This window comes from Blautia sp. OF03-15BH, assembly GCF_003463065.1.
Lineage (GTDB): Bacteria > Bacillota > Clostridia > Lachnospirales > Lachnospiraceae > Limivivens.
In genome coordinates this window covers 1-57671 of sequence record NZ_QSCM01000005.1, presented here as the reverse complement: position 1 = coordinate 57671, position 57671 = coordinate 1, and the positions used below count along the sequence as shown (strand labels likewise).

The following is a 57671-nucleotide window of genomic DNA, read 5'->3' as shown; positions in this document are numbered from 1 at the left end:
TTGTTTGCAATAGGATGAATTTTTATTTCGGAATGGGCGGAACGCCCATTAGCCTCAGACAAAAGCTGCGAATGCAGCGAAAGCGCATGCAATGCGCGGGTCTGTGGCCTGTTGTTTTGAACGTCCGGAACAGTTACATTGTCACAATGGAATCATTATAGCAGGCGAAGAAGGGGGGCGGAAGCCACGGTGGGGGATGTTTTTTCAATCTTTTTTAAAAAACTTTTTGTTTTTCTCTCTTTTTCCGTTCATATCTGGTCATGGTCTCCTGATCTGCCAAAAATACAGACTGAAGAAGTTTCTTTGTATAATCCGAAGAGCTGTGATGGATGATCTGATCCGTCACTCCGCTTTCTACGATTTTTCCATCATACATAACCGCGATCCGGTCACAGATATTGCTTACGAGTGCCAGATCATGAGAGATAAAAAGGCAGGTCATTTTTTTCTTTTTCTGTATTTCCACAAAAAGATCCATGATCTGTGCCTGAACCGAGACATCCAGTGCACTTGTGATCTCATCACAGATCAGAAATTCCGGCTCGATCATCAGTGCCCTGGCAATGGCCGCACGCTGACATTCTCCGCCGCTGAGTTCGAAGGCATGTCTGTCATAATATTCTTTTTTCAATCCGACCAGTTCCAGATTTTCCAGTGCCCTCTTTTTTCTTTCTTCTTTCGAAAGCTTTGTATAATACCGCAGAGCTTCCTCCAGCCCTTTTCCAATGGTCATGGCCGGATTAAAGGAAAGACGCGGATTCTGAAATATCATCTGTCTTTTCTGGCCGTATTCCTTCTGGAGTTTCCGGCTGCCTTTCGCCAGAAGATCGATCCGTCCGCCTGAGCCCTCCATGTAGACGGCTCCACTGTCTGCCTTTTCCAATCCTGCGACAAGATTCGCCAAAGTGCTTTTTCCGCTTCCGCTCTCTCCGATCAGCCCGAAGCACTCTCCCGGATACAGTTCAAAACTGACGTCACAGACCGCGTTTATTCTCTTTCCCTGTTTCTGAAAGGTCTTGTTCAGGTGCTCTACCTTTATCCATCCCTGTCTGTCCATCATCTTCCTCCGCCCAGGATCCAGTGCGTCGGTGAGACAGCCACCGGCTTTCCTTCTGTTATCTCTTCCGTACAGGGGATCTGCTTTTCATACGGTTCTCCGAATTTTGGAACCGCCCGGATCAGTGCTTTCGTATAGGGATGCACTGCTTCCAGAAGGATCTCTTCCTTTTTCCCCCATTCCACCAGTCTTCCTTTGTACATGACTCCCACATAATCCGCCATGTAAGCAATGACTCCAATATTATGTGTTACCATCAGGATGGACGTACCAAAGTTTTCCCGAAGTTCCATCAGAACATCGGCTGTCTGAGACTGTACCGTTACATCCAGTGCACTTGTAGGCTCGTCCGCCAGCAAAAGCCTGGGATTGCATACCATTCCAAGTGCAATGGCAGCACGCTGGCACATTCCACCGCTCAACTCAAAAGCATAAGAATCCAGGATCCGCTCCGGATCCTGAAAATGCAGCTTTTCCAGAAGTTCTCTTCCTCTGTCCAGTGCTTCTTTTTTCGATACCTTTTCATGCACACGTACTGCCTCGCAAAACTGCTTTCCGATGGTCGTGACCGGATCAAAAGAACTCTCCGGCTGCTGGAAGATCATAGCAATGTCTTTTCCCCTGATCTTTTCCAGTTCTCTGTCTTTCATCCGCTGCAGCTGACGGCCTTCAAACAGGATATCGCCTGCAGTGATCCTTCCTTCTCTTCCAAGAAGTCCGATGATGCTGCGCAGCATGGTTGATTTTCCGGAACCGCTTTCTCCCGCGATCCCTACAATCTGACCAGCCCCCACAGCCAGGGAAAGATCCTTGACTGCGGGGGTGTTCTGATATGAGATATTCAAATGGTTTATTTTCAGCATGATCACTCTTCGATATCGATTTCGTTTGTCATAAGATAATACTCTGAGGGATTGATCTCAAAACCGCTTACCTTTTTGGAATAAGCACAGATCAGCTGCTGATCTGCCACAAAATCAAACGCTCTGTCCTTCAGAAGTTCTGCGCAGACCTGTTTTGCGATATCGCTTCTTTCCTTTTCATCAAAGGTTGCCTTCAGTTTTTCTGAAAGCTCGTCTACCGTTGCATTGGAATAATGGCCGTAGTTATTGCTGCCATTGGTTTCAAACATCATGCTTATCATATACTGGGCACTTCCGGTTGGAGCCATGGCATAATTCAGGATCGCCATATCAAATGCTCCGTTTGTCAGAGAATCATCCAGCACATCAAAGGTCTCGATCTGCATATCAATACCGATCTCCGCAAGCTCTGCCTGCATCATATCTGCCAGCTGCAGACACTCCGTATTATAACTGTAGGTAATGGCATGGATCGATAAGGGTTCGCCGTCCTTGTCCAGAATACCGTCCTGATCCGTATCTTCATAGCCGGCTTCTTTTAAGAGAGCTGCTGCTCCCTCCGGATCATATGCGGTCACTGCATTTTCCATTCCCTCGGTACTTCCGTAAGGAAGAGTCTCCGGATAAATACCATAGGAAGCGGTTGCATAACCATTATAGACAATATCTGCAAAGCTTTCTCTGTCGATACACATACCGATGGCATTTCTCACATTCACATCATCCACTCCTGCATGCTCCAGATTATACATCAGGAAATTTGCTCTTGTGGAAGTGGCGCTGTCCATTGTCACAGCCTCATTGTTTTCGAAAATCTTGGTACCACTGGCCGGAAGCTGGGCGATCAGATCGATTTCTCCATTCTGGAGAGCCATATTGAGCGCCTCGGTGTCATCAATGATCTTCAGATCCACCGTATCCACCTTCGGTGTACCGCCCCAGTAATTTTCATTTTTTTCCATCTGTACTTCTGTCATGGCAGAAAAAGAAGTTGCCACGAACGGGCCGGTGCAGGACACTCCGAGCTCCGGATCGGCCTCTTTCTCTGCGTCATAAATTCCAAGCAGCGGATCACACAGATCATTCAGGATCGTGGGATTCGGTGTCTCCGTAACAATGGTAAGTACCTGACCGTCTGCCTCCATGCTGGCGATCGCCAGTGTGGAACCGGCCCGGTCATTATTGGCATAGGTACGCTCAAAACATTTTTTTACCGCTTCTGCGGTAACCGGATTTCCATCGGAGAAGGTAACTCCGTCACGAATGGTAAATTTCCAGGTCAGATCATCTACATTTTCATAGCTTTCAGCGATCCATGGCTGCGGTACATAGCTTGCATCAAGCCGGAACAGATTCTCACTGATCCCATAGATCGACATGATCCATCCGTCCCAGTTGTAAGCGACATCCAGACTTTCTGCTCCGAAAAATCCCGTTGTGGCTCCTGCCGTAAAATGTTTTCCGCTTTCTGCCGCATTTACACTGCTCATAGGCATTGCTGCGATCATTGCCGCACACATGATGACTGCTGCTTTTCTTTTCATTTTCGTACCCTCCTGTTTTTTATCTATCTGGGACACCGGCTTCCCGGTATCCCTTCTACATTTCTGCTTCCGTGTCGAGCAGGTCTCTCAGACTGTCACCCAACAGATTGAAGACTGTCACTACAACAAACAAAGCAATTCCGTTAAATACAATGATCCAGGGTGCCGTCTGCAGATAATCCTTTGCTTCACTCATGACTGCTCCCCATTCTGCCGTAGGTCTTACCGCCCCGAGTCCCAGGAAGGACAGCCCGGCCATACTTAAGATCACACTTCCCACATCCAGTGCAGCCGTTACCAGAAGAGAGGGCATGACGTTCGGCAGGATGTAACGGAACAGGATCGCAGGCTTTCCCGCCCCGCAGACTTTTGCCGCCTTCATATAGGGAACCTCACGTAAGGAAACGGTCAGGCTTCTCGCCAGACGGCAATACGTTGTCCAGTATACGGCACACAGGGAAAGGACTCCGTTTATGACTCCGTTTCCCAGGATCCCCGCAATGGCCACCGCCAGGATAAAAGACGGAAATGCCTGGAAGATCAGGGTGATCTTCATGATGATGTTTTCCCAGATCCCACCTGCAAAACCGGCTGCTGTGCCAAGCAGCGTCCCCACTGTAAAAACAATCAGCACAACAAACAGAGCGGAAAAGATCGACGTTCTGCTTCCTTTTATGATCCTGCAAAATACGCAGCGCCCCAGATTGTCTGTCCCGAAGGGATATTCCAGGCAGGGCTTCTGGAATGCATGACGCATATCCGGTTTAAAAGGAGCGTGATGAAGCCACTTCTCCCCACCGAAAGCAGCCACAAAGAGGAGCAACAGCAAGATCAGAGAAACGATCAGCCATATCCTGCTTTTTCTCTTTTTATCCATCCTTTTCCACCCCTTTCCGTACTCTCGGATCAAAGAACTGGTAGGATGCATCGACTGCAAAATTGATCACCAGAAAAATAAGTGCCATCCAGACCACATAGCCCTGGATCACCGGATAATCTCTGTAATTGATGGCATCCACGGCCATTTTCCCGACTCCCGGCCAGGAAAAAATACTCTCCACAATGGTCGTTCCTCCCATCATATTTCCAATGGATATTCCAAAAAGTGTCACCAGCGGCAGCATGCTGTTTTTCAGTACATGCCCGAAAAGGATCTTCCGCCGGGATATTCCTCTGCTCTTCAGGCCATCGATATACCCTTTGGAGAGCTCCTTCAGCACGATCGCCCGAACCTGACGGATATACCAGGCGGACAGTGTCAGGGCAAGAACCAGTGCCGGCATCAGGATCCCTTTCCAGTTTCTGGTCGCGATCACCGGAAGAAGTCCGAGCTTCAAAGCCAGAACATACATGAGCAGCAACGCCACAAAAAAGGATGGAAGAGAAGAAAACAGATACGTCACTCCTCTCCAGATATTGTCAAACAGACCATTTCGATGCTGTGCACACAGGATCCCCACCGGAAGAGAGATCAGGATCACCAGAATCATAGCTACCGCCGTAAGAGCAGCTGTATAAGGAAGATTTTTTGCCAGCTCCTGTACCACTTCCTTTTTGGATTTATAAGAGGTTCCTAAATCACCTTTACACAGCTTCACCAGCCAGTTTTTATACTGCACCAGAAGCGGCTGGTCGATCCCAAGCTCTTCTCTCTTGGCTTCCAGCTGTTCTTCTGTCACCATCATTCCTGACTTTTTCAGCATCCGTTCTGCCGCATCTCCCGGCGACAGCCAGGACAAAAGAAAGGAAAGAAACGTGATCCCCACAAGCAGGATCAGCGTCTGTATCCCCGCATGCAGCATGCGTTTGATCCATCGGTTCTGTTTCATGCTTTTTCCTCTTTTTCTGCCCGTATCATAAACATGGGGGTATTTCCATACAGAAGTTTTTCCTTCTCATCCCACATTTCCTCTATGATACTGCGCTCACAGGAGATCTTTTTGTATCCGATCCCCTCCAGAAGCCCCATATCCCAGTCCGGTCTTCTCTTATTTCCAAGGACATGACCTCCAACGGTCCGTTCATGTTCCTCTGTATCTTTGTGGTCTGATTTTTTATCAAAAGCATCTCCGTAAAGACGGATACATTCCTCCCGCCGTTTCAGGCTTTCCGCCCTCAGCTTTTCATCACATTCTGTCAGATGCCAGTTGGCATCAAAGATCAAAAGCGTTCCACCCGGCTTAAGGACGCGCAGCCATTCCTTGTAAACCTGTTTATGGTCGCGGAGCGTATGCGTCAGATTCCGGCTGATCACGGCATCAAAGGTGTTGTCGGCAAAATCCAGCCGGTGACAGTCCATCCTCCGGAATTCGGGAACAAGACCTGCTTGAAGTGCTTTCGCCCGGGCTTCCTGCAGCATTTTTTCCGCTCCGTCCACGCCAATGGTCTCCACACCTGCCTGATTCAGCAGGATCGTAAAAAATCCCGGTCCGCAGCCGGCGTCCAGAATTTTGGGATTCCGGACAGAAGAAATATTTCCCAGAATTTTTTCTCTCCATTTTTCCACCCGGAAACTGTTCAGCTCGTCATCTATGATCCAACTGTAATTTTCTGCTCCATCCGACCAGTACCGGTCGATCTCCTTCTGATCCAAGTTTTCCATTCTTTTTCTCCTGACAAACATACTTTCCAACGAACATTTTACAAAGCCCTAAAACCTGCGGTTTTCAGGCACTTCGCTTTGAACGGTTAACAGTTTAACACAATAAAATCCCCCGCCGCAACCCACGGTGGGGGATTTTTTTCAGCAAATCTTTCCTTTCTGTTGATTGCTTTGTCTCTTTTCAAACACAGTTTAATGTGTCCCGTCAACCACTTCCATGCCTTTTTCTTCCAGCATTTCCATGATCTTTGCTATGGTCTTACAGCGTACTCCCTCTTTGTTTTTGGTGCAGATACCGACATGAACGGTCTCCACGCCTTCCTGCTGCAGCCGTTCCACTTTTTCCAGGATTCCTGCATCGGTTTCGGGATCATTTCCACAGCCGTTGCAGCGCATAAAGGCTGCCACTTCCACATCCATTCCCTGGTAACGTTCAAAAGACCGGATCCTTTTGTTGAAAGCCGTAAAGCAGGCAGCTCCGGCACAGACTTTGTTCGAATTTAAACAGTTTAACATAGCGATCTTTTTCATTTGTAAATTCCTCTCAATAAAATAAAATATGCATATTTCCTTTGCTGTCTTCCACGATATCACTCTCCACCTCGTAGATCTCCCGGATCAGTTCCCGTGTCAGGACTTCCCTTGGAGTTCCTTCGGCAACGATCTCGCCGTTTTTCAATACATACAGGCGGTCACAGAACATGGCTGCAATATTCAGATCATGAATGGCGGAGATCACAGTCACATCCAGCTGCTTTACGATCTTCAGAAGCTGCAGCTGATGGGTAATATCCAGATGGTTGGTTGGTTCATCCAGAATGAGGCAGGGTGTCTGCTGGGCAAGGGCCCGGGCAAGGATCACTCGCTGCTGCTCACCTCCGGAAAGTGTAGAGAAGCTCCTGGCTGCAAAATCTGCCATCCCTACTTTTTCCAGTGCTTCTGCCACAATGGCATAATCCTCGGCATTGTCCCTTTCCAGAGCTTTTTTATGAGGGGAACGGCCCATGAGGACCACTTCCCGCACAGAAAAATCAAAATTATAATAATTGTGCTGGGCCACCACACCCATACTTCTGGCAGATGCCTTGTAATTCATCTCTTTCAAAGACTTGCCATCCAGAAAGACGGCTCCGTCATCCGGTGAAAGCACTCGGTAAACGCACTTGAGCAGCGTGGATTTTCCGCTTCCGTTCGGACCGATCAGTCCCACAAATTCCCGGTTTCCCGCCTCCATGGAAACACCTTTTAAAATGGCGTCTGCTCCGTAGGCTAACCGGATATCCTCTGTTTTGATCTTCATCCTCTGCCACCTCCGAATCCGTAAGACCGGCGTACCATCAGATAGATAAAGCACGGCGCACCTATGATAGAAACCAGGATACCGATGGGCATTTCTGAATTTTTCAGGATCACACGACAGCCCACATCCGCCCAGATCAGGAAAATCGCTCCCACCAGAGCGCAAAGCGGCACCAGCCTTCTGTGATCTGTCCCAAAGATCATCCGGACTGCATGAGGGATGATCAGACCCACAAATCCAATGGTTCCTGCCGCATAAACGGCAAAACCTACCATCAGGGAAGAAAGGATCATATAAAGATTCCGTGCACGGTGAAGATCCGTTCCCAGTGTGATAGAAGCCTCATCTCCCAGAAGCATCAGATTCAGATTCCGGAACTGTGACCAGAAGATCAGAGTTCCGATGAGGATCACCGGAAGAAGCACCGCCACCCGCTGCCATTTTGCTCCGGCCAGGCTTCCCATGGTCCAGAACATGATCTCTGTGGTAGCATTTTTGTTATTCACGATATAAATGGCAAAATTTCCAATGGCAGAACAGACAGAACTCACTGCCATTCCTGCCAGGATCAGCTTGCCTGCATTGGATCTTCCTCCGATATTTGCGATAAAGAGAACCAGAAAGGACGTCCCCATGGCTCCCAGAAAGGCCATGACACCAACGGAATTCGCTCCGAAAAGTGCTCCGAAGCCGAAAAGAACGCCGATAGTGGCTCCCAGAGAAGCTCCGGAAGAAATTCCCAGTATATACGGGTCTGCCAGGGGATTTTTCACCACTGCCTGCATGACCACGCCGCAGACTGCCAGTCCCATACCCACACAAAGGGCAAGAATCACCCGGGGAAACCGGATGATCCATACCACATCATGGACAGCTCCTTCTGCAAAGTCTGAAAATTTCCTGATATGCAAAAGTTCATAAGCAACGACACTGTAGACTTCCTTTACTGAGAGATCGGCATTTCCAAAGGTAATGGATGCCAGAATGGAAAATACCAGCAGCGCCAGCAATACGATCAGAACGGTAGTAAAACCGAGAGAGGAAAGCCCTACCCGGTTTCCCCGTCCGCTGTCACGTTTCTTCACTTTTTAACTCCTTACTCAATACCCAGATCGATATCCGGATACAGACCATTTGCAAAGGTCACGATTCCGTCTTTGGTACGGGTTGCGCTGGCATACATCTCACTGAGCATGATCGGAACCACACGGCCGTTCTTTACGGCATCCAGGCTCTGATAAGCTTCATCCTTGAGGAGCACATCCAGCTTCTCCTGTTTTACGGTCTCCGGATCATCTCCGGAATAAGGCATATAAACGACAAAGATCACATCCGGGTTTGCTGCGATCACATCTTCTTTTCCTACGCTGGAAGCATCCGGGTTTGCCAGTTCGCCGCCCAGCTGAGTCAGCATATCGCCGCCCAGAGTTGCACTTCCATAATTGGTAAAGGTATCATCCCAGGATTCCAGGATCAGGGCAGTCGGCTTCTCTTCGATGGATGCAGTTGCCTCTGTTACCTTTGCAATGGTATCTTTCATATCATTTACGATGGCTTCTGCTTTGTCCTGTACATCAAAGATCGTTCCGATGTTCAGGATATCTGTATACTCATTTTCCAGTGTGCGGGCATACTTTACATCACCGGTACCGGGACGGGTATTTGTATTGATGTAGGTGTTGGTTCCTTTTTCCACCCAGCCTGCTGCATCACCCAGCGTCTTGTCTCCGAAAAGAGAACCCCAGGAGAAGATCATATCCGGCTCAAGCATGGTCACGGTTTCAAGAGACGGTGTGAACTCATCGAGATAATCTGTTTTGGAAAATGCTGCTTTCTGATCTTCGGGAACCTCATTGTCCAGTCCTGCGGTTGCCACGATATGATCCTCCAGGCCTAATGCCAGAAGGGTTTCGATACAGCCCTGGTAGACTGCCAGCACCTTCTCCGGTGCTTTTTCATAAGTGGTCTCAAGCTCCAGTCCGTCACTTCCATAGGTCGTAATGGTAACCGGATACTCTGTTTTTTTCTGTGAGTCTGAAGCTTCTGCTGCTTCGGTCTCACCCTCACTCACTGCTTCCGTTGCCTGATTCTCCTCTTTGATGGCCTCTGCATCTTTTCTCTCAGCTGCGAAAGATACACTTCCGAAGGTCATTCCTGCTGCCAGGATCAGGGCTGTCATTTTTGCTGCGACTACTTTTCTTTTCATGTTGCTGCTCCTTTTCTTTTGTTGCAGATGACACAGGAAATGTTTGCCGGCAGCCGCCGTCTCGTTTCCGTTCATCTGTTAGTTGATGATGCCAGGGTCAAAAGGTCAAAAAGCCGTTCATGCTTGCATGATAAGGCTTTTGAACTTGGGACCCGCAAAACATGAGAAAGTAGCGATTTACGTAGTAAATCAGCGGATTTCGAATGTTTATAGAATTGCGGGAGCTGCTTTGCAGCAGAGCAATTCGCAGGCATCAGTTGATCGTGCGGACCGGAATGCTCCATCCGCCATGTTTTTGAGAACGGCAATCGAAAAGTATCCTTCTTAATAGACAGAAGACCACTGTTACGGGAGTTCGCTTCTGTCGGACCTGAGCAGGTTTCCTGACTCTGAGTATCTTCACCTGGATCCCGTCTTCTCACGGTAAGACCGCAATGACATCCGTAGGACCCGGCTCCTCTCTTACAGTGACCAGTTCGTTCAGGATTTTCACCTGATTCCCTCTCCCTGCCGGAACGTTCTCGATATCCGGCAGTCACTCAAATCCCCTGTTCCATTGTCCTAATAAACTTAACATAAACAAGGAAGGTTTGCAATGAGTTTTTCATGCGGAAATCCGCTTTGATTCGCCGCTTGCTTTCTCTTTCTGGCTCATGTAAACTATGATCGTGGAGATCCGCTATTCTTCCATAAACCCATATGCATCAACAGAAAAGAGAGGTATTTTCCATGACAGATACATCCGCTCCCCATACCGATCCCGGTCTTGAAGGAAATGAAAAAATCGAGGCAGCCATTCTGGCCCTCCAGCAGGAAGCCAGCCAGGAGCTTCTGGCCCATGCACTGACCGTACTTCGCCGCCGCATACGGGAGAACGGTCAGCTGATCCTGGCTGTAGAGCCGTCTGCGGGAAAAGAGCAGCTCGCTCTGAAAACCATTCAGACACCGGATGGCAATCTCTGGTGGGTGGCTTTTACCAGTTTTGAAGAACAGAACCGGGGCGGCGGCAGCGTCATGTCCGGTTTTCTCGCAGATATGGATCAGCTCTTCCCCTCCGCCATCCCCACCGACGGCATCCATGGCATCATCCTCAATCCCTGGAACCGTACCCTGATGTTGGACAAAACACTGCTCCAGATCATTCTGGGAAGTAATTAAAAAAGGAGGTTTTTCTCATGAGTATTTCCTTAGATCCTGAAAAAACACTGAAACTTGTCCGTTATGATTATCTGAACAGAACCGTGGTTCCCGGTCAGATCCTTTTTGCCGGATCCAGCCTGATGGAGCAGTTTCCCGTCCACGAATTTCAGCTGGGCGCCGGTCTTTCTTCTCTGATCTATAATCGCGGCATCGGCGGTTTCACCACAGCAGAAATGTTGGAACATATGGAAACCTGCGTCTATGCACTCCGACCCGCCCGGATTTTCCTTAATATCGGCACCAATGACATGAATCCCGACGATTATCGGAAGGAAGAACTGATGGAGCGCTATGAAAAAATGGTGAAAGAAATCCTCGCTCATCTTCCCGGCGTTCAGCTCACCCTTCTGGCATACTATCCCGTCAATCATGAAGCTGCCTGCGATGACAGCTGGTTCTTTTACCGGACCAACGAACGGATCCGCGAAGCCAACGAAGCGGTAAAAACTCTGTCTCAAAAATATAACCTGGCTTTTCTTGACCTCAATGCTCCTCTCATGGATGAAAAAGGCAGGCTGAAAGCAGAATTTACCATTGATGGTGTCCATATGTATCCCAATGGCTACTGGGAGGTATGGAAACAGCTGGCTGGTCTTTTACAGTAAAAGTCAAAATTATGTAACTTTTCATCAAAATATCGGTAGAATTTTCCAAAAGAAAGCATTATACTGTAGAAAAAGGAGGTTTATACATTATGATTTCAAGATTTTCCTACGGCCATGTCATCGAGACGGAGGCCATTCTTCAGAAACCTGCCGCAGATAACGGGGTACTCCCTCTCCTGTCGGTGGATGAAGCTTCTCTTTCCTTCACTTATTCCATGGCTGATGACGACAAGGTCTACGGTCTGGGTGAAAATGTCCGCGGGATCAACAAACGCGGCTGGATCTACCAGAGTAAATGTTCAGATGAGCCGGAGCATGTGGAAGACCGCCGCTCCCTTTACGGCGCCCACAATTTCTTTGTGGTGAGCGGAAAAGAAACCTTTGGTATTTTTGTCGATTACCCGGGAATCCTCACCTTTGACATCGGATATACCCGTTACAGCGAACTGAAGATCACCGCTTCTGACTGGAATCTGGATGTCTATGTCATCACCGGGAGCGACGTCAAGGATATCATCCACCAGTTCCGCCAGCTCATCGGCAGAAGCTTTGTGGTTCCCAAATGGGCCTTCGGCTACGGTCAGAGCCGCTGGAGCTATATGTCTGAAGATGAAATCCGGGAAGTCGTAAGAAAGCACCGGGAGCTTCAGATCCCTCTGGACAGTGTTTATCTGGATATCGACTACATGGATCGCTACAAGGATTTCACCCTGAACAACGAAACCTTCCCTGATTTTGCTGATTTCAATCAGGAAATGAAAGAGGACCACATTCATCTGGTTCCCATCATCGATGCCGGTGTCAAACAGGAAGAAGGCTATCCCGTTTACGAAGAAGGACTGAAAAAGGGTTATTTCTGTACAAAAGAGGACGGCACACCCTTTGTAGCTGCCGTATGGCCGGGCAAAGCACTTTTCCCGGATATGCTGAACAAGGAAGCCCGTGACTGGTTCGGCGAACAGTACAAGTTCCTGCTGGATCAGGGCGTGGAAGGCTTCTGGAACGATATGAACGAGCCTGCCATTTTTTACACGGAAGATCGTCTGAAAGAAGTTCTGGACAAAATAGATGACTATAAAGACCGAAACCTGGATCTGAATGAATTCGGGGAAATGACTGCTCTGGTGGGAAGTCTCAGCAACAACACCGAGGATTATACCCGTTTCTATCACAACATCCAGGGAGAAAAGGTATCACACGACCGGGTACACAACCTGTTCGGCTACAATATGACCCGGGCCGCCGGAGAAGCCTTCGAGCGTTTAGAGCCGGATAAAAGGATCCTGATGTTCTCCCGTTCTTCCTATATCGGCATGCACCGTTACGGCGGTATCTGGATGGGTGACAACAAATCCTGGTGGTCTCATATCCTTCTGAACCTTCATATGCTTCCATCCCTGAACATGTGCGGTTTCCTGTATACCGGTGCTGATCTTGGCGGCTTCGGCGCAGATACCACAGAGGATCTCATGCTCCGCTGGCTGGCTCTCGGCATTTTCACACCGCTTATGAGAAACCATTCCACTCTCGGCACCCGCCGTCAGGAGGCTTATCAGTTTGAAAACATGGATGGTTTCCGTCACATCATCGGGCTCCGTTACCGGCTGCTGCCCTACCTTTACAGTGAGTATATGAAAGCGGTCTTAAACGATGAAATGATGTTCCGTCCTCTCGCTTTTGATTATCCGGACGACAGACACGCCAAAGCGGTGGAAGACCAGCTTCTCCTTGGTGACAGCATGATGATCGCCCCTGTTTACGAGCAGAATGCTGACGGCCGTTATGTTTATCTGCCGGAATCCATGAAACAGGTGCGTTTCTCTGCAGACGGCACAGTAGAAGAGACCATTCTTCCGGCAGGCCACCATTTTGTGGAGATTCCGCTTACCGATGTAGTCCTCTTCATCCGTCCGAACCATCTGATCCCCCTTTCCAAAGGCGGTCAGTGTGTTGATGAGGTTGATTTTGAAGCGCTTACTTTCCTTTCTTATGTTACAGAGGGAAACGAAGCGGTTTACACCTATTATCACGATGACGGTTACGAAAAAGATTACGAGAATCCGGCTCATCTGAGTGAGATCCGTATCTTACCGGATGGAACCGTCCAGAGATAAAAAGAAGAAACGGGTGACTGCCAAAAACAGTCGCCCGCTTCTTTTTTTCACACTTTTATATCAACGTATAATACCACAGGTTCACGATCTGCCCTTTCAGCTGTTCAAAGCTCCAGGTCTCACTGCTTCGGATCAGGCTGTTCGGATCGTTTACGGTAAAGAAGCCTCCTTCATATCCTGTCAGCACGATAAAATGACCGCTGGAAGTAAAATCTCCGGGGCCCACACTGGCAATGATGGGATGCCCCGCTGCCAGCTGATTCGCCATGGCGGCTTCATCAAGCCCCAGCTCTGTTCCGCTGATCCCAAATGCTTCCGCCCCATACGTCATCAGATCCCAGGAAGTATCCTGACTTTCCGTCAGGAAACCATTCGCGGCACTGTAAGCAGCTGCCACGGCAGGCGTAATGTCATTTCTTCCTGTCAGTCCGCAGGCTGCCATAGCAATACAGGTCGGGCCGCAGCCGCTCACCGCCACGATCGTACTGCTCCCGTAAGGCGCATACCCCCAGCGCCTGTCCCACTGAATCAAAAGCGGGATCACACCGGTCGTCACATCTCCTACCGTATCTGCCGGTTTTGAACCTTTCATTTCCGGATAATCCACTGCAAACCCTAACGTTTCCTCATTCTGACAGACCATGCGGAGCACCTTGTCCGGATATTCCTCTTCCCGGTCCAGGATCTGCCGGTATCGTTCATCCGAATCCGCCAGACTCTGCAGCATATCCAGATAACCGGCTCTGGCCTCCGGATCAGAAAGCATCAGCTGCCCTGCATCGCTTCCGGTCTCATCCGGATAAGCTTCCTGCCACATCTCCTCTGTCTGCCGGTCCTGATACCAGCGGATTGCTCCAAGCCCCAACACCATGACCAGAAAACCACTCAGGATTCCTCTTTTCAGCCGTCTTTTTGTCCGTTCCACCTGTCGTACACGTTCCAGCTGCTTCCTTTTTCTGCGTTCGTTTGTCAGTCTCTCTTTATCTGCTGTCAGATCACTCGTCATACCATTATCCTCTTTTCCGGATTTTCCAAAAAAATCCTTCTCTGACACCATTATAGAAATCCCACCTGCCAAAGTCCTCGCTGAAATGTAATCCTTTTGTAAACATAAAATGATGATGCCAGGGTCAAAAGTTCAAAAAGCCGTTCATGCTTGCATGATAAGGCTTTTGAACTTGGGACCCGCCAAACATGAGAAAGCAGCGATTTACGCAGTAAATCAGCGGATTTCGAATGTTTATAGAATTGCGAGAGTTGCTTTGCAGCGGAGCAATTCGTAGGCATCAGTTGGGGGCAAAAGACCTTTTGACCCCAACATCATGATGATGCCAGGGTCAAAAGGTCTTTTGCCCCCCGGAAATCCTGTCTTCCTTATCAGAGAAGTGCCTGATAAATATCTCTTTTTCCCACACCTCTGTCCTTTGCCACCTGTTTCATGGCTGTTTTTTTATCCATTCCCTGAGACAGATAATGCTCCATATGCTCCGGGATCGTCAGGCTCTCCCAGGATTCCTGCTGCTCTTTCCGAATGGTCTCAAAGCTTTTTCCTTCGATGACCAGCACACATTCCCCTTTGGGATCCTGCTCCCGGTAAAAAGCCAGTGCCTGAGAAAAAGTCGTGGCAAAAGCAGTTTCATGCTTCTTCGTCAGCTCCCGGCAGATCGTCAGCCGCCTGTCTCCCAGTACCTCCTGCAGCTCCGTCAGGGTCCGCACCAGACGGTGAGGTGCCTCGTAAATGATCATGGTCCGGCTTTCTTCCTTCAGCTCCGCCAGCACCTGCTGCCGGTCTTTTTTCTCTGCAGGCAGAAAAGCCTCAAAGCAGAAACGTCTGGTAGGCAGTCCCGACAGCGTCAGCGCCGTAACACAGGCACAGGCTCCCGGCAGAGAAGTCACAGGCACCCCCTCTTCCTGGCAGATCCGGACCAGATCCTCTCCCGGATCTGAGATTCCCGGTGTTCCCGCATCCGTGATCAGGGCAATATTCTGCCCTTCCTTCAGTTTTTCCACCAGAACATGCGCTTTTTCAATTCGATTGTATTCGTGATAACTGGTCATAGGCGTATGGATATCGAAATGGTTCAGTAATTTGATACTGTTTCGCGTATCCTCCGCTGCGATCAGATCCACCTCTTTCAACGTCCGCACCACCCGAAAAGTCATATCCTCCAGATTGCCGATCGGCGTGGCACAAAGATATAGGGTCCCTGTCATTGCTTTCCTCCTGTATGTGAAAACTGCCGCTCGATCTCTCAAGTGACAGTTTCCTTTTAGTATCCGTAAATATCATAAATTTCCTGATTATAAACACCCGGTCTGTCATAGACGATCAGCGGTTTTTCCACCGTCATCCTGGGATTGCCTCCGCGCACGGCTTCGATGAGCACCATGTTCGGTTCCCGGTCCACATAAGGATAGACCAGCTGCATCCGCTTGGGTTCCAGATGGTGGAGCGACAGCTGCACCAGGATCTCAGCCAGTCGGAAGGGACGATGGACCATGAAAAATTTCCCGCCCGGTTTCAGAAGCTTCTCCGCTGTACCGATGACATCCTCCAGCGTACAGAGGATCTCATGGCGGGCAATGGCTTTCGGAAGCTCCGGATTGGTCAAACCGTGATTTCCTGTCATGTAGGGCGGATTGGAGGTGATGACGTCAAAAGAGGCCAGGTCAAACAGCTGCCCTGCCTCCTTGATATCTCCTTCTACAATAGAGACCCGATCCTCCAGCTGATTATAAAGAACACTTCTTCTTGCCATGTCTGCACTCTCTTCCTGGATCTCCAGACCGGTGAGATGACCGGCTTTTGTTTTTCCCGCCAGCAGGATCGGGATAATACCGGTACCGGTTCCCAGATCCAGTACTTTTTCTCCCGCTTTCACCCTGGCGAAACCGGAAAGCAGCACCGCATCCATGCCAAAACAGAATTTTCCGGGATTCTGAATGATCTTAAAGCCGTTCCGCTGAAGATCATCCAGCCGTTCCTCCGGTTTCAGTTCAATTGTCATCTAACTTTGATTTCCCTTCGTCTTTTTCCAGAGCCTTCAGCTCCTTCAGCTCTTTTTCGTTCAGGTTCAGTTTTTCTTTTTTCCGGCGAGGCTTGAACTTCAGCTGCTCCACCTTGTACTCGCGGATCTCTTTCTCATCCTGCACATCTACAATGACCTTCACCAGCTGACGCAGGACGTTGACGCTCTGCACTTCCCCCTTCAGTCCGTCATCTGCAACGACTCTGTCACCGATACCCGGCAGACGGCTGTTCAGATACTCATACGTGTCTTCCTCATTTTTCAGGCAGCACATGAGACGGCCGCAGACACCGGAGATCTTGGTCGGATTCAGAGAAAGATTCTGTTCCTTTGCCATTTTAATGGAAACCGGTGCAAACTCGGAAAGAAAGGTGTGACAGCAAAGCTCTCTTCCGCAGATCCCCACACCGCCTACGATCTTGGTCTCATCGCGGACACCGATCTGACGAAGCTCGATCCTGGTCTTGAATACAGAGGCCAGATCCTTTACCAGTTCACGGAAATCGATCCGTCCGTCTGCGGTAAAATAGAAGAGTACTTTATTGTTATCAAACGTGTACTCTGTATCGATGAGCTTCATCTCCAGCTTATGCTTGTGGATCTTTTCCAGACAGATACGAAAAGCTTCTTTTTCCTTCTCCTTATTTCTCTGGGCTCTGGCATGGTCATCCGCATTGGCGATCCGGATCACCGGCTTCAACGGCTGTACCACCTGATCGTCCGTCACATCTCTTGGATCTGCCACTACGCTTCCGTATTCAATGCCGCGGGCTGTCTCCACGATCACATGGTCGCCCTTTTTGACCGGGAGCTTTTTCGGATCGAAATAATAGATTTTTCCGGCGTTTCGAAACCGGACTCCGATAATTTTAATCATTCTGTGATGTTCTCCTTTATAGTCAGGAACAGCAATTCCATCGTGAGATCAAAATTCACGTTGGCATTTAATCTGTCCTTTGCTTTTCTTAAAGCCTCCAGGATCTCCTCCACACCTTCATAGCTGCAGTTGCTGGTCTGTTCCTGGATGGAAACCAGCTGATCCCGGAAGATGATGCCATCCGCATCCCGGGTCGCCTTGAAATACAGCACATCCCGGTACCAGACCGCCATGATATCCAGATAATCCTGAATATCCACTTTATATTCGGAAATTCCCTTTACCGCCGCACTGATCTCACTGATATCCATCCGCGGGGCATTCTTTAGAATATGAAGAGCGGCATTCTTGATCTCATTAAAATACTCGGAAGTAGCCAGTTTTACGGCTTTTCCGATATTTCCCTGGGCAAAGGCCACAGCGATATCCGCCTGATAATCCGGCACTTCCACATGCTCCATCAGATATCTGCGAACCTCCTGATCCGGTACCGGCTTCATATTCAGCACTACACACCTGGAAAGGATCGTCGGCAGGAAAGAAGACGCATTGGTCGTCAGAAAAAGGATCACTGCATAAGCAGGCGGCTCCTCTATGGTTTTTAAAAGCGCGTTCTGCGCCTGTACATTCATCTTTTCCGCATCCGGAACGATATAGATCTTATATTTGCTCTGATAAGGTTTGATCTGTACATCGCCTACCAGCTGTTCTCTGATATCATCTACACTGATGGTATTCGGTTTTTCATGGGTGATCCGGATGATGTCCGGATGATTTCCGCTTTCTGCCTGACGACAGGAACGGCATTTTCCACAAGGCTTTTCGCCCTCGCTCTCGCACTGCAGAAGCTCTGCGAAAGTGTTCGCTAAAAGCTTTTTCCCTGAGCCCTTTTCTCCGCTGAATATATAAGCATGAGAAATCTTATTCATTTTCTCCGCATTTTTCAAATGCTCTATGATCTGTTTATGTCCGACAATGTCCTGGAATCCTGACATATGCGACACCCCCTTTTTCTCTCCTGTAAAACGTTATAGTTTATGATGTTGGGGTCAAAAGGTCTTTTGCCCCCAACTGATGCCTGCGAATTGTTCCGCTGCGAAGCAGCTCTCACAATTCTACAAACATTCGAAATCCGCTGATTTACTGCGTAAATCGCTACTTTCTCATGTTTGGCGGGTCCCAAGTTCAAAAGCCTTATCATGCAAGCATGAACGGCTTTTTGACCTTTTGACCCTGGTATCATTTTATTATACCATAAGGAGTCCGAAATACCTATGAAAAATTCATGAAGCCTTTCTTTTCTTTTATAAAACTCCGGATCTCTGCCAGACATTCCTCAAGTGACCCGGCATTGGAAAATCTCCGGCAGATCCCTGCTTTTTTCAGATTTTCCTCGGAAAAATCCTCGCTGTCCGCCAGAAAACGGCGGCACATTTCTTCATATGCCGGTTTTTCCTGCTGTTTTTCCCGGTCAATAGCCCGGATCAGACGGACATCATCCGGGACCTCCACATAAATGGGAAGTACCCGTTCTTCCCCGTAATAAGCCTTCATTTTCTCATAGGAAACCAGGGTTCCGATCGCCAGATAGTCCCTGTGTTCCAGATTCATATGTGCATCGTCCACGGTAAAATATTTCCAGACACCCATCACGGTATTGTAGCACCGGAGCTCGATGACCTTTTCTTCTTTCTGGAATCGGTACAGCACTTCATCATCCACAAAATGATAATCCACACCATCCCGCTCTCCTGCACGGATGGGCCGGGTGGTGTAAAGAACGATCTGATGAAGATCCAGCTCTTCCTCCTTCATCAGTTCCCGGAAGATCGTATCTTTTCCGGAGGAACTTTTTCCCATTACATAAAAAATCTTTCCCATTGATCTTTGCCCGGCATTTCTGCCGCCTGTCCTTTTCTTTTTTCCTGCTGCAGCCAGCTCTCTATCCGGTGTGAACCATAGCCGGAAAGCTCCTTTTATCCTTCTTCGGCTTCCCGCAGCACATCGATATACTCCGCCGTATAATCCCGGAGTCCCTGAATGGAAAGTCCTTCCTCCTGAAAAAAAGCCACTCTCTCCAGCACGTCCCGGCTGATCCGTTCTCCCGGCATCAGAAGCGGGATTCCCGGCGGATAGAGATAGAGAAATTCACCGGAGATCCGCCCCTCACTTTCCTGCAAAAGAACAGTCTCCTTTTCTCCATCATAGGCCTCCCGAAGCGAGATCACGATCTCATTGTGTACGGCTCCGTCGTACCCGGTGCCTGTTTCCTGCTTCTCTTTTTCCCCGGCAAGCTCTCCGTCGATCCGCAGCAGCGCCTTTTTCAGCCGTTCAAAGCCTTCCTCCGTATCCATAACGGAAGTCAGAGCCAGCCCATAGCTCCCTGCTTCCATTTCAAGCTCCAGATGGTCTTTTTCCCGGAGCTTCCTGCCGATCCAGTCTCCGCCATGAGCAGCGGGCACCAGCAGGATTTTGGAGCGGTCGAAATCAAATATACCATAACTCCCCCTGATTTCATAGCCCGGAATCCGGATTTGCTCAAGTCTGCCGGCAAACGCATGGAAATCCTCAAGTCTGGCTGCAAAAGCTTCAAACCGCTCTTTTCCCTCATTTTTCAGAAACTCCACGCAGCGGTCCATGGCTGCCATGAAAATATACGACGGACTGCTGCTCTGGTAGATCCCCAGAAACCGCCGGATCCGTTCCTCGTCCACCTGTGCATCCCGGCCTACATGAAGCACCGCTGTCTGTGTCAGGGAGGGCAGTGTTTTATGAAAACTCTGGATCACCACATCCGCTCCCAGCTTCAGGGCACTTTCCGGGAAATAGGGATGAAAACCCAGGTGTGCTCCATGTGCCTCGTCTACGATCAGTGGGACTCTGTGTACATGACAGATACGTGCAATGCTTCTGATATCCGACACTGCTCCATCGTAAGTAGGTGATGTCAAAAGTACCGCCTGGGTTTTCGGATATTCCGCGAGAAGTTTTTCCACATCCTCCGGCAAAATCCCGCCGTTTATCCCCCATTTCGGCTCCCACTGTGGATAGAGACTGTGGATAACCAGGTCTCCCAGATAGCAGGCGTGGTACGAAGCCTTATGGCAGTTTCTCGCAAGAACAATCTCTCCGCCCGACCGTACCAGAGCCGACACTGCGCTTAAAATCCCGCAGGTACTTCCGTTTACCAGAAAATACGTGCTTCTGGAACCATAGAGTGCTGCCGCCCGTTCCTGGGCCTCCTTCAGAATCCCTTCCGGATGATGCAGGTTATCGAAACCATCGATTTCCGTAATATCGATCTGAAACGGATTCACGAAATCTGTGATCTGCCGTTTGTGCCCCGGCATATGAAACGGATAGGCATCGCTGTTTCCGTAAGCAAGAAGTTTGTCGTATATCGTTGTCATAACTGATCCTTTCCACCTTTATTCACACATCGTAACTGTTCCATACCTTCACGCGATGGAAGCAGGGGACTTCCCTGATCCGATCAGAAGCAGCGGAATCACCATCTCATCCTCCAGAAGCCCTGCATGGACACCGATGAAGAAATCCGCTTCTTTTTTATGGCTGTAAATACTCAGATCACTCACAGCCGCTGCAAGATAATCCCCTAGCATCCCATCAAAAGCCACTCCTTCCTTTCCCGGTCCGAAAAGCTGTTTCTCCCGGACTTCTTCTTTGGTAAGAAGCAGAAACGTATCGCCGAAATTTTTCCGGAATTCTTCTTCAAACTGCTGCTTTTTCTCCTCTTTCACAAAGAAATTCACCGCTCTCGGCTCCAGGCTCAGTCCGCGTTTCAGACAGTCCGTTATTTTCGGATAATCCTCTATCGCCACACCGCGGGAATCCATATGCCCATGATCAGCCGTCACGATCACCAGTGTATTGGAAAGCTTCTCCGTCAGCTCCTGTACCTGTTTTTCCAGCTGCCTTAAGGTCTCCTTCGCCTCCGGGCTGTAGCAGCCCTTCTCATGCATGCAGCCGTCCGGTTCCGGCCAGTAAGCGTAAATGTATTTCTTTCCGGGTCGTTTTGTCAGTCTTTCGATTCCATCCGAGATTTCTTCAAACGTTCCTGGATACGGTTCCTCAAAAGGGATCAGGCTGTAAGCCTGCCCGCTATTTTCCCTGATCTGCTCCACAAGGCTCTGATAGGGGCAGAGGGTTTTCGCCACAGGATAATCTGCCGCCGGCTTTGTTGTCCCGGCTTCCCGGTTCAGAAAAACTGTCACCGTCTTGTCGATCTTCGGATAATAGCAATCCCAGCCAAGCCAGCAGTGCTCCACCGGATAAAGGCCGCTGCAGATGGAAGTGGTGGCTGCCACCGTTGTCGGCGGAAATACCGCAGAATACGTTCCTGCCAGATGAGAAGCAAAAAATCCATCCGGCTCCAGATTTCCGTCTATGATACATTTTCCCATGCCATCCAGCAGGAGCAAAACCACATTTTCATACTCCCGCTCCGCCAATTCCCTGTCGAGAAGCGCCAGTGTCTCATGATGCACCTGTGCCCCGAAATATTTCAGAATAGAATTGGCCAGGCTCACCGTGCTGTTCATGTAATCCGGGTATTTTATCTTTTTCATATTTTTCTCCTATTTTTTCAAAAACTTTTCAATCAGACAGCTATGTTCTTTGGTTTTCACATCATAATTGATACCCACCAGCAGAAGATTTCCCTGATATTCTTCCAGACTCCGACAATATTCCCTTTCCTTGATCTGTTCCAAAGCGCCCCTCGCCGTCTTATCCCATTTTAATTCCACAAGAAGCGCCGGTTTATCCGGAAAATTTTTCCTGGGCACAAAGACAAGATCTGCAAAACCTTTCCCCCCTGGCAGTTCCCGATAAATATGGTAAAAATTTCTTGCCGCATACAAAGCCAGAGAAATCGTATAACTCAATGCATTTTCATCATTATACTGAATATGAGACGTTTCAAAGTGTGCCTGACGCATAGCTTCCGCCACCAGATCCTCCCGTCCTTTCCAGATTGCCTGCAAGGTATCTGCGGAATGCTTCAGCGCCTCTGAGACCGGTCCCCAGTCCGAAACAGAAATCGTATTTACATACTCTGCACGGACTTCTCCATTGGGAATTTTAACCGTCTTATCCTCACTGTCGTAAGAAAGATATCCCAAATGAATCAACAGTGTAAACACATCATCTTCCGTCCGGAAAGTCGTCATGTCGTTTGTAAAGCTTCCGATATTTACCGGGATCTTTTCTCCCGCCAGAAGACTCAGCACATCGTCTTTCAGCCCGTCAAAATTCATATCAATATAAATCTGAAGGGCTTCAAAGGTTTCTGTCTGATTCCAGTAATTTCCAATCTTTCCAAGGCGCATACAGCTTACTACTGACCGGGGGCTGTAAACAGACAGCCCTTTTCCAAAAGAATATCCATCATACCAGTTTTTCACTTCTTCTGCATCCATCTCATATTCCTGGCAGAGCTTCTGAACCTCTTCTTCCGTAAAGCCCACATAGGAAGCCAGAGGTCCCGGATCAATCATGGAAAACTCATCAAACATGTTCAGGGCTGAATGTGTCCCATATTTCTTGATAGGAAGAATCCCTGTCATATAAGTCAGATAAATGCAGGCCTTATCCTTCAGAAGATCCCTCAGAAAATCCAGATAAATTTCCTGTGCTTCCCGGTCGTCCTTATATTCCCGGAAAATACAGTCCCACTCATCGATGATAATGACAAAAGGACATTTATGGCTGGCATAGACATCCTGCATGGATTCGATCAGATCCGTGTCATCAAAATAATCCACGTCCGGATACTCCGCTTTCAACTCCCTGAGAACCAGCTTTTTCACCCGTTCGATCAGCTCGCCCACATGGCTGCTCCTGCTCAGAAATTCCTGCATATTCAGAAAAATCGTATTATATCGGTTCAAATGTTCTCTGAAACTGCTCTCCTTTGCAATTTTATAGGGCTGAAACAGTTCTTCAGAATCGCAGCCTCTGCTGTAATAGGCAGCCAGCATATTTGCCGCCATAGATTTTCCAAAACGTCTCGGCCGGCTCACACAGACATATTCCTGCAACGTATTTACCACAGAATTGGTATACCGGATCAACTCTGTCTTATCCACATAAATTTCCGACTGGATCATCCGCCGAAACTTTTCATTCCCCGGATTCAGATAATTTCCCATCACAGCCCCTCCTTTTGTCTCCATCATTTCTTATGAGTATAACCCGATTTTCCACCCTGCGCAACCAGTTAGATTTCCAGTCAAAAATGTTCGTTCATGCAAGCATACTCACACTTTTTGCTGAAAATCTGCCGGGCTCTGAATAGTTACATTTTTCCCTATTTTTTAGTTGTTACTTTATAAAATTCATTATAAACTAAAAACAGTAGTTTCTTCTGCAGACTATGAACTGATGTTTTAGCAAAAAGAAGGAAGGGATCTGAAAAAAAGAGAAAATATTTTTAAATTTCACACAAAAAAGAAAGGGGAAATCAGTTATGAAAAATGCAAAGAAATTCACACTTTGTAAGCATCTTCCGGCATTTTTGCTGGTATGCTTCTTCGCCCTCTCCGCGCTGATCTTCGGAGAAGGGTTTGCGATTCGTTCTGCTGCAGCGGACGGTTATGTTTATGACCTTAAAGGTCGGACCTTCAGTACCATTAATGCTTATGATTTTCCGTCAAATACGGTCACTATTAAAGACTCAATTGGAACCGGTTCCATCGGTGAACTGCAGATTCACGGAGGTTCTACTATCACTCTGGAATCCGGAACCATCGACAGTATCTGGTTGGGATATGATTCCGAGGATGGTGGAACTCTGATTATTAACGGCGGCACAGTTCACTTTATCGGCGAAAACAGTAATTCTTTTAAAGCTGGTAAAGGCAATGTTATTATGAATGGCGGTACCATTGATGCCACTGATAAAATTCTTTACAATGAGGGCGGTGCTGTTCACGTATCCAATTTTACCATGAATGGCGGTACCATCAAAACTTCAAAGGGCCATGGAATTTCCATTGGCTACGGTTCCAATACTACCGTAAATGGCGGCACCATTGATGCAGCTGTTGCCATTGGTTCTGTTTATGTTTATAACAGTTACATGACGGACGGATATACGGATGATATATCCAGTGGCTTTGAGGCTCAACATGGAAACCGCCAGACGTTTCTTACGATCAATGGCGGTACTTTCAACGGCAATACCACCGATTCAAAATTTGGAAAAGTAGAAGCTGGTGCAGCCCTGGATGTAGCCGGACTCTCTGAAATCACGATCCGCGGCGGATCCTTTAACGGTTCTGTGTTAATCTACCATAATGACAAACTTTCCATCGATAAGGCCTCCTTCAGCAATCCTGTGTGGTTCGGCAAGGGAGATACCACAGAAAATAACAAATCGATCACCATTTCCAGTGGTAATTTTAAAAACGGTCTTGACCTTTCCGGAACAGGTGACAGCACCGTTCTGATAAAAAACGGTACTTTTTCTTCTACGGATAATAAGGCTCTGAGTATTGCAAGCTATAAAACCGGACGTAATACTGTAACTATAGAAAACGGCACCTTCAAATCAACCGGAAGCACTTCTGTTTCCATGGATGAAAACTCCACCCTCGCCATTAAGGGAGGTACTTTTACCGGTGCTCTTTATTGTGTCGCTTCTTCCACGGCTTCTGTATCTCCTCTGAAGATTTCTGGTGGTACTTTCTATCCTGCAGATTCCACCGAAAAAGCGAAGATCCATTTGCGCACAGACAGCTCCAGCCTGGATATCCTTTCCACCCTGGCTTCCGGTTACTGTTTTAAACTGAGCGGAGATTACACGGATTATTTTGCCCTTGATCAGGTTCAGAGTTCCAAGATCCAGGTCCAGTCTGGACAACAGCTGTTCCACATTGGATTTGCTGATCCGTCCGATATGCCGGGCGCCAACATTTATACGGGAACATTGACGCTCTCAGATGGAGATACCTTTTACCCTCTCCAAATTCCGATACGCACAGGCTACACCTTCAAAGGCTGGCGTCTGGAGGGCAGTGACTCTCTACTGACTTCAAGCGATATTTTCCATTGGAAGACCACCATTTCTACCAGCAGTTATCATGTTCGTTCTACTTTCGCCGGTAATAAATTCAGTGGCTTCTGGGCAATCGCTCAATGGGAAAAGACTTCCACTACACCAACACTCACCCCGACTCCGTCCACCGGCACCACCTACAAGGTTTCCTTCCATGCCAACGGCGGAAAGAAAGTTGCTTCCACCAAGAAGCTGAAAACCGGGCAGGTTTACGGGGCTCTTCCCAAGACCTCACGAAAAGGCTACACCTTCCTTGGCTGGTATACCGCCAAGACAAAAGGCACCAAAGTAACCGCAAAGACCAAATTTACCAGAAAGTCCAACCTCACTCTGTACGCTCACTGGAAATACACTACCTACAAGATCACGTACAAGACACAGAAGGGCAAATTATCCGGTAAGTATAAGAAAACCTACCAGATGATCACCAAGACCTTCAAGCTTCCCACACCGAAGCGTACCGGCTACACCTTCAGAGGCTGGAGCACCAGTGCTTCCAAGTTTAAAAAGGTAACTCAGATCAAGAAAGGCACCACTGGCAACAAGACCTTCTACGCATGGTGGAAAAAGAACACCTCAACTACAACTCCTTCCAAAGCGACTACTTACAAAGCACCTGGCCTGACCAGGAAATATGTAGTTGGCGTGGATATCCCCGCAGGAGAGTATTACATGAAACCCACCCATTCCTATTCTACAGAAATCGTAATCTACAAGAATGGCAAAACCAAGAGTTTCTACGATCAAGATACCTATGGTGACAGTGCGATTATTACCTTCAGCAGAGGAACTTCTGTCAGCTACAAAGGACTCACTGCCGTTCCCATCAGCCAGAGCAAAAAGCTTGCCTCCACCAAAAAAGAAGGCATGTTCAAAGTCGGTTTCCATATTCCGGCCGGAACTTATACGCTGAAATCCAGTGGGGTTTCTGATACAGGATTCTATTACATTTATAACAGTTCCAAACCCAATGCGGATTATGACATTGAGAGTTTCACAGGAACCACCACGATTACCTTAAAGAAAGGCCAGTATTTAAAACTTTCCTTTGCCACAATTGTCCAGTAACTCAGTACACCAGGGCGCTCCCGGTCAGAAATGGCCGGGCGGCGCCCTGATTTATTTTATAGTAACTGTCCACAATTACAAATTTTTACTTGCTGCCAGCTGCCAGATGTGCTATAGTGAATCTAAAGAAGGGAAAGCCAGAAACACACGGCCTACCCTTAATAGTTTAAAAAGCTGTTTTATTTATCAGCCGTTCACTATTGCAGTAGTGGGCGGCTATTTTTTTCTCCCAAAGTATCCCTCCTTTCTCTCGTCTGGAGGGTTATCCCTCCGAAGAGGGCAGGCCGCCTTCTGGTATTCTGACTTTCCGTAAAATCAGTATAACATGCACTTTTTGACTATGCAATCTATTGTTTTATTTTTGTCTATTCACCTTTATTTGCCCCGGCTCCCTTCTCTGTGTTATAATTTCTTCAGAATCCTATCTATCAGACCTGGAGGTTTACAAATATGAAAGAACAGCTTTACACCATCCCTCTCATGGACGCTTTCCGTGAAAAGGACGAGTGCCCCTTCTGCTTCATCCAACGCTCCCTGGAGCAGCACGCCATCGATTTCACCCTGGGATCCGGTGCTTCCTATATGGAGGACGATATCCGCTTCCAGACCGATAAAGCAGGCTTCTGCAAGGATCATTACCAGAAAATGTTTCTCTATGGCAACCGCCTGGGCAGCGCCCTGATCCTGGAAACGCACCTGAAAAAGCTCACAAAAGACCTTAAGGAACAAATGGATCATTACACCACCGGTGAGAAGCCTTCTCTTCTTGGTCGCCTGAAAAAATCCGCTCCCGATCCGGAAGCGAAAACAAATAACGTCAGCACCTGGATCCGGATGCAGAACAAGAGCTGCTATATCTGTGAGCAGATCGAGACCACCTACGAGCGTTATCTTGCCACCTTCTTTGAGCTCTTCAAACGGAATGAAGATGAATTCATGGAGCTTCTGAAAAATGGCAAGGGCTTCTGTCTGCCCCATTTCGGAGACCTGCTCTCCGGTGCAGAACGCTACTTGAACGAAAAAGACCAGGCCCGGCTTCGGGAGATCCTCTTCCCGCAGATGATCCAGAATCTTGAACGGATCACCGGTGATGTGGAATGGTTCCAGAAGAAATTCGACTACCAGTTCAAAGACGCCGACTGGAAAGATGCAAAAGACGCTGTCCAGCGTGCCATGCAGAAGGCCGGCAGCGGCTACCCCGCAGACCCGCCATACATCCAGAAATAACAGAAAAACGGCACCCACAGGATTTTTATTTCCTGCGGATGCCGTTCTCAACATTATCACTGAAACTGATTTTACTGTATCTGATAAATTTCCACTTTTGCTTTTCCTTCTGCCTGGACAGTAATCTCACCTTTTCTTACATCCAGCACTGTCTCATAAGCTTCACTCAAAAGACCGTCATTTACCGTTACTTCCAGAATCTCTCCATCTGAAAGCAGAGAAAGTTTCTCCGGTTTTCCAATTGTATTCATCTTCAGTTCCCGGTAAGTCTGACCTTCTTTGATTTCTTCTTTGTCTGTAAATTCTCTTGCTGCTCCGGCAACGCCTTCTGTTCTCTGTGCGATTCCCTCAATCTTCAAAACACCCTCATGATACAGGCATTTTGTTCCATAAAGATCCACAACCATGTCCTTGTCTTCTTCCAGTTTTACAACAATTTCCACTGCCGCAGGTTCTTTCTGTGTATAATCAACACACTTGTCTGACTTCGAATCCAAAACTGCTTCCAGTTTTTTTACTTTCTGTTCTTCCAGCTCCTGAACGAGTTTCTGTCTGAGCAGATAACCTTCTTCCGTTTTTACCAGAGTCAGCTCTCTGGGAATTCCCATCATTCCCCTGAAATTTTTACCCTGGTTGTTGGTACGCATCCAGGGAATCATGATCACCCGGTCTGTCCCGGCAAAGGTCTGTCCGGCATAAGGCAGCATACAATGGTAAGCTTCCTGTCTGACGCCATCCGTTACAAAATGGGAACCATCAAAATCACCCAGGAAATAGTAGCCGTCTGCGGACCAGAAGATCCATTTCTTTCCACCGCCTTCTACCGGAATCTCCCGGAAATCCGGGCATTCCCAGGCTCCTGGAATGGTAAGTTTCTGTGTCATGACCCAATTTTTCAGATCGCTGGAATTAAAGATCGCATAATCATTTTTATCTAGATACAGCACCATATAGTAAAGTTGCTTTTCCTCATGCCAGTAAACTTTGGGATCCCGGTTATCTGCTTCTATGTGTTCCAACACATTCTCTTCTACCTTCGTCAGTGTTTCTCCCTGATCCGTACTGTAAGCAATCCGCTGTACAAATTTTTTCCCTTTGCTCCATTCAGAAGCATTTCCTGCTACGGTATAAAAGAATACCGGTGTATCCTTTGGAAGTCCCAGAAGACCTCTCTCATTCAGGATCGCACAACCGGAAAACATCGTTCCGTTTTCATCCGGAAACATCACATCCTCTTTCTGCACCCAATGAAGGAGATCTGTACTCTCCGCATGCCCCCAGCTCATATTTCCCCAGTTTACATCAACCGGATTGTGCTGAAAATACAGGTGATATTTTCCTTCACTATAAATCAGCCCATTTGGATCATTGATCCAGCCTGTTTCCGGCACGAAATGGATATATCCGCTGTTTTCCCGCACAGCAGACTCCTTTTCCCGCACAGCAGACAGAAGACTTTCACAAACATCACCTTCGATCCGGATCTTTTGACCCTTCCATTTTTTCACTGGCAAAACTGCACAGAAATCTTCCGGATAAGTTTCCTCCGTATCTACACAGGAAATCTCAAATTCATAAATTTTTTCTGTTCCGCACCAGAAAGTCAGCAACCTTTTTTCTGCTTCCTTCTTTATCGGTACAAGAAGATAATCTTTTGATATCGTAAGTACTTTTTCCATTCTATTAACCTTTCATTCTTTTGAGGGTCTGCCATCTGTCAAGCCATGGATTCCAGATCCTGTCTTTTCCTTATTTCACCGCGGCCATCTGTCTTTCCTATCCATCAGTTTTCCATATGGCTGATGAGGTTCTTCCTGATACCAGTAAGCAACAGAAGCCACATCGTCTTCCCGTTCAAAAAGTCCGCCATAATACACACCGATCTGCTGAATCGTTACCCGGATATCTTTTTCGAACAGGATCGGATCCATAATGTGCCACCGATAAAAGCTTCTCTGAGGCAGCTGATCGTCATTATGAAAATCATGGTGCAGGAACGTATCATGATGTGAATAATACGGATAGCCTAAAAAAGGCGTACAGAACGTATTTTCCACGGTTTTTCCGTCCTTCTGAGTGGCAAAACTCCAGGCTCCGCCAAAATAGTCTTCTGTTCCGGTTCCGCAGATGGTTGGATACTCTTCATCCCCATCCAGATAGAACTTCACTTCCCCTTCTCCGTACCAGTAGCGTTCCAGCGCAGTCAGTGCCATATATGTCCCAACATACTGTCCCCTGCCTTTTACGTGATCCAGTATTACATAATCCTGACCTTTTTCTGTTATTCTCTGCCTTCTCCACTGAGCATGAAAATATCCGGTGTTTTCCGGAAGTTCATCCGTCAGACAATAATCAATCTGGTAAAAGAATGCCGGGATCGTCTCATCGCACTGATTTTCAATGGTGATTTTAGCTTTTTTTCGGAAAGGCATTGGAAAATAGGAATTAAAACCTCTCGTGGGATTAACAGCTACAGGAAGAGAATTCACGCAATACGACACACCAAAACCGCAACAGAAAAAATCTCCCAACGGACTTTCCACTGAAGGCTCTTCCTCTCCATCCCAGTACATCCGCAAAACCAGATCTCTTAAAACATATCTGTTGCGCTCACTCGTCCGGTCTGTCACTGTGATCCAGATATGATTGATGGTTCCCGGACCGTCCATTTCTGCCAGTGTTACCGTCTCTCCCGATTTGATTTCCGGAATACAAGGAGAACCTTTTCTGGCAGTTCCAAGATCACTTGCGGCTCGGCCTCCCATTCCCTTTTCTCCCTTACGGTTTTCCCAGTTAATACTTCTGCTTTGTCCTTTTTTCAATATTGATAAATGGTTTAAATCAAACATCGAAACTCCTTATTCTCAAAGAGGCTGTTGCATTTTGCGACAGCCTCTTATCTTTTTTATTCAGTTAAAACAGCAGCATCTTTTACTTCCATTGTTCCATCGGAGACAAAAAATCCCAGATGACGGTTTTTCCAGTTATACATCCGGAAACCAAAGGCCACATCATTATTTATATAAAGCACACCTATGGTATCCTGAATATATAAGGCAATTTCATATTCTTTTCCCGCTTCCAGCTTCAGTGCTCTCTCCATCTCCACTGCATAGGGGAACATCTGCCCACCCTGTTCGTACATCCGCAGTCCGGAGCGATACTGAATCCTGTTAAATTGCGGTTCAAACATCAGATAATAGCCAAAATCAAAGGCTTCATCTACCTGGAGGGCCAGTCCGAACCTTGTAGGTGTTCCCTCATAACGAAGTTTTGCTTTGATACAGCACTGCGCCGGAATCACGCTTCCAAGTGCGGCAGCAAATCCATCTTCAGAGCTGCAGAGAGTTCCGTCTGCCCGGTGTTCCCAATTGCCGCTCAGACCTCTGATCTCTGTTTTCTTACTGTGATGGAATGCATTCGCCACACTTTCCACGGGGCATACGCCCAGCGTTCCGTCCTCATGCTGCACCAGCTGATGAACGACAATAGAGCCTCCCCAGTTCCAGGTGCAGTAATCTTTTCCGAAATCTTTCTCGGGATCAAAGTTCCAACCGTTTTCACCTCTGCTAGGGTTCCAGCCGTATACATAACGGTGAGTTCCATCAGATCCCGTTTTTGCTGCATAAAAAGCTCTTCCGTCAAACGTATCCCGCTCCGGGCGTATCCATGGGCCCTTCGGAGACCTGCTCATCCGGTAATAGGTACAGAAACCATCTGTATAATTGGAAAACACCAGATAATACCAGTCGCCCATTTTGAAAAAGTCCGGGCACTCATTGGCTGCCGGATTGCTTCTGGATGCGTAAAGGGGCTTTCTGTACTCCCAGTGGGAGAGATCGTCCGATACGCACAGTGCCACACAGCCGTTCCGTTCTGTTGCCGCATTTTCCCTGGCTGCCAGGATCATCCACCATTTCTTTTCCTCCTCATTCCAGAATACATGAGGATCTCTCCAGTCAGACATCCGGTAAATTTCTCCGTCCGGTCCAAATTTATCTTCCGGGATGTCCTCCCAGTGTTCAAGATCTTTGCTTATCGCATGTCTTGCCCACTGGGCCGGCGGGTTCTGATCGAAGGTACAGTAGAACATATGGTAAACACCGTCCACTTCGATCACAGACCCGGTTCCACCCTGAATGTTTGTCGGGGTTTCTTTGTAAATCCGGTTGTCTTCCGTTATGATCTGATGCCAGCCATAGACGATCTTGTCTTTCGGTGCATCCGGATTCCAGTTTTTCAGATAATAGTTTTCGAATCTTTTCGTCTTCTGATTGTAAAACGGAATCACATCTCCGGTTTTCGCATATTCAGGTGTATAAAATAAGTTCATTCGGCCCTCCCTGCTGTCACATGCTGTCAGTTATTATTTATTGGTGAGTTCATAGAACATATCGAAACCTTTCTGTTTCAGTTCCAGAAGTTCAGAAAGTCCCATGGAATCCATTTTTTCAAGATAAGCGTTCCAGTCTTCATCTGTGATACCATCTTTCACGATACCTGCTTTCGTCTGCTCTGCATAGTTTTTGAGGTCTGTCTCGATCTCTGCGATTCTTGTGATCTCCTCCTGGTCCATAAAGGCTGCCGGATAGTTGTAATCACTGGTGATTGCCGGAGAGTAGATGTTTTTTACCATCTCGTGACGCGCAGCATCAGAATCTACCATCTTGTCAACATAAACGCCATAGTAGTCAGCAAGAATTGCAAATACATCATAGAGGTTCTGGTCATTTCTGACTTTGCTGTCCTGTCCTTCCTCGGTCCATTTCAGCATGCCGTCTTCCATAGTAAATACGTTGGCATAATTTTCATCATCGTAAGTACCAAAGCAGTTCTGGATAGACATGGACGGTTCATAATACTGATCCAGATATGCCAGTGCGATTTCCGGTTTTTCGCAGGCTGCAGTTACAGCTGTTACACCCATATCAAAACTGTAGTAGTTCTGTCTCGGAACATTCACCGTTCCATCCGGTCCTGCCAGAGGCGGAAGCGGCTCATAATCGTCCGTATAATCTCCTGCCATTCCGATTGACCAGTCATAGAAAAGACCAACTCTTCCGGAAGCAACCTTTGCAGAATAGCTTGCTCCATCCTGAGAGAAGATTTCCGGATCTACCAGTCCTTCGCTGTACAGCTCATGGAGCCATTCCAGTCCTTCTCTCACATCATCCTGTACCAGAGTGTAATAAACCTCTTTGTCATTGCTTACCATATAATGATCCATATCATCGCCGCAGCCAAAAGAGCCTAAGGTAATGCCCGGATCCTGGTTTACCTGGTTGATACGGAAGGACATGGGAACCACTTCTCCGATTTCTACGGTAATGTTCTCCTTGAAAGCCTCAAGAACTGTTTTCAGTTCATCGGTAGTGGTCGGCATTTCCAGTCCCAGTTCGTCCAGCCAGCTCTTGTTGATGTAGGGGATTGCTCCGACTACGTTGTTGCTCTCCTTCGGGTCCGTGGAAGATTCATTGATGAACGGAAGAGTATAAATATGTCCGTCCGCAGAAGTAATAGCGGCTTTTACCTCCGGTCTCTTCTCCAGAACTGCTTTCAGGTTCGGCATATCCTCTTCAATGTAGTCCTCGATGGGAATAAAGACTCCTTTGCTTGCATAACTGAGAATGTCGTAAGGTTTGATATACATTTTTGTAATGACATCCGGCATGCCTTTCTTGGACAGGGCCAGTTTGTATTTCTCATCAAACTGATCAGACGGGATGGTCTGATAATCTACCTGCACATTGGTAGCTGCTTCCATTCTCTGAACCAGTGCTTTCTTGCTGAAATCCTGCTCGGAATCATTCTCGGCTCTTGTCATGATAGAAAAGCTGTAACTTTCTTCCAGCGGGAAGGTAATGCCGGATTCACTTGCGGATGCAACGGATCCCAGGCTGGCTGCCAGCATTGCTGCCATACACAGAGCGGTCATTTTTTTGTTTGCCATAACTTTTTCCTCCTTTTATATGAGATAAGTGCACTATGCACAGATCTTTCAACCTTTTACTGAACCGATCATAACACCTTTTTCAAAAGATTTTGCAAAGAACGGATACAGTACGATCAGCGGAACGCTGGATATTACGATAGTGGAATATTTCAGAAGATCTGCAAGTTTCGCCGTTTCTGCCAGTTTTTCCATATTGGCCACCAGGTTCGGATTGATCTGGTTCTGGACCAGGATAGAGCGGAGAACCAACTGCAAGGGCTGCAGGTTCTGATCATCCAGATAAATCATTGCATCAAAGTAAGAATTCCACATAGCCACGAACTGATACAGGCACAAAACTGCAATGATCGGTTTACATACCGGAATCAGGATCTTAAAGAAATACTGCACTTCTGTGGAACCGTCCATGGAAGCTGCCTCGTAAAGTTCAATGGGCACCGTCTTATAATAAGAACGGGCAAGGATCATATTCCAGACATTCAGTGCTCCTGGCAGAAGAATTGCCCATACCGTATTAACTAATCCCAGCTGATCCATCAGCAGGTACGTTGGCATCAGACCACCGCCGAAAAACATGGTGAATACGAAGATCGCATTGAAAAACTTCTTTCCCATGAAGTCATTCCGTGACATGGGATATGCCGTCAGCAGAGTCACCGTCACCGAAATAACCGTAAAAACGATGGAATAGAAAAAGGAATTCCGGAAGCCTCTCCATATATTCGGATCCTGAAAAACTCTTCGATAGCCTTCCAGCGTCCAGTTCTTCAAATTCAAGGAAACGCCAACGCTGTTCCGCACAGACGGATTCATGATCGAACAGAGCAGAATGTAAGCAACCGGTACAATAATCAGAACCGTCAGCAGGATCAGGAGCAGATTTCCGCCCCATGTAACAACTTTATCTTGTGTAATCGTACTTTTCTTTTTGTTATTCATTACGGCTCCTCCTATAATCCTTCACCCTCATTCAGTTTGGAGACAACATAGTTTACTGCCACCAAAAGAATCAGGTTGACAATGGAGTTGAACAGACCTACCGCAGTGGAATATCCGTAATCTCCCATCTCAAGACCAAGACGGTATACATAGGTAGGAATGATATCACTCGTGATCTTGTTCAGATCTGTCTGCATTGCATATACTTTTTCAAAACCGATACTCATGATATTTCCTGCGGATAAAATAAACTGGATCACAATAACAGGCTTCAATGCCGGCAGTTCTACATTTCTGATCTGCTGAATGATCGTCGCTCCGTCGATCTTTGCTGCTTCGATCAGATCCTGACTGACCCCGGCAAGCGTTGAAGTATAAATAATGGAAGACCAGCCGATCGTCTGCCAGATTCCACTTCCTATATACAGGCTTCTGAACCATTCGGATTCAGACATGAAATCAATACTTGTTCCAAAGATTGCATTGATCGGTCCCACCGGAGAAAAAAACAGGCGGATCATACCGGCAAGTACGATGGTTGAAATAAAATACGGAAGATAAAAAACCAATTGTGCATTTCTCTTGATCTTTGCACTTCTCACCCGGTTCAGAAGCAGAGCAAGAATGATCGGCGGGAAAAAGCTCCACAGAAGATTGTAGCCGCTCAGTTTCAGCGTATTGACCAGAAGCCTTAAAAACTCCGTAGATGAAAACAACCTTTTAAAGTTGTAAGCCCCGATCCATTTACTGTCAAAGTAGCCCAGAAACGGACTGTATTCCTCAAAAGCAATGATGATTCCAAGCATTGGAAGGTATTTAAAAATCAGTGTCAGTAAAAGTCCCGGCAATAAGAAAATGATATACAGCTGCCAGTTTTTTCGGAAATACTTACCAAACTGGTTCATATAAGCAGATACTGAACCCGTTTTCTCTTTTTTCCTCATATCCCTCTTCCTTTCTCTTTTCACTTGCCTGTAACTGTCCAGTACCCTCACGACGGCCTCTGGATAGCTACATTTGTTCATTCACAAGTTGCTGTTTGTTAAATTCATAATACTATTTTTCTTCATCTTGTCAATATACTTTTGTGTATTTTGTTTGTTTGTATAATTTTTGTTTGTTATTTTTAGTATTTTTTCTCTTCTTTTTTGTTTTTCAGCTTTATTATATTTACATTTGTAAACTTTTGTATTCTTGCTTTTTTACATTTTCCATGCTACAATATTTACAGGAACCCAAATGGTAACTGTTCGTTCTCTTCACAGTTATCTCAAATTTACTTTTCAAAAGGATAATCGTTATGGCAAAAGCAAAAATATTGGTTCAGGACATTGCCGATGCTTTGAATCTTTCCCGTACAACCGTTTCAAAAGTTCTGAATAACAGCGGATCTGTCTCTCCCCAGACTCGGGAACGGGTCCTCCATAAGGCTGCGGAATTAAATTATAAATGTTATTCCCTGATCCAACCGGTTCTGACAGAAAACCTGGATCTGGAAGAAGCCTTCACTGCCCAGTCCACAGATGCTCCGAAGGAAGAATCAGCCCCTTCCCAACAGTCACAGATTGCTGTCTTTTTCTCCAAGGGAATTGACAAGCAACATATCGGCTTCAATCTTCTCTCGGTTCTGGGACAGGAACTGAGCAGGAAAAATTACTCCATATCCATGTATTTCATCCAGGAAGCAGAATTTCAGTCTCTTCTGCTTCCTCCTACCTTCCATTTGGAACAGACAGCTTCCATCTTCTGCATTGAACTTCTGGATAAATCCTATTCCCAAATGCTCTGCTCCCTCGGAAAGCCCATTCTGTTTTTTGACGCCTACGCCGGTATTTTGGAAGACAGCCTCCCTGCTGATGTCCTGACTGCTGAAAGCCAGTTTCACCTGACCGGTCTTATCAAAAACCTGATCCAAAAATATCATCTGCAGAAAATAGGTTTTTTCGGCTCCTCCCTTCACTGTCTGAGTTTTTTCGAACGCTGGCTTGGTTTCCGCGCTGCCATTCTTTCCTGTGGTCTGGAGTATGATGAAACCTGCAGTATCATTGCAAATGATGACCTCTACTGGGATGACCGCTGGCTTCTGACACAGCTGAAACGGATGGATTCTCTTCCGGAGCTTTTCGTCTGTGCCAATGATTCCCTGGCGTGTCAGCTGATGCGGGTCCTTGCATCTCTGAATATCCACTGCCCGAGAGATATCCTGATCACCGGTTTTGACAATTGCCCCATCGCATCCACGAATCAGCCCGGCATTACCACTATTGACCCGCACAGTTCAGATCTTGCCTGGGAGGCAACTTCTCTGATCCTGTCCCGTCTGGAAGAACCGAAACAGCCCTATCGGAATATCCGTTTACAGTCTTCAGCGATCGAGCGTGATTCTACGCTCCGCCGCTGAGTGCTCCGCGCACTTGAAGCGGGGGAATGCTTATCTGCATTCAAAAAAGGAGCGGTACCGCAGATTTTTCTGTGATACCGCTCCTTATTATTTATTCCCGGTAACAGTTCAGAACATCAGCGAAATGAAAAATCAGACTATGCAAACTTGTTTGCAATAGGATGAATTTTTATTTCGGAATGGGTGGAACGGCGCTGAGTCCCAGTGGGACTCGTTTAGCGCGAACCGAAATGGAATGTAGACCCATTAGCCTCAGACAAAAGCTGCGAATGCAGCGAGAGCGCATGCAATGCGCGGGTCTGTGGCCTGTTGTTTTGAACGTCCTGAACAGTTACTATTCCCGTACACAGCAAGACAGGCTTCCATCCTGCTTACTGCACCATCATTTCCAGAAATTTAATACAGTTTTCCAGGTTCTTGCTGCTGGACATCACCACCGCATAGACCGGGCTGTAATAAACCATATTGTATTTCTCCCAGTTTGGACATTTCTCCAGATCCAGTCTGCCATCATCGGTCATATATTCCTCATATTTGGAATAATCGTCCCCCAGGATTTCCTTCCAGCTCAAAAAAGCTTCCTGCTGCTTGTATTTTTTATAAGTTTCTTCTCCGCAGAACATCATATCTGCTGTTCCGGCTCCCATGACTACCGTCATCTTGACTACTGCATTATAATCATCTCCGGAAAGAAGAGAGGTGTCCACATCCACCACTTCATGCTTGTCCCCGGTTCCTGCATAAGCCAGAAAATCATTCTGTAAAGCTTCCACCTGCTCGTCATGGTTATAGTTGGAATCCACCACTGCAATAGAGAGCAGAGACTTCAGCTGTGAATTCTGAAACATCTGCACACCAATGGAAATGATCACACAGGCAATGATGATCCCCGCAAACACACCCTTATAATATTCCCAGATATATGCGGCTTTCTGTTTGAAAGTCATGCTCTTCAGCTTTTTCAGCTCATTCTGTCTTTTTTCCTTCCGGGTCATATCTGATTCGTACCGCTTTTCCATACCATCCTCCTCGAAAACATATATGGTCATATTTTACTTTTCTTAGTTAAACAGATTTTAAACTTCCTGGGTTCGAATCTAAAAAAAGTGTGAATTTCTGTGATATTTTTGACCAGACTTCCTCTCTGTGGTAAGATACTGTTATTGTAACTATTCAGCCGCAGTGTTCCGTAATTCTCTTTTCAAGGAGGGCTCATGTTCCAGATCCTGATCGTTGACGATGATAAAAATTTAAAAAGAGGGCTCTCTCTTCTCCTTACAGATTCCGGCTACCGGACTTTTTTTGCTGATAATGTCAAAGAAGCGCTCCATACCCTCGAAAAATGCCGCATTGATCTGATGCTGCTGGAAGCGGCCCTTCCCGGCACGGATGGTCTCACCCTTACCAGACTCCTTCGGGACTGTAAAAATGACCTCCCCATCCTCATGCTCTCTTCCAGAAAACAACCTGCTGACATCAAAAAAGGCTTTCTCGCCGGTGTGGATGACTATGTTACCAAGCCTTTTGATCCCGAAGAACTCACCCTCCGGATCAAAGCCCTTCTCCGCCGTGCAAAAATCGTCTCCGAACACCAGCTTGCTATTGGAAACACCGTCTTGGATTACGACACCTTCTCCGTCACCACAAATGGACGGGAGCAGATCCTTCCACAGAAAGAATTCTGTCTGCTTTACAAGCTTCTCTCCTATCCAAATCAGGTGTTTACCCGCCTGCAGCTCATGGAAGACATCTGGGGGCCTGCTTCCGAGTCTACTCCGGCTACAGTCAGTGTTCATATCAACCGCCTTCGGAAGCGTTTCCAAAATGCAGAAGATTTTTCCATTGTTACCATCCGCGGTCTCGGCTACAAATCCCATATCCGGAAATCTACAAACTAAGACCTGCCACATTTTCATGTGACAGGCCTCTTGTACTCAATATACCTTGATTTCTTTGATAAATGCCTCATCTCTTGCCGCAGTCACCTGTACCTTCAGTTTGGAGATCGTCTCGTCAGAATCATTGATCAGCGGATTCTGGAGAGCGAAGGGATCCTGTACCTGGCAGATCTTTTTGTGCCCGATACAGGTACCCTGGTAAAGCGGGTACTGACTGCCGCTCTGGAACTCTGCAACGATGCGGAAGCTCTCAATTCTCTGTCCTTTTTCAATATCCTCCTTGAGAACCACATATTTGAGTTCTTTGACCGGACAGTCCAGCGTGATGGTGTAAACCGGCTGTGTCTTGGGCTCGTCTGCTTTTTTCTCGATCGTTGCCGGAAGCTCTTTTCCAAACTCCTTCCGGATCAGCTCGCCCAGCTCCTTCAGTCTTGCCACATCACGCTCATCGATCAGTCCCTCCGTAGTCGGCGGCAGGTTCAGATGCATACAGGAATTTGCTCCTACGCTGGTAAGGTATGTATGATACAGACGTTCCAGAGAATGCGGATCTTCATTTTTATGCCAGAACCAGCCCGGACGGATCGACATGTTGATTTCTGCCGGAGTATAGGTCAGACCCTTGGAATACAGAATATTCGGCATGGTTCCGAGCTCCTGCTCCGTATTGTAGAGATAAGAAAGGCTTCCCTCCTCTGCCATGGGACCCGGACCGGTTTGCACATCACTGTAGAAACAGAGCTCAGAGGGGATAACGGACCACTCCGCATGACGGGCAACACCTGCCTCATTTCCGCACCAGCGGATATCCGGTCCATAGTCATTGAAGATCACTGCATTCGGCTGATATTTGTGGATCAGCTCGATATATCTCGGAAAATCGTACACCTGCTTCTTTCCGTTCGGACCCTCGCCGCAGGCATTGTCAAACCATACATAGAAGATATCGCCATATCCGGTCAGAAGTTCCGTCAGCTGATTACAGAAATAATCGTTGTATTCCGGTGTTCCGTAATACTTGGAATTTCTGTCCCAGGGAGAAAGATAGAAACCAAATTTAATTCCACCCCGGCGGCAGGCCTCTGCTGCCTCTTTTACCACATCCCCTTGAAACGGGCTGTTTTTTACGGAATGCTCTGTGTATTTGGACGGCCACAGGCAGAAACCATCATGATGTTTTGCCGTCAGCACCATTCCCTTCATACCTGCTGCCTTGATGGCCTCCACCCACTGGTCACAGTTCAGTTTGGTGGGATTGAAAATGGATTCCGGCTCATTTCCCTGTCCCCATTCTCTGTCTGTAAATGTATTCGGACCGAAATGGATGAATGCATATGACTCCATTTCAAACCAGTCCAGCTGCTTCTTGGACGGCTTTACCTGCGCCGCCTCCTTTAAAAATTTCACCATGCTGTTTTCCTCCTTAAAACCCACAAAATAATATCACCCTTCAGGATCTGACTATCCATCAGCCCTTTACAGCACCTACCATAATACCTTTTACAAAATATTTCTGCATGAAGGGGTAAACCATGAAGATCGGCAGAGATGCCAGAACCGTGATCGTCATCCGAATTCCCTTTGGAGAAATAGAATTCGATACCAGCTGGCTCATTCCCGCTGCATTTGTCGTATTTTTAATCTGGTCTGCCAGCCTCTGCGCCTCATTAAGGTAATTATAAAGCAGATATTGAAGTGTAGTCAATGCCTCATTTCCTCTGGTATAAATGTGATTATCGAACCAGGAGTTCCACTGTCCGACTGCGACAAAAACAGCTACTGTTGCAATGATCGGCTTGGACAGCGGCAGGATCAGTTTTGTAAATACGGTCAGATATCCGGCACCATCCAGTCTTGCAGATTCTTCCAGCGAAGCCGGAAGCTGCTCCACGAAGGTCTTGATCAGAACGATGTTGTAAGCAGAAATCATCATAGGCAGAATGTATACCCAGAAATTGTTCAGAAGTCCATAAGACTTCATAACGATGTAGCTTGCAATCATACCGCCGCTGATGTACATGGTGAGGATCAGGAAACGGTACAGGAATTTACGGAAAGGCATTTCCTCTTTTGTAAAAAGATATCCCAAGAAAGAACAGGACAGCACGGAAGCCACGGTTCCTATGACTGTTCTTAATACTGATATCAGAACCGCATGGAAAAAACCGTTCAGTTCAAAAATATCTTTATAATTGGAAAGTGTAAAGCCTCTGGGCAAAAATACCGGTGGATTCACATCCACCTGGCTGCCCTCGCTGAAGGTATAAATGATGATATACCAGAACGGGTAAATGCAGACAAGTGTGATCAGAAACAACAGGGCATAGTCACACACCATAAAAACTTTCCGGGACGTTGAAGTCTGGATTTTATTTTTCTTTTTCATGCTATCCCTCCTAGATCACCGTATTACCACGGATCTTCTTTGCTACCATGTTTGCGATTACGACTAAGGCGACACTGACGATGGATTTCACAATACTGATGGCCACACCGTAGGAATAGTCCATGTTCTCCAGACCGATCCGGTATACATAGAGGTCAAGAACTTCGATAGCCGGAGCGGTAACAGCGTTTTTAAACAGCATATACTGTTCATATCCAGTATTCAGGAAGTTACCGACATTCAGGATAAACAGTACCACATAAGTCTCCATCATAGCAGGTACGGTAACGTGCCATGCACAGCGGAAATATCCGGCTCCATCCACCTTTGCGGCCTCATACTGCTGTTGGTCGATACCGGCGATGGCAGCCAGATAGATGATGGAGTTCCATCCCAGGGTCTTCCACTGGGCCAGGAACGTCTGGAACCAGTAAACGGAGCCTTTGGAGCTTAAAACAGACTGTGCCTGCTCTGCACCGGTGATCTTTGTAATCACGCTGGTCATAAGGCCGTCTGTGGAAAACAGAGAGAACGCCAGGGAGAAAATGATAACCCAGCTGATGAAGTTCGGAAGAGTGGTAAACGTCTGCACAAATTTTCTTACCGGTCCGCTCTTGATCTCATTCAGCAGAATGGCAAAGATCATCGGAAGCGGAGTCAGGATAATGCTGATTCCTGCAAAAATGAAAGTATTTTTCAGTGCCCGTATGACGTTGGCATCCTTTATGATCATCTTGAAGTAATCCAGCCCCATAAAGTCACACTCCAGGATCGGCACACCTGGAACATAGTCAAATACGGAATAAATCCATCCAAAAATAGGAACGTAGTTAAACAGCAGAACGATCACCATAAAAGGCAGTACCATAAATAATAATTTATACTGCTTTTTCGGTTTTCTCGCAGGAGCCACTGTGACGGTTTTTGATCTTGCCATCTGTTCCTCTCCTTTCTCTTTTCATACAGCAGGCGCTGCTGCAGGATTTCTACTCCATATACAGCAGCGCCTGAATAAATTTTTTATGTCTTATTTGGTCATTCCCTCAATGGTAGTTTTCGCTTCTGCCCATGCATTGCTCCACCATTCAACGGATTCCTCTGCCCCTGCATCCTTCAGCTGAGCGATAAGATCTGCTTTTGCAGCTTCAAACTCTTCATCAGAGGCAGCCTGTACCAGGCTCGGGATTGCACTCATTGTGATCTCTTCACAGTTGCTGTCGATACGAACGATGTTCTTCGGAGTAGTCGGAAGACCCATCTGGATTGCGTTGATACCAGTTCCAAGATCAATGCTTGTACCAGCCTCTACACGTTTTTTCAGAGTGTCACTCGGAATGTCGATTCCCAGAGTAGAACACATATCTTTCTCAGCGTAGGTCATGCTGTCGTCCAGCATATCCTCATCATACCAGAGGTCGATGAGACCGCCGTCAGAAGCTACATTATAGTAATCAAGACCACACATAGATGAAAGGTCACCCTCACCAATACCAGAAGCTTTCCACTCGTCCAGACGGCTTCCGTCTGTCTTCATAGCAACGGTATCAGCAGTCAGAGACGGTTTTCCGCTGTCATCAGTGGTCCATCTTCCCTCAACACCGGAGTCGATGTCTCTGGAGAACTCTTCGCTCTGCAGGTAGTCAAGAATCATGACTGCACGCTCAACGTTCTCGGAATGAGAGGATACGAAGAAGTATTTACCGAACCATCCGCCCAGATTCTTCTCGTTGCCCCATCCAAGGTAGGACGGAAGAGTCACATACTCTTTCAGAGTCTCAGGATCTGCTGTTCTCTGATTCTCATTGTAGGTTCCGTAGTACCAGTTCACGCTTCCGCCAAGGTACTGTCCTTTGTTGTATTTCTCTTTGAGATCCTCAGATTTGGTGATGAAGCAGTCCGGATCCAGAAGTCCTTCTCTGTACAGTTTGTTGTAGAATTTTATGCCAGACCAGAACGGAGTATCTCCTTCCACACCCTCGTCATAGAGGTCCGGTACCAGCTCGTTGGTGGTTACATTCTGTACATAGATACCACCTTCGAGGTTGATGTAACCCTCAGCCAGGCAGCCTTTGTAGAAGTAAGCGTGAAGATGGGAATCGTTGTAAGCGCTCATTGCATAAACGGGAAGTCCATCCTCCGTCTCCGGATAGATCTCTTTCATTTTCTTAAGAGCCTCGATGTAATCGTCATCGTTGTTGATTTCCGGGCAGCCGATCTCTTTGTAAAGATCCCAGCGAACGATGTAACCATTGTTCAGAACAGTTCCATAATTTGCTTCCGCACCGTCGAAGGTTACTCGCGGAGTCACGAAATACTGGACGTCATCACCGTTGCTCTTGTAAGTTTTCATAAGCTCATTGCGGAAGTTCATGTTGTCGGAGAAGATGTTTGGAGCGATGTCCTTGTAATCTTCCAGGTTCACTGCATGTTTTCCTTTTACGACACCCTCAATGTTGGCATCATTGACCTGAACGATATCTGTCGTGTTTCCGCCGGAAAGATCCAGATTCAGGCTCTCATTATCGTAAGTTTTCAGACTCAGGGTTACGTTGAATTTGTCCTCCAGTTTCTGAACAACCTCATTCGGCCACCCCTCTTTGGTGTCAGAAGAACCCATGTTGATACCGCCAATGGTAATCTCCACATGTTCAGACAGGTCGCTGTCTGTTGCTGCTTCGTCTGCTGCCGCACTGGTGCAAAGACCTGCTGCCATCGCAAGTGCACTTACCATAGCTACCACTTTCTTCATTTTCATAGTCTTCCTCCCTTTCATGATCGGGTCTTACGCCCGTCTGCTTTGTGATGGACTTATTTTATCGAAAAAATGACGGATTCGGAATGATTTTTCTTTCCAGTTACTTGTCATTTTTTATGTTCTTTTTATGATTCGATTATTTTTTAGACTTATTTTTAGATTTTTCTTATAGAAATCGAAAAATAAGTCAAGTGATTTTCGTGATTTTGTATATTTCAGATAATCATTTTGTATTTTCGCACCTTACCTTTCTTTGCCAAAATTTGTAACACACTCTCCGTTTTTTCAATAAAAAAAGAACAGTTGCATGCCTTCCGACACGCCTCTGTTCTCTTAAAAACAGATATACACCAATACCCCACGCTCCGGGCTGCTTTCCAGCCAGATATCGCCCTTTTCACCATACAGGAGATTCAGCCGTTTCCGGATATTGCAAAGACCAATACTCTCACCATCCGGCGTTCCTTCAGCGATCTTCCGGTTGACCTCTGCCACTTTTTCCGCTTCCAGAAAGGAGCCGGTATTCTGTACTTCAATGGCAAAGCGCTCCGTTTTCCGGATCCGGAGATAAATGTGCCGCGCCTCCGCGGAGCTGCTTCCGTGAACGAAACAATTCTCCATCACCGGCTGAATGATAAACCGCGGAAAATCCTCATCCTGGATTCCGTCATCACACTGTAAATGGTATTCCATCTCATTCCCGTAGCGGATCCGCATCATCTTGATATAATTTTCCAGAAAATCCAGTTCATCGCTGAGCTTCCAGGTAAAGCTCGGATTCCTTAAGATCGGCATGATGACCTTGCAAAGGATGACCAGCGAATCTGCCACCTTTGTATTGTTCGTCATCATCGCCATCCAGCGGATGGAATTTAAAGAATTATAGAGAAAATGCGGGTTGATCTGATACTGGAGTGCCAGAAGTTCTTCTCTGGCCTTCTCCTGCTCCGCTGTCTGAAGTCTGGAAATATAGCTTTTCAGCTTCTGGACAGTATGGTAAAATTCCTCGTTCAGGTGATCGAGTTCCGGCCAGCCTACTTTCTCGGGATTTTCAATATCCAGCTGCTCCTTTCCCACCATTTCCATCTGATCCATGAGGATCTGGATCGGCTTCGTATACTTCCTGTTCCATATCAGGCAGAAAAAAAGCACGGCCAGAGAAGCAATCCCACCAAGAAGGAAACCTGTTTTCTTAATCCCTCTGGCTTCCCGGAGATACTCATCCTTGGGAATCATATTGACCAGCTTCCAGTTATGATAGGAGAGATCGTATTCGATGTTCTGTTCTTCCTCTCTTGGACGGTAAACCGTTTCCAGATAATCAGGATCCGTGGAAGAAATGATCCTGCCATTCTCATCCACCAGAACTGCCCGGCTGCCATTGTAGGAAACCATGCCATAGCTCTGACTGACTTTTCTTTCATCCAGAGCCACACAGAGATAGCTGTCCCCCTCCGTTTCTTTCGCTTCACCAAGAGCCACAATACCCAGAAGAACCGGTCTGTTGACCATACAATAAAAAGTCTCCGTCTTTCCCACATCCAGACTTTCCCCTGATATCCAATTCACAAAAGGATAGCTTTCCTTGCACTTTTCCAGTACAGCACTTGTCTTTTCATCGATTTCCATGACGCCAGTACGGCTCTTTTTTTCCGTAGTGGAAACCACACTCCGGCCATTGCCGCTTAAAATGGCAAAGCCATAGATATTCGTGTCTGCGTACATCATCTGGTCAAATTTCTGGACGATCTCCTGAACTGCCACGGACTTCTCAACAGTGGTTTTATAGGTGTTCGCCGAATACTCCCAGGCCAGTTCGTTATTGACAAACTGGGAGAGATAATATTCTGCATTTTTCATCATTCCCTTTAACCCATTCTCTGTTTCCTGAAAGCTCATAAGGGAAGTTTTTTCATTGGCCGCTGTAAGCTTCTGTATCAGATACATATAGGATGTCCCGAAAAGGATCAGAATCACCAGCAGGACTCCACACAAAATCGACAGAAACCACTTTGTCTTCCAGTTCGGCCGCCATTTCACCCTGTTCAGCAGTTTCATCTGTTTTCCTGCCTCCATTTCACCGGAGACAGTCCGGTCGCCTTCTTAAAGAAGCGGCTGAAATATTCGAAATTGTGAAAGCCGTTTTTTTCCGCAATGACCGCAATCTTGAAATCACTGTTTTTGAGATCCTCCATCACTGCTTTCAGCCGTATCTCATTTAAATACTCCACATAATTTTTTCCGGTCTGCTTCTTAAAAAGATGGGAAAAATAGCTGGAACTGATCCCCAGTACAGAAGAAATATCCGTAAGGCTCAAGGATTCCTGATAATGCTCCTGCATATAACTGAACGCATCCACGATTATCTGATCGTACGATCCATTTTCTCCCGCCCCCGGCTGCTTTTCTTTCACCCGGAGATAGAAATCTTTCGGATCTTCCCCTTCCTTTCTCATTCCCTTCTGCACCCGGAAACGCACGCCCAGGAATTCTTCCACGGAATGATTCACCCGACTGATCATATCCTCCGGATTTTTCTGCATCTTTTCTGAAAAAACACAGAATTCTTTTTCTCCGGTCTTCACAATCAGTGCCTCATTCAGCTGACGCCGCACCAGGTCATAAACAAATTCCATGGCAAGCCCATTTATTTTTTCCTGATCCTCTTCCTTTAAAGAAAAGACCAGCAGATTTTCTATTTTTTTCTGATCGGGAATCCCTGTTTTCTGAGAACCACCCAGAAGATACTTTTCCAGCTCTTTTTCCGGGCTCCGTTTCTCCGGATCGGTCTTCTTACCCTCCCGACCGATTTTTTTCAAATATTCCGTGCTTTTTTTCAAGACTTCATTCACTTCATCCATCGTCATGCTTGCTTTCAGAATATAGCCGATGATCTTATATGGAATCATTCTCCGCAAAATTTCAAAATCATCCAGACAGGAAATTACAATGATCGCACATTCCTTGTCCTGCTGCCGGATCTTTTCAATGAGTTCACAACCGTCCATTCCTTCCATCCGGATATCCGTGATCACCACATCCGGCCGCACTTTCTGAAAAAGCTCATAGGCCTGCAGTCCATTGTCTGCCTGGGCCGCCAATTCCATGTCATAAGCCTTCCAGTCAATAGAATTCTGTAATCCCAGCCGCACCAGCAGTTCGTCCTCCGCAAACAGTACTTGATACATCTGATTCCCCCTCTTTCCGTTCTATTTTTACGCATTTTTTTCATTATAGCATTTTAAATATTTTAAGAAAAGAAAGTTTTTTATACAAAAAGAGAGCCCTGGTATCATCCTATACCACAGGCTCCCCTGATAATAACGTGAGTCAAGCGGATATTCGCAATCCGCTTCGCTACTTGCTCATAACCGAATGCTGCTTTGCAGCTTATCAGGAGTGGTGCAAGCCACTCCTGATACAAGCAAGTCCCCTGCTTATTGCTTTGCGCAATCGAAGCAGGGGACTTGCTTGATTCGGTTAAATATTCAACAGATCCGAAAATGTCTTCAGTTTATACTGCGGAAGATCAGATTTCACTGCATCCCCAATGGCTGCACTGTCCATTTCTCCGTTTTTGGCTGCCAGAAGGCCTGCCTCCGCATCTTCTACCACCAGGCACTCAGAAGCCGGAAGCTTCAGAAACTCTGCTGCCTTCAGAAATACTTCCGGATCCGGTTTGGAATGGGAAATATTATTTCCATCAGAAACTGCATCAAAGAAATCTCCCAGTCCCAGACGGTTCAGGATGAAACCGGCATTTTTACTGGAAGAGCCAATGGAAAGCAGAATGCCTCTGTTTCTGAGTTCTTCCAGTGTATCTTTTACTTCCGGACTCAGCTCTTCCGGTGTCATCTGTTTTAAGAGTTCTTTGTAAACTTCATTTTTTTCGGTTGCAAAAGCTTCCTTTTCCTGCTCCGTATAGGTCTTGTCTGCTCTTTCCAGAATGATATTCAGACTCTCCATACGGCTGACACCGCGAAGACGGTTATTGATCGTTTCATCAAAATAGATGCCCAACCGGTCTGCCAGCTTTTTCCATGCCTGATAATGATACTTGTCTGTATGACAGATGACTCCGTCCAGATCAAAAATAATCCCCTTATAGTTCATCTTTTATCTCCCGTCTGTTTTCTGTGTCTTGGTTGTTTTTGGTTCGATCACGGTTTTGTTTTCACCCAGTAAAATTTCAACTTTTTGTTCTCCGCAGTTTTCAACAGAAACCGAATCCTTTGTTGCTGTTACTTTAAGTGTCTGTCCCTGCCATACCAGCGGAAAAACAAGCCTGCTCCAGTTTTCCGGAAGCTTCGGTGCGATCCGAAGAGCACTGCCCTCCATCCGTACGCCGCCAAAGCCCATTACGGTGCTCTCCCAGATTCCACCGGTAGAAGCACTGTGGATTCCCTCATTGGAGGATTTCATCTCCGGTCCAAGGTCGATTGAAAGTGCGCCCTCATAGAGGTTATAAGCCATATCCTTGATTCCCAGGTCATTTGCAAGGATTGCATGTGTACACTTGCTCAGAGAAGAATCATGAAGGGTCTTGTTCTCATAGAAAATGAAGTTTTTCTTTCTGGTTTCTTCGTCAAACAGGGTATCCTGCAGAAACAGCAGCATTACCGTATCAGCCTGTTTAGAAACCATATACTGGTTCAGCTGTTCCATATTATAGTCATTATAAATGGTCATAACCTCACTGGACTCCTTGTATTTGGAAAGATCCATTTCCTTCAGACTCAGATAACTGTCATACTGAGGTACGATACCATCCTTGTTCGGCTCCGGCAGATACAGCTTGTCAATACATGCCTCAATCCTGTCTTTTATATGAGCCAGATTCAGCTTCTGATCCAGACGCTCATAGACTGCCGGTCTTTCCACCGGAAGCTCCTCTATAATTGCAAGAGCCTGTCTCATATTGTAAGCAGCCATGTAATTGGTGTAGGCATTGTTATCCACATGCTCCTTGTATTCGTCCGGTCCGATCACATCAAGGATCTCATAGCGGTCAAGTTTCTCATTGTACTGCACTCTGCTTGCCCAGAAAAGTGCCGTATCAAGGATGATCTCATATCCACAGCGATCCATATAATCCTGATCACCGGTTACCAGATAATACTGTTCCACCGCATAGGCAACGTCTGCAGAGATGTGATGCTCGATCAGACCGGTGAGAATTTTAGACACCTCTCCCGTTACTACATCAGCTCCCAGATACAACGGAGTTACCTCTCCGTCATCCACCCAGGCACATTCCCAGGGATACATAGCTCCTTCATAGCCATTTTCTTTCGCTTTCAGATGCGCTCCGTAAAGGTTCCGATAACGATATTCCAGAAGAGTCCTTGCTGTCTCCGGCTGTGTAAAGGTGAAATAAGGAAGAATAAACATTTCCGTATCCCAGAAAGAATGACCTTTATATCCTTCTCCTGTCAGAGCTTTTGCGCCGATTCCCACACGGTTATCATCATGTTTTACCATAATATTCAGATGATACAGTGCAAACCGGACAGCCAGCTGATCAAAATCATTTTTACTCTCAATGGTAATGTCGCTCTTTTCCCAGTATTTTTTCCATTCCTCTGTACTTTCTTTCAGCAGTCCTTCATAGCCTTTTTTCTCTGCTTCCTGAAGAACCTTCCGTCCATCCGCTTTCAGAACTTCTTCGATCTTGTCTGCATCTGTTTTTTCATAAGCCATATCTCTGGAAGAATGTACTACGGAATATTTTTCAAAATGAAGAGCTTCTCCGGCAGCCAGTTTTGCAGTATACCGATTATTCAGTGTTCTTCTTTCCATGACCGGAAGCACATCTGCCGGAACATTGATCTTGCAGGCTGCATGCTCAGCGATCCATACACCTGACTGTGTTGTCTTTGACAGATACTGTATTTCACGGCCATCGTAAATTCTTCTCTTCAGATCTTCGAAATGCTGTGCTCCACTGTTTGTCACACTGCCGTCAACACCTGTCTCAATACTGACAGTAGCTTCACGGTCAATCGTCAGATCTACGCTGGCAGCCATCACATGCTCGTCTGCCAAAGAAACCATTCTTCGGAATTTTGCGTTTACTGTGATCCCGCTCTGGTTTATCCAGGAAAATTCACGGATGGTTTCTCCGTTTTTCAGGTTCATAACCCGGCTGTAGGAAAGCAGTTTCCCCTGGGAAAGGTTCAGGGCATAGCCATCGATTACGACTTTCATTCCTGTCATATCCGGAACATTCGGAAGCTCTGTCACTTCCTCTTCCGAAGCTTTATTAAAAGTACCTGTCACAAACATGTCTTTTTTCGTACCGGTATAAGCTTCCTCCAGGGCATTTCTCACGCCAAGATAGCCATTTCCCTGTGCGAAAAGTGCTTCACATTTTCCAAGATAGCGCTCATCAAATGCAGACTCTGACACCAGCCAGTTTTTATTTTCTCCACATCCTGCATCGTATTTCATAATTCCCATCATTTAAAACCTCCAATTATTCTGTCATCCTTTTACGCCGGAAGCTGCAACTGATGCCTGTACCTGTTCCTGTGCACATGCATACAGGATAATACCAGGAAGAACCACCACTGTAAGGGCTGCAAACAGCTTTGTGTAATCGTAAGAAAAAGCTTCTGTAAAGAACTGTAAAGCCAGGGGGAGTGTCCGGTTTGCATCAGAGGATGTCAAAAGGGACGCATAAAAATATTCATTCCAGTTATTTAGGAACATCAGGATTCCTGCTGTCGCAAGTCCGCTTTTTGCCAAAGGAAGATTGATTTTCCAGAAAATGTCAAAAAAGTTTGCTCCTTCCAGAGAAGCCGCCTCATCCAGGGATTTCGGAATCGACATAAAAGTAGATTTCAGGATGAACATGGACATTGCCAGACCGAAGGAAAGGTAAACCAGCGCCACACCCCAGATATTGTCATAAAGATTTAATTTCATGACCAGTGAAAACAACGGCTGTGCCTTTGACTGTCCCGGTACCAGAAGTGTGATGGTAAACAGGGCAAAAATCAGATTTTTCCCCGGGAATTTGAATTTTGCAATCACGTAGCCGCCCATCGCAAAAATGATCAGGGATGCTGCTGTTGCTGTTATACAGATAATTGCAGAGTTAAAAAAGTACTGGACAAAATTATATTTTTCAAAAATATATGCAAATGCATCAAAACTGATATGAGTCGGCAGGGAGAACGGACTGGAAAGAATCTGCGCGTTCGTCTTAAATGCTGACATGATTACCCAGATAATCGGGAAAATGGATATGATAATTGTAAAAATCATAACCGCATAGACAAAAATTTTGATACCTATTTTTTTCGCCTTATCCATAACAATATGCCCCCCTTTAATAAACACTCTCATTCATCCGGAACGCTTTGTTGATCACCGCAAGAGTGATAAGTCCCAGGATAAACATGATAACACCGTTTGCATTCGCATATCCGTACTTCATATCCTGAATGGATTTTACAAGGATGATCGGAAGGCTCATGGTATCGTCTCCAGGTCCGCCTGCAGTTGTCAGTGCAATCTGCTCGTACATGGCTACACGGGCGGTAATGGAACAGATCATGCCGGTTCCGATAGCATTACGGCAAAGAGGAAGCTGGATTCTGGTGATCACCTGCCAGCCCGTTGCTCCATCTACTTTGGCTGCCTCTGTCAATTCTTCCGGAACTGCCATCAGGTCGTTTAAAACAATCAGAGTAACGATAACCGCATAGAACAGCCATGTGATCGTCACTGCCCAGAAAGCATAAGGAGAACTAAAGAACCATTGCACATGAAAGTCGGGATTAAACTTACGGATGATATTGTTCAGGATACCCATATCATCATTGAAGATAAATTTATAAATCATAGCCCAGGCAGCTGCGGAAATAACATTCGGCACCATAAAGACTGCTCTCGTAAATTTCCATCCCTTTGGTTTCTGATAAAGAATAAACGCAACAAGCACACCAAAGCCAACATGCAAGGTTGCTGCAATGATCGACCATAAAATGATATTCCGAAGTGAAATCTGAAAAGCTTCATTCTGAAACATCGTAATGTAGTTTTTGAATCCAATGAAAACCGGTTTATTAAAGCCGTCCCATTTTGTCAATGACGTATAAAACACTGTAATAATCGGCTGAAGATAAAAAATAAGGAAAATAAGAATTGACGGAAGCAGGAAAAGATAGATCCATTTATAATTTTTTTGTTCCAGTTTACTTACTGCCACTTTTTTTGACTTTTTCAAAATTTCGCACTCCTCTCCAACAGACTGCTTTGATCACAGACGCATATGTATAAAAAGGGCTGCCACAAAATGATTTCCTGCATTTCAGGCAGCCACTTTTTATTATTTAGTACACTTCTCTGTTACTGTTTTGCTTCTTCTGCCTTTTTGGTCAGCTCCTGGCAGAATTCTTCCGGAGTCAGAGTACCATCAGCCAGTTTCGGAAGCAGTTTACCAAACTCTGTATCAGCTACAGAAGCCGGGAAGATATCACCAAGAGTTGCCACATACTTCGTATTCTCGTCCATGCTCTCGGAGAGTTCGCTTAAGATTCTGTTCTCTTTCAGTTTATTCTTAAAATCATCTGTATAAGTCAGCTTCGGAGCAGTTCCACCTTCAGCCAGGAGCAGAGCTTCGATCTCTTCCTGAGAATCACGGAAGGCCAGGAAAGCTTCTGCTGCTTCTTTTTCTTCATCCGTTGCATTGTTGGAAACCCAGAACTCACCATAGTTTCTCTCATTTGTAAGGGCGATATTTCCCGGATAAATGGTTGCTTTTACATCATCACCGCTAAAGTCGTTGCTCCATTTATCACTGGAACTTGCATCAAACTCCGTAGACATCCAGGAACCGTTACAAATGATGGAAGCATTCTTGCTCATGAATGCATTGGCAGCATCCGCGTAAGCAGCTCCGATGGTGTTGGAGGATGCGTTGTTCTCAAGCAGGGTCTGCAGTTTTGCAACGCCGTTTACAAAGGGCTCTGCTGTGTAGTCATACAGTTTTTCATCTGTATTGTTGTTCAGAAGATCAGCTCCACCCTCTTCATTTCCAATGAGTGCTGCCAGCAGCAGTGCGGAAGTCCAGCCATTCTCTGCTGTCTGGAACGCGATCTTATTGTCGCCCAGGCTTTCCATGAACTCATCCATGCTCATATCTTTGATATCTTTATCGGAAGTATACATGCTGCTGTTGTAGAAAAGACCTACCGGTTTGATAACGGACAGCGGTTTGCAGATCAGTTTTCCGTCTACTGTACAGAAGTCAACAGATCCGTCTACCCAGTTGGCAGCGACATCCGGATTTTCTTTTGCAAAATCACTCAGATCGTAAGCCATATCGTTGGCCAGGATTACCTGTTTGAACCACTGGGTATCAATTCCGCCTGAACCCGGAGCATGTACCAGCACCGGCAGCTTGTTCTGCTGAGCCAGCTGTTTGATCTTATCTGCATAAGATGCCTGCGGAACTTCTTCAACGGTGATTTTGTATTTTCCTTCATACTTTTCATTGAAACGCTCAACTTCGGGAAGGAAAAATTTAGCGCCTACATTCTCACCGGCAAGGTAAGTCGGGAATTTGATCTCAACCACATCATCTGCCTTTGCCAGAGTTCCATTGCTGACTACCAGACCTAATGTCATAGCAGCTGCCATTGTCAATGCCATACTTCTCTTTGCTTTCATGTCTTTTACCTCCTGATAAATATCATGTATAATATTGCAAAAACGTTTTTGGTATGATGCATTTAAAAAGCAGTTTTTCTACTGCTGATTAAATATCGTTTAAAATTTTTTTACAGATTCCCGCTCCATAATTTTATATGGAACGTAAAGAACAGGATCCACTGCTTCACCCTGAACCATTTCATACAGCATTTTCATTCCTATATAGCCTTTACCAGAAATATTCTGATCAATGGTTGTGATTCCCGGATGGATATAATTCAAAACTCCCAGTCCATCATAGCCTGTCACAGAAAAATCATCCGGAATGGTATAGCCGCATTCCTGTATTGCCCTGGTAGTACCAATTGCCATCATGTCACTCATACAGATAAATGCTGTTGCTCCATTTTTTCCATTTTTCTGAATGTACTGTTTTACAGCCTCATAGGAATCCTGCTGCGTAAACTCTCCAAAAAGGACAGTGATATTTTTTTCCGATACCCCGTGTTTTTCTGCTGCTCTCTGAAATGCGGCATACCGCTGATGTGTAACCTGTGCATTCTGAGTACCTTTCAGAATTGCGATTCTACGATGCCCTCTTTCAATCACATAACTGGTAATGTCTTCAAATGCGCCCTTTTCATCGGTAGCAATGGTTTTTCCATTTTCACCTTCAAATACCACATCAATGCCCACACAGGGGATTTTTGATTTTCCCACCTCTTTCATGTAAGGATCGTCAGTTTTCAATCCCAGAACCAGCACTCCTGAAATACTATAACAGTCACAGAAATCTTCAAAAGACATCTCCTGCTGCATCTGGGAATCAATCCCATATAAAGCTGCTGTAATTCCCATTCCATTCAGATAGCTGTATGCACCGCTTAACACATTTCCTGTTATCGCACCGCCAAGCTTATCTTCCAGGATCATACCTGAATCAATGATTGCAATATTTTTCTGTTTCTTCGATGATAGATTCTTTGCACTTTGATTCGGCTGATATCCAAGAGCTTTTGCAGTCTTTTGGATTTTTTGCTGAGTTTCTTTATTCACATCGCTATATCCGTTCAGAGCTCTCGATACGGTACTTACTGATACACCTGTTGCCTTCGCCACATCTCTAATTGATACTGCCATATGAACTCCAATCTCCAAAAACGTTTTTGTTTCTTGTACTCACAATCTAGCACCTCTTTCTTTTTTTGTCAATTCCTTTTTGTACTTATATTTCCATTTCTGATATTTTTAACATATTTTATATCTATAAATTGTGCATTTTGTCTATATTATTTTCTGTAAAAATAGCGGATCGCCGATATAAACCTGCGCATCCGCCATAAATGCTGCATTTACAGCCTTCCCGGCAAAAGTATGCGTCATGCCTGCATGAACAAACACTTTTGACGGGAATTTTTTACCTTCTCCCATACCTGTCTTTTATGGAATCCCGATTGACGATTGTTGCTTTTAAACGGACCCTTGCCGGGAAATCTGAGTAGTCTCCGTGGATCCTTTTTTCCAGGATATCACAGGCCGCTTTCATCATTTCCTTTAAGGGCTGTCTTACTGCCGTCAGTCCGGGACGCACAATGGAACACAACTCCATATCATCAAAAGCCGCCAGTGACAAATCATCCGGAACCCGGATCTTCATCTGGTTCACCGCCGCCAGAGCCCCCACGCTCATATGATAGTTTGTTATGAAAACTGCGGTAGGCGGATCCGGAAGCTGCCAGATCTTATGAATTCCCTCATACCCGGAAGCATAATCGTAATTTTCTTCGATCAGATATTCTTTTCTCAATGGAATCTCATAATCTTCCATAACACGCAGATACCCATTCAGACGTTCCTTTGCCGTTGTAGATCATGAACGCAGTCGTTTCAACCAGTGCTAACCAAGTCTTCCGTGAATCAGCTCTCCACGCATTCGCAGCGTAACTGAAAAAGGATATTTTCTTTCTCTCATGCATAGAATAAAGCAAAACGCTATATGGAGTTTTCATGATACATAAAAGCAAAATTTTCTCTTTCTTCCGCACATGTTCTCTGAAAAAAACACTTCAGATCTCCGGAATCCTCGCTTCCGCATTTCTCATAGGATCGCTTGCATCCCGGTTCACGGATCATTTTTTTCCTGCATCCTCTCAGTCTGTCACCGGACAGGAGATTCATTTTGGTACCGCCACCCCGCGCACTGAGATAAAAAGTTCTGCCGAATCCATCCAAAAGACAGCTTCGGATCTCCTTGCTCCTTCCGCTGTTGAAACTGCTTCTCCCGGTTTCTCCATTGCAGACTCGGATCCCGCCCTCCTTGACACGCTCCTTCTGCCCAGTTCCAACTGGGGACTAAGTTTTCCAGAGGAAGGACAGCGGCCAACCGGAAATGCCTCGATAGAAGAATTGAGTGCCTGCAATGCTCACTATGTTTCCAACACCGATGAAAAAATTATTTTTCTCACTTTTGATGCCGGTTACGAAAATGGCAACACGCCAGCCATTCTGGAAGCTTTGAAAAAACATCATGCTCCGGCAACCTTTTTCGTTGTCGGAAATTTTCTTTCTTCAAATCCGGAACTGGTAAAACAAATGCTTACGGAAGGTCATACGGTCGGCAACCATACCTGGTCTCATCCGAATATGTCCAAAATCTCCACTCGTGAAGCTTTTTCGAAAGAATTGAGCCAAGTGGAGGATCTTTACAGAGAAATCACAGGTCAGGAAATGGCGCCTTATTACCGGCCTCCACAAGGCATCTACAGCCAGTCCAATTTACAAATGGCGAAAGATCTCGGCTATGAGACCTTTTTCTGGAGCCTTGCTTACGTGGATTGGTATCAGGATAATCAGCCCACAAAAGAACAGGCTTTTGACAAACTTCTGAAACGGATCCATCCCGGTGCCATTGTTCTTCTTCACAGCACATCCTCCACGAATGCTCAAATCCTTGATGAACTTCTAACTCGCTGGGAAGAAATGGGCTATACCTTCAAACCGCTTTCTGAAGTTGTCTCCTGACTCCTAGCACCAACCGAAACAGCGCAGACCTGTGACCTGTTGTTATGAACATCCTGAACAGTTACAAACAAAGATGATTTAGATTTCTGGTACAAAAAAAACAGAGATCTGTATCTCTACAGGTCTCTGTCATAAAAGTGAGGCATCGGGGATTCGAACCCCGGACAACTTGATTAAAAGTCAAGTGCTCTACCGACTGAGCTAATACCCCAAGGAAAAATGCCCAGAACCGGAATCGAACCAGTGACACGAGGATTTTCAGTCCTCTGCTCTACCAACTGAGCTATCTGGGCATTGAGTTGCGGGAGTAGGATTTGAACCTACAACCTTCGGGTTATGAGCCCGACGAGCTTCCGGGTTGCTCCATCCCGCGATATTATTTTTGTTTCAACAACTTTTGTTGAAAATGGGCGGAGGTGGATTCGAACCACCGAAGCAATTTGCAGCAGATTTACAGTCTGTCCCCTTTGGCCACTCGGGAATCCGCCCATAAGAACTATTTAATTATAACACATTTCTTTTGGAAATGCAAGCCGATGATCGGACTCGAACCGATAACCTGCTGATTACAAATCAGCTGCTCTGCCAATTGAGCCACATCGGCATAAGTGAAATCATTTAGGCTTTATATGGGGCCTATAGGGCTCGAACCTATGACCCTCTGCTTGTAAGGCAGATGCTCTCCCAGCTGAGCTAAGACCCCATATTTATTTCATTCTTTCGAATGAAACGACCCAGACGGGACTCGAACCCGTGACCTCCGCCGTGACAGGGCGGCGCTCTAACCAACTGAGCCACTGGGCCATCCAACCTTTCGGTTGAAGGCTTATGTACCTTCAAAACCACACACAGAAATTTATTTTTTCCATCCGAATCTTTCCTACCC

The 57671-nt window shown here is 46.4% G+C and carries 47 protein-coding genes, 7 tRNA genes, 1 pseudogene and 1 riboswitch; of the genes and pseudogenes, 8 read left to right on the top strand and 47 right to left on the bottom strand.

Going from position 1 to position 57671, the window contains the following annotated elements; translation table 11 throughout:
- Window positions 1–214 precede the first annotated feature (214 nt).
- From DXA57_RS07275 to DXA57_RS07230, 10 genes are all read right to left on the bottom strand, one after another.
- The gene (locus DXA57_RS07275) at window positions 215–1060 is read right to left on the bottom strand and encodes an ABC transporter ATP-binding protein (RefSeq protein ID WP_243005737.1); all 846 of its coding nucleotides are present in this window, start codon (window positions 1058–1060) and stop codon (window positions 215–217) included.
- The gene (locus DXA57_RS07270; protein ID WP_117766095.1) at window positions 1057–1920 is read right to left on the bottom strand and encodes an ABC transporter ATP-binding protein; all 864 of its coding nucleotides are present in this window, start codon (window positions 1918–1920) and stop codon (window positions 1057–1059) included. Before DXA57_RS07270 ends, DXA57_RS07275 begins: the two co-directional genes overlap by 4 nt.
- A gap of 2 nt (window positions 1921–1922) precedes the next feature.
- A complete protein-coding gene (locus tag DXA57_RS07265; protein WP_117766093.1) occupies window positions 1923–3464 on the bottom strand; it encodes an ABC transporter substrate-binding protein in 1542 nt (513 codons plus the stop codon).
- 55 nt (window positions 3465–3519) lie between these two features.
- Window positions 3520–4341 carry an ABC transporter permease gene (locus DXA57_RS07260; RefSeq protein ID WP_117766091.1) on the bottom strand — a complete coding sequence of 274 codons (822 nt, stop codon included), beginning with the start codon at window positions 4339–4341 and terminating at the stop codon, window positions 3520–3522.
- Complete coding sequence (gene nikB, locus DXA57_RS07255; RefSeq protein WP_243005736.1) at window positions 4334–5293, bottom strand: nickel ABC transporter permease; 960 nt, start codon at window positions 5291–5293, stop codon at window positions 4334–4336. The genes DXA57_RS07260 and nikB overlap by 8 nt, the downstream gene beginning before the upstream one ends.
- Window positions 5290–6066, bottom strand: coding sequence for a class I SAM-dependent methyltransferase (locus DXA57_RS07250; RefSeq protein WP_158571257.1), 777 nt, complete (start codon window positions 6064–6066; stop codon window positions 5290–5292). Before DXA57_RS07250 ends, nikB begins: the two co-directional genes overlap by 4 nt.
- Before the next feature lie 192 nt (window positions 6067–6258).
- Window positions 6259–6597 (bottom strand): CGGC domain-containing protein, encoded by a 339-nt coding sequence (locus DXA57_RS07245; RefSeq protein ID WP_117766087.1) that lies wholly within the window; start codon window positions 6595–6597, stop codon window positions 6259–6261.
- 13 nt (window positions 6598–6610) lie between these two features.
- Window positions 6611–7366, bottom strand: coding sequence for an ABC transporter ATP-binding protein (locus tag DXA57_RS07240; protein ID WP_117766085.1), 756 nt, complete (start codon window positions 7364–7366; stop codon window positions 6611–6613).
- Entirely contained in the window at window positions 7363–8451 is a 1089-nt protein-coding gene (locus DXA57_RS07235) for a FecCD family ABC transporter permease (protein ID WP_199612693.1), read from the bottom strand. Before DXA57_RS07235 ends, DXA57_RS07240 begins: the two co-directional genes overlap by 4 nt.
- Window positions 8452–8462: 11 nt before the next feature.
- Window positions 8463–9572, bottom strand: a complete 1110-nt coding sequence (locus DXA57_RS07230) for an ABC transporter substrate-binding protein (RefSeq protein WP_117766083.1) — start codon at window positions 9570–9572, stop codon at window positions 8463–8465.
- 356 nt (window positions 9573–9928) lie between these two features.
- Window positions 9929–10130, bottom strand: a riboswitch (cobalamin riboswitch).
- A gap of 171 nt (window positions 10131–10301) precedes the next feature.
- On the opposite strand from DXA57_RS07230, the gene DXA57_RS07225 reads away from it, so the two are divergent.
- The 3 genes from DXA57_RS07225 (at window position 10302) to DXA57_RS07215 (ending at window position 13491) form a co-directional block, all read left to right on the top strand.
- Window positions 10302–10730 (top strand): SseB family protein, encoded by a 429-nt coding sequence (locus DXA57_RS07225; protein ID WP_117766396.1) that lies wholly within the window; start codon window positions 10302–10304, stop codon window positions 10728–10730.
- A gap of 17 nt (window positions 10731–10747) precedes the next feature.
- Window positions 10748–11377 (top strand): GDSL-type esterase/lipase family protein, encoded by a 630-nt coding sequence (locus DXA57_RS07220; RefSeq protein ID WP_117766081.1) that lies wholly within the window; start codon window positions 10748–10750, stop codon window positions 11375–11377.
- An 89-nt stretch (window positions 11378–11466) separates the two neighbouring features.
- Entirely contained in the window at window positions 11467–13491 is a 2025-nt protein-coding gene (locus DXA57_RS07215; RefSeq protein ID WP_117766074.1) for a glycoside hydrolase family 31 protein, read from the top strand.
- A 55-nt stretch (window positions 13492–13546) separates the two neighbouring features.
- On the opposite strand, the gene DXA57_RS07210 is transcribed toward DXA57_RS07215, so the two are convergent.
- From DXA57_RS07210 to DXA57_RS07170, 9 genes are all read right to left on the bottom strand, one after another.
- Window positions 13547–14548, bottom strand: a complete 1002-nt coding sequence (locus DXA57_RS07210; RefSeq protein WP_243005735.1) for a C39 family peptidase — start codon at window positions 14546–14548, stop codon at window positions 13547–13549.
- A gap of 320 nt (window positions 14549–14868) precedes the next feature.
- Entirely contained in the window at window positions 14869–15705 is an 837-nt protein-coding gene (gene rsmI / locus DXA57_RS07205) for a 16S rRNA (cytidine(1402)-2'-O)-methyltransferase (RefSeq protein WP_117766072.1), read from the bottom strand.
- A 56-nt stretch (window positions 15706–15761) separates the two neighbouring features.
- Complete coding sequence (locus DXA57_RS07200) at window positions 15762–16499, bottom strand: tRNA1(Val) (adenine(37)-N6)-methyltransferase (RefSeq protein WP_117766070.1); 738 nt, start codon at window positions 16497–16499, stop codon at window positions 15762–15764.
- Complete coding sequence (locus DXA57_RS07195) at window positions 16489–17397, bottom strand: PSP1 domain-containing protein (RefSeq protein ID WP_117766068.1); 909 nt, start codon at window positions 17395–17397, stop codon at window positions 16489–16491. Before DXA57_RS07195 ends, DXA57_RS07200 begins: the two co-directional genes overlap by 11 nt.
- Entirely contained in the window at window positions 17394–18392 is a 999-nt protein-coding gene (gene holB, locus DXA57_RS07190) for a DNA polymerase III subunit delta' (RefSeq protein WP_117766066.1), read from the bottom strand. The genes DXA57_RS07195 and holB overlap by 4 nt, the downstream gene beginning before the upstream one ends.
- 277 nt (window positions 18393–18669) lie before the next feature.
- Entirely contained in the window at window positions 18670–19278 is a 609-nt protein-coding gene (locus tag DXA57_RS07185) for a guanylate kinase (RefSeq protein WP_117766064.1), read from the bottom strand.
- A gap of 95 nt (window positions 19279–19373) precedes the next feature.
- Entirely contained in the window at window positions 19374–20807 is a 1434-nt protein-coding gene (locus tag DXA57_RS07180) for an aminotransferase class I/II-fold pyridoxal phosphate-dependent enzyme (protein WP_117766062.1), read from the bottom strand.
- 48 nt (window positions 20808–20855) lie between these two features.
- A complete protein-coding gene (locus DXA57_RS07175; RefSeq protein ID WP_117766060.1) occupies window positions 20856–21986 on the bottom strand; it encodes an alkaline phosphatase family protein in 1131 nt (376 codons plus the stop codon).
- A gap of 9 nt (window positions 21987–21995) precedes the next feature.
- Entirely contained in the window at window positions 21996–23570 is a 1575-nt protein-coding gene (locus DXA57_RS07170) for an AAA family ATPase (protein WP_117766058.1), read from the bottom strand.
- 317 nt (window positions 23571–23887) lie between these two features.
- Here DXA57_RS07170 and DXA57_RS07165 point away from each other — a divergent pair, with 317 nt between their 5' ends.
- On the top strand, window positions 23888–26545 hold the full coding sequence (locus DXA57_RS07165; protein WP_117766056.1) for an InlB B-repeat-containing protein: 2658 nt from the start codon (window positions 23888–23890) through the stop codon (window positions 26543–26545).
- 450 nt (window positions 26546–26995) lie between these two features.
- Window positions 26996–27772: a DUF6062 family protein gene (locus DXA57_RS07160; RefSeq protein WP_117766054.1), complete on the top strand. Its 777-nt coding sequence runs from the start codon at window positions 26996–26998 to the stop codon at window positions 27770–27772.
- Between the two features lie 71 nt (window positions 27773–27843).
- On the opposite strand, the gene DXA57_RS07155 is transcribed toward DXA57_RS07160, so the two are convergent.
- From DXA57_RS07155 to DXA57_RS07130, 6 genes are all read right to left on the bottom strand, one after another.
- Window positions 27844–29451, bottom strand: coding sequence for a glycoside hydrolase family 32 protein (locus tag DXA57_RS07155; protein WP_117766052.1), 1608 nt, complete (start codon window positions 29449–29451; stop codon window positions 27844–27846).
- Window positions 29452–29526: 75 nt separating this feature from the next.
- A complete protein-coding gene (locus DXA57_RS07150) occupies window positions 29527–30621 on the bottom strand; it encodes a glycoside hydrolase family 172 protein (protein ID WP_117766050.1) in 1095 nt (364 codons plus the stop codon).
- Window positions 30622–30677: 56 nt separating this feature from the next.
- The gene (locus DXA57_RS07145; RefSeq protein WP_117766048.1) at window positions 30678–32105 is read right to left on the bottom strand and encodes a glycoside hydrolase family 32 protein; all 1428 of its coding nucleotides are present in this window, start codon (window positions 32103–32105) and stop codon (window positions 30678–30680) included.
- 33 nt (window positions 32106–32138) lie between these two features.
- Window positions 32139–33722: an extracellular solute-binding protein gene (locus DXA57_RS07140; RefSeq protein WP_117766046.1), complete on the bottom strand. Its 1584-nt coding sequence runs from the start codon at window positions 33720–33722 to the stop codon at window positions 32139–32141.
- 48 nt (window positions 33723–33770) lie between these two features.
- Window positions 33771–34664 carry a carbohydrate ABC transporter permease gene (locus DXA57_RS07135; protein WP_117766044.1) on the bottom strand — a complete coding sequence of 298 codons (894 nt, stop codon included), beginning with the start codon at window positions 34662–34664 and terminating at the stop codon, window positions 33771–33773.
- A gap of 11 nt (window positions 34665–34675) precedes the next feature.
- A complete protein-coding gene (locus DXA57_RS07130) occupies window positions 34676–35608 on the bottom strand; it encodes an ABC transporter permease (RefSeq protein WP_117766041.1) in 933 nt (310 codons plus the stop codon).
- A 356-nt stretch (window positions 35609–35964) separates the two neighbouring features.
- Between DXA57_RS07130 and DXA57_RS07125 the strand changes: the two genes are divergently transcribed.
- On the top strand, window positions 35965–37065 hold the full coding sequence (locus DXA57_RS07125; protein ID WP_117766039.1) for a LacI family DNA-binding transcriptional regulator: 1101 nt from the start codon (window positions 35965–35967) through the stop codon (window positions 37063–37065).
- Window positions 37066–37436: 371 nt separating this feature from the next.
- Here the strand turns inward: DXA57_RS07125 and DXA57_RS07120 are convergent, their stop codons facing one another.
- Window positions 37437–38084 (bottom strand): hypothetical protein, encoded by a 648-nt coding sequence (locus DXA57_RS07120; protein ID WP_147345665.1) that lies wholly within the window; start codon window positions 38082–38084, stop codon window positions 37437–37439.
- Between the two features lie 195 nt (window positions 38085–38279).
- Between DXA57_RS07120 and DXA57_RS07115 the strand changes: the two genes are divergently transcribed.
- Window positions 38280–38963, top strand: coding sequence for a response regulator transcription factor (locus tag DXA57_RS07115; protein ID WP_117766035.1), 684 nt, complete (start codon window positions 38280–38282; stop codon window positions 38961–38963).
- Between the two features lie 36 nt (window positions 38964–38999).
- Here the strand turns inward: DXA57_RS07115 and DXA57_RS07110 are convergent, their stop codons facing one another.
- The 14 genes and pseudogenes from DXA57_RS07110 to DXA57_RS07050 form a co-directional block, all read right to left on the bottom strand.
- Window positions 39000–40373 (bottom strand): alpha-L-fucosidase, encoded by a 1374-nt coding sequence (locus DXA57_RS07110; RefSeq protein ID WP_117766033.1) that lies wholly within the window; start codon window positions 40371–40373, stop codon window positions 39000–39002.
- Between the two features lie 58 nt (window positions 40374–40431).
- Entirely contained in the window at window positions 40432–41349 is a 918-nt protein-coding gene (locus DXA57_RS07105; protein WP_117766031.1) for a carbohydrate ABC transporter permease, read from the bottom strand.
- 10 nt (window positions 41350–41359) lie between these two features.
- Entirely contained in the window at window positions 41360–42286 is a 927-nt protein-coding gene (locus DXA57_RS07100; protein ID WP_117766029.1) for an ABC transporter permease, read from the bottom strand.
- A 90-nt stretch (window positions 42287–42376) separates the two neighbouring features.
- Window positions 42377–44104, bottom strand: coding sequence for a hypothetical protein (locus DXA57_RS07095; RefSeq protein WP_117766027.1), 1728 nt, complete (start codon window positions 44102–44104; stop codon window positions 42377–42379).
- Between the two features lie 333 nt (window positions 44105–44437).
- Window positions 44438–46162: a cache domain-containing sensor histidine kinase gene (locus tag DXA57_RS07090; protein ID WP_158571256.1), complete on the bottom strand. Its 1725-nt coding sequence runs from the start codon at window positions 46160–46162 to the stop codon at window positions 44438–44440.
- Complete coding sequence (locus DXA57_RS07085) at window positions 46159–47292, bottom strand: response regulator transcription factor (protein WP_117766023.1); 1134 nt, start codon at window positions 47290–47292, stop codon at window positions 46159–46161. The genes DXA57_RS07090 and DXA57_RS07085 overlap by 4 nt, the downstream gene beginning before the upstream one ends.
- Before the next feature lie 292 nt (window positions 47293–47584).
- The gene (pgmB, locus tag DXA57_RS07080; RefSeq protein ID WP_117766021.1) at window positions 47585–48217 is read right to left on the bottom strand and encodes a beta-phosphoglucomutase; all 633 of its coding nucleotides are present in this window, start codon (window positions 48215–48217) and stop codon (window positions 47585–47587) included.
- Between the two features lie 3 nt (window positions 48218–48220).
- Window positions 48221–50566: a glycoside hydrolase family 65 protein gene (locus DXA57_RS07075; protein WP_243005734.1), complete on the bottom strand. Its 2346-nt coding sequence runs from the start codon at window positions 50564–50566 to the stop codon at window positions 48221–48223.
- Window positions 50567–50587: 21 nt separating this feature from the next.
- Window positions 50588–51421 carry a carbohydrate ABC transporter permease gene (locus DXA57_RS07070; protein ID WP_117766019.1) on the bottom strand — a complete coding sequence of 278 codons (834 nt, stop codon included), beginning with the start codon at window positions 51419–51421 and terminating at the stop codon, window positions 50588–50590.
- Window positions 51422–51437: 16 nt separating this feature from the next.
- Window positions 51438–52337 carry a carbohydrate ABC transporter permease gene (locus DXA57_RS07065; RefSeq protein WP_117766017.1) on the bottom strand — a complete coding sequence of 300 codons (900 nt, stop codon included), beginning with the start codon at window positions 52335–52337 and terminating at the stop codon, window positions 51438–51440.
- A gap of 122 nt (window positions 52338–52459) precedes the next feature.
- On the bottom strand, window positions 52460–53782 hold the full coding sequence (locus DXA57_RS07060; RefSeq protein ID WP_117766015.1) for an ABC transporter substrate-binding protein: 1323 nt from the start codon (window positions 53780–53782) through the stop codon (window positions 52460–52462).
- A gap of 99 nt (window positions 53783–53881) precedes the next feature.
- Window positions 53882–54904 carry a LacI family DNA-binding transcriptional regulator gene (locus DXA57_RS07055; RefSeq protein ID WP_117766013.1) on the bottom strand — a complete coding sequence of 341 codons (1023 nt, stop codon included), beginning with the start codon at window positions 54902–54904 and terminating at the stop codon, window positions 53882–53884.
- A 144-nt stretch (window positions 54905–55048) separates the two neighbouring features.
- Window positions 55049–55195 carry a hypothetical protein gene (locus DXA57_RS17180; RefSeq protein WP_158571255.1) on the bottom strand — a complete coding sequence of 49 codons (147 nt, stop codon included), beginning with the start codon at window positions 55193–55195 and terminating at the stop codon, window positions 55049–55051.
- Window positions 55182–55616 (bottom strand): annotated as a pseudogene (locus tag DXA57_RS07050) (substrate-binding domain-containing protein); the annotation flags it as partial. The gene DXA57_RS17180 and the pseudogene DXA57_RS07050, both read right to left, overlap by 14 nt.
- Before the next feature lie 155 nt (window positions 55617–55771).
- On the opposite strand from DXA57_RS07050, the gene DXA57_RS07045 reads away from it, so the two are divergent.
- Complete coding sequence (locus tag DXA57_RS07045) at window positions 55772–56785, top strand: delta-lactam-biosynthetic de-N-acetylase (protein WP_117766011.1); 1014 nt, start codon at window positions 55772–55774, stop codon at window positions 56783–56785.
- A 138-nt stretch (window positions 56786–56923) separates the two neighbouring features.
- Here the strand turns inward: DXA57_RS07045 and DXA57_RS07040 are convergent.
- The 7 genes from DXA57_RS07040 to DXA57_RS07010 all read right to left on the bottom strand — a co-directional run bounded on the left by DXA57_RS07040 (window position 56924) and on the right by DXA57_RS07010 (window position 57589).
- Window positions 56924–56996, bottom strand: a tRNA-Lys gene (locus DXA57_RS07040).
- Between the two features lie 9 nt (window positions 56997–57005).
- A tRNA-Phe gene (locus DXA57_RS07035) sits at window positions 57006–57078 on the bottom strand.
- Between the two features lie 6 nt (window positions 57079–57084).
- Window positions 57085–57158: transfer RNA gene (locus DXA57_RS07030), tRNA-Met, on the bottom strand.
- A gap of 34 nt (window positions 57159–57192) precedes the next feature.
- A tRNA-Tyr gene (locus DXA57_RS07025) sits at window positions 57193–57274 on the bottom strand.
- 42 nt (window positions 57275–57316) lie between these two features.
- A tRNA-Thr gene (locus tag DXA57_RS07020) sits at window positions 57317–57389 on the bottom strand.
- A gap of 26 nt (window positions 57390–57415) precedes the next feature.
- Window positions 57416–57488 (bottom strand) — tRNA-Val (locus tag DXA57_RS07015).
- Window positions 57489–57515: 27 nt separating this feature from the next.
- Window positions 57516–57589, bottom strand: a tRNA-Asp gene (locus DXA57_RS07010).
- Window positions 57590–57671 lie beyond the last annotated feature (82 nt).

Bases quoted from the DNA above. Each gene is read 5' to 3' on its own strand.
- DXA57_RS07275 (WP_243005737.1), bottom strand. From the start codon at position 1,060: ATGATGGACAGACAGGGATGGATAAAGGTAGAGCACCTGAACAAGACC.
- DXA57_RS07270 (WP_117766095.1), bottom strand. From the start codon at position 1,920: ATGCTGAAAATAAACCATTTGAATATCTCATATCAGAACACCCCCGCA.
- DXA57_RS07265 (WP_117766093.1), bottom strand. From the start codon at position 3,464: ATGAAAAGAAAAGCAGCAGTCATCATGTGTGCGGCAATGATCGCAGCA.
- DXA57_RS07260 (WP_117766091.1), bottom strand. From the start codon at position 4,341: ATGGATAAAAAGAGAAAAAGCAGGATATGGCTGATCGTTTCTCTGATC.
- nikB (WP_243005736.1), bottom strand. From the start codon at position 5,293: ATGAAACAGAACCGATGGATCAAACGCATGCTGCATGCGGGGATACAG.
- DXA57_RS07250 (WP_158571257.1), bottom strand. From the start codon at position 6,066: ATGGAAAACTTGGATCAGAAGGAGATCGACCGGTACTGGTCGGATGGA.
- DXA57_RS07245 (WP_117766087.1), bottom strand. From the start codon at position 6,597: ATGAAAAAGATCGCTATGTTAAACTGTTTAAATTCGAACAAAGTCTGT.
- DXA57_RS07240 (WP_117766085.1), bottom strand. From the start codon at position 7,366: ATGAAGATCAAAACAGAGGATATCCGGTTAGCCTACGGAGCAGACGCC.
- DXA57_RS07230 (WP_117766083.1), bottom strand. From the start codon at position 9,572: ATGAAAAGAAAAGTAGTCGCAGCAAAAATGACAGCCCTGATCCTGGCA.
- DXA57_RS07225 (WP_117766396.1), top strand. From the start codon at position 10,302: ATGACAGATACATCCGCTCCCCATACCGATCCCGGTCTTGAAGGAAAT.
- DXA57_RS07220 (WP_117766081.1), top strand. From the start codon at position 10,748: ATGAGTATTTCCTTAGATCCTGAAAAAACACTGAAACTTGTCCGTTAT.
- DXA57_RS07215 (WP_117766074.1), top strand. From the start codon at position 11,467: ATGATTTCAAGATTTTCCTACGGCCATGTCATCGAGACGGAGGCCATT.
- DXA57_RS07210 (WP_243005735.1), bottom strand. From the start codon at position 14,548: ATGGTGTCAGAGAAGGATTTTTTTGGAAAATCCGGAAAAGAGGATAAT.
- rsmI (WP_117766072.1), bottom strand. From the start codon at position 15,705: ATGACAGGGACCCTATATCTTTGTGCCACGCCGATCGGCAATCTGGAG.
- DXA57_RS07200 (WP_117766070.1), bottom strand. From the start codon at position 16,499: ATGACAATTGAACTGAAACCGGAGGAACGGCTGGATGATCTTCAGCGG.
- DXA57_RS07195 (WP_117766068.1), bottom strand. From the start codon at position 17,397: ATGATTAAAATTATCGGAGTCCGGTTTCGAAACGCCGGAAAAATCTAT.
- holB (WP_117766066.1), bottom strand. From the start codon at position 18,392: ATGTCAGGATTCCAGGACATTGTCGGACATAAACAGATCATAGAGCAT.
- DXA57_RS07185 (WP_117766064.1), bottom strand. From the start codon at position 19,278: ATGGGAAAGATTTTTTATGTAATGGGAAAAAGTTCCTCCGGAAAAGAT.
- DXA57_RS07180 (WP_117766062.1), bottom strand. From the start codon at position 20,807: ATGACAACGATATACGACAAACTTCTTGCTTACGGAAACAGCGATGCC.
- DXA57_RS07175 (WP_117766060.1), bottom strand. From the start codon at position 21,986: ATGAAAAAGATAAAATACCCGGATTACATGAACAGCACGGTGAGCCTG.
- DXA57_RS07170 (WP_117766058.1), bottom strand. From the start codon at position 23,570: ATGGGAAATTATCTGAATCCGGGGAATGAAAAGTTTCGGCGGATGATC.
- DXA57_RS07165 (WP_117766056.1), top strand. From the start codon at position 23,888: ATGAAAAATGCAAAGAAATTCACACTTTGTAAGCATCTTCCGGCATTT.
- DXA57_RS07160 (WP_117766054.1), top strand. From the start codon at position 26,996: ATGAAAGAACAGCTTTACACCATCCCTCTCATGGACGCTTTCCGTGAA.
- DXA57_RS07155 (WP_117766052.1), bottom strand. From the start codon at position 29,451: ATGGAAAAAGTACTTACGATATCAAAAGATTATCTTCTTGTACCGATA.
- DXA57_RS07150 (WP_117766050.1), bottom strand. From the start codon at position 30,621: ATGTTTGATTTAAACCATTTATCAATATTGAAAAAAGGACAAAGCAGA.
- DXA57_RS07145 (WP_117766048.1), bottom strand. From the start codon at position 32,105: ATGAACTTATTTTATACACCTGAATATGCGAAAACCGGAGATGTGATT.
- DXA57_RS07140 (WP_117766046.1), bottom strand. From the start codon at position 33,722: ATGGCAAACAAAAAAATGACCGCTCTGTGTATGGCAGCAATGCTGGCA.
- DXA57_RS07135 (WP_117766044.1), bottom strand. From the start codon at position 34,664: ATGAATAACAAAAAGAAAAGTACGATTACACAAGATAAAGTTGTTACA.
- DXA57_RS07130 (WP_117766041.1), bottom strand. From the start codon at position 35,608: ATGAGGAAAAAAGAGAAAACGGGTTCAGTATCTGCTTATATGAACCAG.
- DXA57_RS07125 (WP_117766039.1), top strand. From the start codon at position 35,965: ATGGCAAAAGCAAAAATATTGGTTCAGGACATTGCCGATGCTTTGAAT.
- DXA57_RS07120 (WP_147345665.1), bottom strand. From the start codon at position 38,084: ATGGAAAAGCGGTACGAATCAGATATGACCCGGAAGGAAAAAAGACAG.
- DXA57_RS07115 (WP_117766035.1), top strand. From the start codon at position 38,280: ATGTTCCAGATCCTGATCGTTGACGATGATAAAAATTTAAAAAGAGGG.
- DXA57_RS07110 (WP_117766033.1), bottom strand. From the start codon at position 40,373: ATGGTGAAATTTTTAAAGGAGGCGGCGCAGGTAAAGCCGTCCAAGAAG.
- DXA57_RS07105 (WP_117766031.1), bottom strand. From the start codon at position 41,349: ATGAAAAAGAAAAATAAAATCCAGACTTCAACGTCCCGGAAAGTTTTT.
- DXA57_RS07100 (WP_117766029.1), bottom strand. From the start codon at position 42,286: ATGGCAAGATCAAAAACCGTCACAGTGGCTCCTGCGAGAAAACCGAAA.
- DXA57_RS07095 (WP_117766027.1), bottom strand. From the start codon at position 44,104: ATGAAAATGAAGAAAGTGGTAGCTATGGTAAGTGCACTTGCGATGGCA.
- DXA57_RS07090 (WP_158571256.1), bottom strand. From the start codon at position 46,162: ATGAAACTGCTGAACAGGGTGAAATGGCGGCCGAACTGGAAGACAAAG.
- DXA57_RS07085 (WP_117766023.1), bottom strand. From the start codon at position 47,292: ATGTATCAAGTACTGTTTGCGGAGGACGAACTGCTGGTGCGGCTGGGA.
- pgmB (WP_117766021.1), bottom strand. From the start codon at position 48,217: ATGAACTATAAGGGGATTATTTTTGATCTGGACGGAGTCATCTGTCAT.
- DXA57_RS07075 (WP_243005734.1), bottom strand. From the start codon at position 50,566: ATGATGGGAATTATGAAATACGATGCAGGATGTGGAGAAAATAAAAAC.
- DXA57_RS07070 (WP_117766019.1), bottom strand. From the start codon at position 51,421: ATGGATAAGGCGAAAAAAATAGGTATCAAAATTTTTGTCTATGCGGTT.
- DXA57_RS07060 (WP_117766015.1), bottom strand. From the start codon at position 53,782: ATGAAAGCAAAGAGAAGTATGGCATTGACAATGGCAGCTGCTATGACA.
- DXA57_RS07055 (WP_117766013.1), bottom strand. From the start codon at position 54,904: ATGGCAGTATCAATTAGAGATGTGGCGAAGGCAACAGGTGTATCAGTA.
- DXA57_RS17180 (WP_158571255.1), bottom strand. From the start codon at position 55,195: ATGGGAGAAGGTAAAAAATTCCCGTCAAAAGTGTTTGTTCATGCAGGC.
- DXA57_RS07045 (WP_117766011.1), top strand. From the start codon at position 55,772: ATGATACATAAAAGCAAAATTTTCTCTTTCTTCCGCACATGTTCTCTG.